Here is a 57,186-nt window from a genome sequence, read left to right as displayed (position 1 = left end):
GGCTCCAGTGCCAGCTCCAGCACCACCCGGTCCCCGGCGGCCCAGGTCCGCCGCAGCCGCAGCCAGCCGTCGGTCACGGGGCCGTCGTAGGTCTCCTCACCGCACCGGACACGTACGTCCTGGCACCACTGCGGGGCACGGATGGACAGCGTCCAGGGCCGGTCGGCCGGGGTCTCCTCGACGGTGAAGGCGAGCGTGCCGTGCCAGGGGTAGGCGGTCGCGCAGCGGACGGTGACGCCGTCGCCGGAGTAGCGGCCGGTGACGTACTGGTGGATCTGGAGGCCGTCGCCGTCCGTGGTGGCGAGGTAGTGCGGCAGAGAGGCCAGCAGCCGCATGACATTGGGCGGGCAGCAGGCGCAGCGGAACCACCGGGTGCGCCGGGCGGACTGGTCGCCGCCGGAATCGGTGTGGCCGTCACGGACCTGGAGCGGGTTGACGTACAGCCAGCGCTCGCCGTCCAGCGACACCCCGGCCAGGAAGCCGTTGTACAGGGTGCGTTCGATCAGGTCGCTGTAGCGGGCCTCGCCGGTCAGGAGGGCCATGCGCCAGCTCCACTGGACGGAGGCGATGGCGGCGCAGGTCTCGCAGTAGGCGCGCTCGTTGGGCAGTTCGTAGGGGTCGCCGAAGTCCTCCTGGTCGTGGTGGGCGCCGAGGCCGCCGGTGAGGTGGGTCTTGGTGGTGGTCATGGCATGCCACAACCGCTCGGCGGTGGCGCGCAGTTCGCCGTCACCGGCCTCGGTGGCCAGATCGGTGACGGCGGCCAGCAGGTACAGCTGCCGCACCGCGTGGCCCTCGACGTTCGCCGCCTCGCGCACGGGGACGCGGTCCTGGCAGTAGGCCTCGCCGCCGATCAGGCCGTGGCCGTAGCGGTCGACGAAGTAGGCGGCGAGGTCCAGGTAGCGGTGCTCGCCGGTCTCCCGGTAGAGCTCGACCAGGGCGGTCTCGACCTCCGGGTGGCCGTCGATGCCGTCGACGGGCCTGCCGCTGCCGGGCGGGCCGAAGACGGAGTCGATGTGGTCGGCGAACCGGCGTGCCACGTCCAGGAGTTCGGGCCGTCCGGTGCTCCGGTGGTGGGCGACGGCGGCCTGGATGAGGTGCCCGGCGCAGTACAGCTCGTGGCCCCAGCGCAGGTCCTTGTACCGCTCGCCGCCCTTGACCAGCTGGAACCAGGTGTTCAGATAGCCGTCGGGCTGCTGGGCGGCGGCGACGAGTCCGGTGATGTGGGCCACGTGGGCCGCGAGGTCACCCTCCGCCTGGTCGGCGAGCTGCCAGGAGGCGGCCTCCAGCCACTTGTAGACGTCGGTGTCGACGAACGGGTACGAGCCGCGGAACTCCCCCTCGGCCGTGCCGGCCGCGAGCCGCAGGTTGTGCAGATTGCCCGCGGACTCCAGCAGGCCGGGGCCCTGCGGGAGCGAGGTGCGGGCGTTGACTTCGCGCCGGTCGTGCCAGAAGCCCGCGTCGATGCCGGCGACGGCGGGCCGCAGAGCGGCCCGGGCGTGAGGACCGAGCCGGACCGGACCGGGGGAGGGCCGGACCGGACCGGGGGAGGTGGGCGGGGTGGAGCTGGTGCGGCGCATGGTTCTCCGAGGGGAGGTGGGCGGGAGAGCTGACGCGAGCCGTCGAGCAGATATGAGCAACCGTTTTCCTGAGCGGACAGTAGAGGTGCAGAGCGCAGTGGCGGTCAAGGGTTTGAGCAAGATTTCTTGCATGATGCGAAGGCTGGAACTCTCTCCCGCGGCCTGTCAGGATGGCCGTATCGACAGCTCTGAGGAATGGCTCCAGGAAAAGGTTTGCTCGTGACCTCTGCCGCAGGTGTTCCAGGCTCTCCCCCCGCCGGCCGGGCCAGACTCGCCGACGTCGCCGCGCTCGCGGGCGTCAGTGTGGGCACGGCCTCGAAGGCCCTCAGCGGTGCCGGCCGGATGCGCCCGGAAACCCGGCAGCGGGTGCTGGACGCGGTGGAGGCCCTCGGGTTCCGGCCCAACCAGCACGCCCAGAGCCTGCACACCGGCCGCAGCTGGACCGTCGGCCTGATGACCACGGACGGGATCGGCCGCTTCAGCACGCCGGTCCTGCTGGGCGCCGAGGACGCGCTCGGGGCCGGGAAGATCTCGGTGCTGCTGTGCGACACGCGCGGCGACGCCATCCGGGAGCAGCACCACCTGCGCAACCTCATGGACCGCCGGGTCGACGGCATCATCGTCACCGGCCGCCGTACGGACCCGCGCCCGCCGCTGACCGGCATCACGGGTCTGGAGTCGGTTCCCGTGGTCTACGCCCTCTCGCCCTCGACCGACCCCGCCGACACATCGGTCGTCACGGACGACCAGGGCGGCGCCCAGCTCGCCGTGGAGCACCTGCTGTCCACCGGGCGCACCCGCGTCGCGCACGTCACCGGCCCGGAACACCACGCGGCGGCCCGCGACCGCGCCCGCCACGCGGTGGGGCACCTGCGCGCCGCCGGACTGTCGCCGGCCACCGGCAGGGTGCACTTCGGAGAGTGGAGCGAGGCATGGGGCCGGCGCGCCGCCGACGCGGTCCTGCGCACCGCGCCCGACACCGACGCCTTCTTCTGCGGCAACGACCAGATCGCCCGCGGGGTCACCGACGCGCTGCGGGAACGCGGCGCGAGCGTGCCCGAGGACATCGCGGTCATCGGCTACGACAACTGGGACACGATGGCCCTGGCCAGCCGCCCGCCGCTCACCACGATCGACATGAACCTCGCGGAGATCGGCCGGGTGGCGGCCCTGCAACTGCTGCGGGCCATCGACGACGCCGACGCGACCCCCGGAGTGCACACCGTGCCCTGCCGGCTGGTGGTACGGGAGTCGACCTGAGGGACGGAGTGCCAACGGGACATGTGAGGGGGCGGCGTACTCACGAACGACGCGTAGGCGGCGGTGCCCTCACGAACGACGCGTGGGGGCAGCGCCCTCGGGAACCGATGCGTGAGAGGCGGTGCCCGCAGGAACCGCGAGGGGCCCGCTCCTGCAGGAGGCGGGCCCGCTGTGGCCGGGGCGGTCAGTGGGGCAGACGTGCGAGCAGTCCCGCGAAGTCCGTCCCGGGCGGCAGCGTCCCGAAGGCGAGCCCCCGGTCCCCGGCGAGACGGGAGGCGCAGAACGCGTCGGCGACGGCGGCGGGGGCGTGGCGGACGAGGAGCGAGCCCTGCAGGACGAGGGCCGCGCGTTCGATGACCCGGCGGGCGCGCAGAGCCGCGTCCTCGGTGGGCGCGAGTTCGTCACGCAGTGCGCGCCAGGCCGCGTCGAGACGGCGGTCGGCTCCGGTGGCGGCCTCGACCTCGGTGCGGAAGGCGTCCAGGGACTCCGGCTCACGGGTGAGCGCGCGCAGCATGTCCAGTGCGTTGACGTTGCCCGAACCCTCCCAGATGCCGTTGAGCGGGGCCTCGCGGTAGAGGCGGGGCATTCCGGAGGCCTCGTCGTATCCGTTGCCGCCCAGGCACTCCAGTGCTTCGGCGACGGTGGCGGGCTGCCGTTTGCACACCCAGTACTTGGCGACGGCGGTGGCGAGGCGGAGGAAGGCGCGTTCCTGTGCGTCGCCGCGCTGGGCGCGGTCGGCGGCGCCGGCCAGCCGCAGCGCGAGGCCGGTGGCGGCCTCGGACTCCAGTGCGAGGTCGGCGATGACGTTGCGCATCAGGGGCTGGTCGATCAGCTTCGCGCCGAAGACCGCGCGGTGGCGCACGTGGTGGGCGGCCTGGGCCAGGGCCGCGCGGGTGCCGGCGGCGGAGCCGAGCACACAGTCCAGGCGGGTCATGGTGACCATCTCGATGATGGTGCGTACGCCCTTGCCCTCGGGTCCGACGAGCCAGGCCACCGTGTCGTCGAACTCGGGCTCGCTGCTGGCGTTGGAGCGGTTGCCGAGCTTGTCCTTCAGTCGCTGGATGCGGAAGGTGTTGCGGCTGCCGTCGGGCAGCACCCGCGGGAGGAGGAAGCAGGACAGCCCGCCCGGCGCCTGGGCCAGCACGAGGAAGAGGTCGTTCATGGGCGCGCTGGTGAACCACTTGTGTCCGCGCAACCGCCAGGTTCCGTCCGGCCGTTCGACGGCGGTCGTGGTGTTGGCGCGCACGTCCGTGCCGCCCTGCTTCTCCGTCATGCCCATTCCGGCGAGCAGGCCGCGCTTGTCGGCGGGCGTGCGCAGGCCGGGGTCGTAGACGCGACTGGTGAGCAGGGGCTCGTACGTCGCGGCGAGGTCGGGGGAGTGGCGCAGGGCCGGGACGACGGCGTAGGTCATGGAGACGGGGCACAGGTGTCCCGGCTCCAGCATGGTCGTCAGCATGAAGCTCGCGGCGCGGGCCACGTGGGCGCCGGGGCGCTCGTCGGCCCAGGCCGCACCGGCGAGGCCGGCGCCGACCGAGGAGTTCATCAGGTGGTGGTAGGCGGGGTGGAACTCGACCTCGTCGACGCGGTGGCCGTAGCGGTCGTGGGTGTGCAGCACGGGTTCGTGGCGGTTGGCCTGGTCGGCCCACAGCTGCGCCTCCTCGCCGCCCGCGAAGCGGCCGAGGCGGTGCAGCTCGTCCAGGTGCCACTCGGCACCCTCCCGGCGCACCGCCTCGATGAGCACCGGGTCGTCGGCGAGGTCGTGGCCGGTCAGCGGCGGGGGCTGGTTGGTGACGGCGTGCGTCACGGCGGTGGGATGGCTGCCGGGCACGGTTGTCGCGGCGGTCTCGGGGGTCTCGGCGGTCGTGGTCATCGTGGGTCCTCCGGGATGCACGGTCAGGGCGTCATGGCGGGGTCATGTCGGGGGCACGGCCGGGTCGCGTCGGGGTCGTGGGGCGGGGCTCCGCGGGCGGGGCGCCGGCGCAGCGCAGAGCGGTGGCGGTGAGGTCGGTGAGGAGTTCCTCGCTGCTGTGGTCGTCGGAGGCACCGAGAGGATCGACGAGGATCTCGCCGATCGCCCCGGTGAGCGCGGCCGCGGTGACGCCGGCGTTCTGCGCGGGCAGCAGGCCCTGCGCCATGCCCTCGTGGACCACCTCGGCGAACAGCGCCCGGTAGCGGCGGCGGAAGTCCAGGCGCTCGGCGCCGACGGCCGGTTCGGCGGGGGCGGCGAGCAGCGCGTAGGCCAGTCCGCGGTTCTCCAGCGCGCGGCGGGCGAAGACCCGCACGCCGCGGCTGAGGCGTTCCACGGGGGTGCCGGGGCCGCGCAGCACCTCGCCGAGCACGTCGACCTCGTGTCCGGCGGCCCGCCGGAACACCTCCACGGCGAGTGCGGCCTTGGAGGGGAAGTGCTGGTAGACCGAGCCGGCCGCGATGCCGGCCGCGTCGGCGACCGCGGTCACGGACGCCTGTGACCAGCCCACTTCCGCGACCACCTGGGTGGCACACACGACGAGGTGTTCGCGCGCGGCCTGAAGTCGGCGGATTTCCGCCGGGGTCTTGCGGTACACCATGGAAGAAGTGAACCACCATTCAGACTTTCCCGCCACGGCCGGTTGCGCCGGCTTGGCTCGTCAGGAGGTGCGCCGTCCCCTGGCGGGCTCTCCGTCCGTGGGTGGAGAGCAGCGAGGGTCTCTCCATCGGCGCGTGGTTGGTGGTATCCAACTGCGTGCGCGGCGCCGGCGTCCCGCTGGGCAAGGAACACCATGAGCTACGGACGGGCCCTACCGGCTGGTCCGCGATCCCGTCTGCACCGGGCTGCTCGGCCTGAGCGCCGGTGCCATGTCGGCCTGCGGCTTCGGCGTCAGGACCGCTTTCCTCGTGGTCGCCGTCCCCCGGCTGCTGTGGCGGGTCCGGGTCGAGGACGGTCTGATGGCCCGGCGGTTCGGCGCCTCCGACGACGCCTGCCGCGCCGGCGTCCCGGCACTGATCCCCCGAGCACGGTCCGCCTGGTTCGGCGCGCGCCACGCCGGCAGCGAGCAGCGGTAGGCCGGTCCTGTGCGGTAGGCGGCCCGTGCGCGGGAGGGCTGCCCCGGTCTCTGGCCGGGCTCAGGGCAGCAGGGAACGGAGCGCCAGGTCGGTCACCTCCGCCTCGACTCTGTCCCGCCCGGGAACGACCGCTGCGCGGAAGGACCGGCTCGCCAGCAGGGAGACCAGCCACCAGGCCGCGGTGTGCGGGTCGACGTCGTCCCGGACGTCCCCGGCGGCCTGGCCGCGGAGCAGCAGCTGCGCGAGCGCTTCGACGAACTGCTGGTGGACCGCGCGGAGGGCGGTCCCGAGTTCCGGGTCGTGGGCCAGCCCGGCGGCGTCCGCGAAGAGGAAGCCGTGCGAGCCGGGCTGGTGGAAACGGTCCATGTGGGCCGGATCGAGAAATGCCGCCAGCACCTCGGGCACCGGGCGCCCGGCGTCGGCGGACTGGTTCAGCAGTGCGGCCACCGCCTGTGCGGCATGGTCGAGGACCGCGCGGAACAGCGCGGACTTGGTACCGAAGTTCTGGAAGACCACCGGCTCCGAGACGCCCACCCGTCGGGCGATCTCGGAGACCTTGCCTCGCTGGTAGCCCGTCTCGGAGAAGACCTCGGTGGCCGCGGCGAGGATCGTCGCACGGCGTTCGGCCGCGGGCAGGCGCTTGCGTGTACGGGGACGGGACTCGGTCACGTCCGACATCGTATGCGGCGCCTTGCCAACCTTCTTAGTCGCAACTAAGTTGGAGCGTACTTAGTCGCCACTAAGTTACGGAGGAGGGCCATGCCCCTCGGACACCTCATGCAGGGCAAGCCACGCGCGGACACACCGGGCGTGACGATCGCCACCCCTCGCGCGTACGAGTTCTTCGGCGGCCTCTGCTTCGCCGGCCGCCGCCGCGCGGCCTTCTCCCGCCTCGCCCGGATCAGCGGGGCGGAGGCCGGTGACCGCGTCCTGGACGTGGGCTGCGGCACCGGCTGCCTGACCCGTCACATGGCCGCCCGGGTCGGCCCCGACGGCGCGGTGACCGGCGTGGATCCGTCGCCGCCGGTCCTGGCCTACGCCCGCCGCAGGAGGCAGCGGCCGGGCAGCGCCCCCTGCACCTACCGGGAAGGGATCGCCGAGTCCCTCGACCTGCCGGACGCCTCCTTCGACACGGTCGTCACCAGCCTGATGCTGCACCACCTCCCGGAAGACCTCCGGCCGGCGGCCCTGCGGGAGATGCACCGCGTGCTGCGGCCCGGCGGGAGCCTGCTGGTCGTCGAATTCCGCCCGCCGAAGAGCCGGCTCGGTCGGCACCTGGTGCACGGCGCGGCGAGCCACGCCATGTCCCACAACCGGGTCGACCTCCTCGACGGACTGATCACGGACGCCGGCTTCGCGGTACGCGGCAGCGGTGACGTCCGGCCGTGGCTGTGCTTTGTGCAGGCGGTACGCCCGGGAGCGGCGGATCCGGGCCCGCGGTGACGGAAGGCGGGGTGCGCGGCGGGGCGGTGCAGGGTCTGCTCGTGTGAGCCCTGTACGCGCCCCCGCCGGGGCGGCGAAGATGCGGCCTGTCGGCGGGTACGGGGACCAGTCGGTGCCCGTCCGCCCACCGTCCAACTCCCCGAGGAAGGCAGGTCGGTCGAGGTGCTGTTGCGGTTGCCGACGTCCGTGACCGAAGCGCAGGAATGCCTGGCCGAGGGCGCCGTCCCGGTCGGCGGGGCGACACTCGTGTGGGCCACCTGGCAGCGCGACGGCTTCCCCGAGCGGGCCATGTCACTGCGCGAGCTGCCGGAGGCCAACGTCATCGGGCCGGAGGCACTGGGCGCCGCGGTGATGCTGAACCGGATCGACGACCGCATACCGGAGGTGCTGCGCCGGGCCGCCGGCTCGGTGGGGACCGGGGCCGTGCGCCGCACCGCGACGGTCGGCGGCAACATCGTCGGCAGCTCGCTGCGCTGCCTGCTGCCCGCGGCCCTGGTCCTCGGCGCCCGCGCGACGGTGCTGGAGTCCGACGGGCTCCACGAGACCGACCTGGCCGAGGTGCCGGCCAAACGTCCGCTCCTGCTCAGCCTGCACTGGAGCCGGCCCATCGCCAGTGCCTACCGCAAACTGCCGGGTGAGGCGGGCGGACCGCCCCCGCTTGTCGTCGCCACCGCACTGCACGACGACGGCAGCGGACAGTACCGCCTCCGTGCCGCCGTCCGCGACGGCTACGACGTGCTCAGCGGCAGCACCCTGTGCGACACAGGCACAGGCCCAGGCACAGGCACCGACGCCGAGCAGGTGCTTCGCACTCTGCGTGGCACGGCCCTCGGTGAACTTCCGGACGCCGTGTGGGAGGTCGTCGGCCGGCAGGTCAGCGACCTGCTGAGCCGCCCCGTCAGCCACTGAGCACTCAGCAGCGGGCGGGGGGCAGGGCGCCGTCCGCTCCCTGGACGGTCACTTCCGCGGTGCCGTCGCCGTCCTGCGCGAACGCGGCCGTACACACCAGCTGACGCACCGCCGGCTTCCCGAGCGGCCGCACCGCGAGCGGGAGGACGATCCGCACCTTGCCGGGGCTGGTCGACACCCCTACCGGGCCGTTCAGTTTCGGCAGCTCCGTGCGGAGCCCGGCCGCGCGCTCGTCCGCCCGCGGACCGGCGAACAGCTCGGTGATGTCCGTCGGGGCGTCCACCGGTTCGGTATGGCCAGGAAGACCGTAGTCCTTCCTGATCCGGACCACCGGCGTCGAGCGCTCTTCGGCCGTGAGGAAGAAGAGGAGGTACTGCCCCTTGGGGTCGGGGGCCAGGACCGTGGCGGGCCCACCGACCTCGATGACACCGGTCTTCTGCACTCCGCAGCCGGTGAGCAGGGTGGCCGCCGTGGCGCAGGCCGCGACGGCCCGGCCCACGGCGGTGCACGGATACCTCACCCGGTCGCCTCCTCGCCCGTCAGGGGTATGGTCACGGTGAACACGGCGCCGCCCGCCGGGCGGTTCGCGGCACGGAGCGTGCCGCCGTGCAGCCGCACGTTCTCCAGGGTGATGGCCAGGCCGAGACCGCTGCCCGCCGAGCGGGTACGGGCCGCGTCCGCCTTGTAGAAGCGCTCGAAGATGTGCGGCAGCGCGTCCGCGGGGATACCCGGGCCGCTGTCCTCGACCTCCATGACGAGCCGGACCGCACCGTGGTCCCCGGCCGGCCCGTTCCGGTACGTCTCGGTGCGCAGCCGCACCGTGACCGGCGCGCTCCCATGCCGGAGCGCGTTGCCGACGAGGTTGGCGACGACGACGTCGAAGCGCCTGGGGTCGAGCCGTGCCCTGATGCCTTCGGGCAGCTCGGTGACGACCTGTGCGGCATCGGTCCAGTGACGGCTCGTCAGGGTCTTGCGGACGGCCTGGGCGACGTCCACCTCGTCGGCGTTCAGCTCGGCGGCCCGGGCGTCGAAGCGCGAGATCTCCATCAGGTCCTCGACCAGGACGGCCAGCTTGCCCGTCTCGGCGCTGATCAGCCGTACGGCCGCCGCGGTGTCGGGGGCGAGACGGGCGGCGTCCTCGTCCAGGACCTCGGTGACCGCGAGCATCCCGGCGAGCGGGGTGCGCAGTTCGTGGGAGACGTCGGAGGCGAAGCGCCGGGCGCGCGCCTCGGCCGCGCGGAGTTCGGCGACGGTCCGTTCCAGCTCGACCGCCGACTCGTTGAAGGTGCGGGCCAGGTCCGCGAGTTCGTCGCTGCCCTTGACCGGGATCCTGGTGTCGAGCCGGCCATTGCCCATGTTCCGTGCGGCCTTCCGCAGGTCGCGGACCGGGCGCAGCACGCTGCGGGCGGCCAGCAGCGCCGGGACGAGTGCCACCGCGAGCCCCGGGAACGCCCCGTCGCGGGCCGCGGTGACCATGGCCCGGACCTGGATCTCCTCCTGGTTCAGCGGCATCACGGCGTACACCACGAGCCCGGTGGGCCGCGCCGTCTTCCCGGCCCGGAAGACGGTCGGCATGGCGACGGTCAGATACGGGGTGCCGCCCTTGTCGACCCGCTGGAAGGCGCCGCGGGGGTTGGCGAGCGCGGCCTCGCGCAGTGCGGGGGTGATCACGGTGGAGACAGGGCTGGTGCCGGAGGAGACCCGGACCGATCCGTACTCGGCGAACACCACCCAGGTCCGGGGCTTGCCCTGCTGGGCGATCGCAAGCAACTGCTGCCGGAGGCTCTGGGTTTCGACGGGCAGGGACGTGCCCAGCCTCTGGACCCGGTCGCGGAGGGAGGAGACGGCCGTGTCCTGGGCCTGCTTGAGGATCGCCGTGCGCGCGGCACGGTAGGCCAGGGTCGCGGTGGTCGCTGCGCTGATGGCGGCCACCAGCAGAAAGGCGAGCACCAGTCGGGTACGCAGCCCGATACGGGCTTTCCGGCGGCTCATCACGCGTCACAGGGGCCCGAAGCGGTAGCCGAAGCCCCGCACCGTCTGTATGTACCGCGGGCTGCCGGGCTGGTCCTCGATCTTGTTGCGCAGCCGGCGCACGCACGCGTCGACCAGGCGCGCGTCGCCGTGGTAGCTGTGCTCCCAGACCTGCTCGAGCAACTGCTGGCGGCTGAAGACCTGCTCGGGCGCGGCCGACAGGTACAGCAGCAGCTTGAGCTCGGAGGGCGCCAGCGCCATACGTTCCCCGGCCTTGGCGACGTTCAGCCCGGCACGGTCGATCGCGAGGTCGCCGTGGAACTCCACGGCGGCGCGTCCGGCCGGCTCCTCGATGCGGCGCAGCACGGCCCGGATGCGGGCCTCGATGACCTCCGTGCGGGCGGGCTTGACGATGTAGTCGTCGGCGCCGGCCTCCAGCCCGACCACGACGTCGAAGTCGTCCCCGCGGGCGGTGAGCATGATGATCGGCAGCTGACCGGCCTCGCGCACCCGCCGGCAGACCTGCACCCCGTTCATGCCGGGCAGCATGAGGTCGAGGAGCAGCAGGTCCGGCCGGAACTCCCCGATGGCCGCGAGTCCGGCCTCCCCGGTGGAGGCGGTACGCACCTCGTGCCCGCGGCGGCGCAGGCCGAGGCCGATCCCCTCCCGGACGGAGGGATCGTCTTCGATCAGCAGGACACGTGGCATGGGCAGATTATTCCATTCGGTCGAGTGACGAATGCACTCGGTCAGAAGGCGGAGGAAACGATGGAAGGGAGCCAAAAAGTACAGAAAAGTGCAGGTGAAGAGGGGCAGAAGGCAGAAGGAGGCGCACACGGAGGGAGGCGTGAGGCGGTCACCGGGACGTCGTGTCACCTGCGGCGGCGCAGTCTGCGCAGCACCGCCCCGAGACCCGCCTCCAGCTCGGCCAGCCGCAGGGGGCGGGCCAGCAGCGCGAAGAGCGTCAGGACCACCGCGACGTCGGCGGCGACCGCCGCGAGCGGGCCGAAGGCGGCCGCCCGCCCGGCCACGAGGTGACCGAGCAGGACGGCCGGGACCGCGGCCACCGACAGCCGCGCCAGTGCGGTCGCGGCACGCGAGCGCCACAGCGAGCGCCGCGCCTCCGCCGGTCCCGGCGCCGATGCCGGTGCCGGGACCGCGAGCCTTCGGTCGAGGACGTACCCGGTGACCGCCCACCCCGCGAACAGCGCCACCGAGTACGCCCCCGCCATGCCGGTGACCGCCCAGCGTGCCGGCAGCAGCAGGCAGGCGACCGTGGACAGGCCCGCGTTGAGTCCCGCGATGACCAGGTTCAGCAGGAAGGGCGTACGGGTGTCGGAGAGGGCGTAGAAGGCGCGCGCGAGGACGTACTGCCCGGAGAAGGCGACCAGTCCCGGCGCGAACGCCGTCAACGCGCCGGCCATGACCGCGACGTCGTCCGCGCCGGTCCTGCCGTACTGGAAGGCGACCGCCATGACCGGCCCGGCGACCGCGGCGAGCACGCACGCGGCGGGCACGACGGCGGCGGCGCTGTGGCGCAGGGCGGAGGAGACGTCCCGCCGCAGGGCCGTGGTGTCGCCATCTGCCGCCGAGCGGCTCATCCGCGGCATCAGCGCGGTGACCAGGGAGACGGTCACGATGCCGTGCGGCACGGCCCATAGCAGGTACGCGTTGCCGTACGCGCTGAATCCCGCCCCGCCGTCGATCCCTTCGGCCGCGGCGCGCTCTCCCGCCGTGGTCGCCAGCCGGGTCACCACCCAGTAGGCGAGCTGGTTGGTGAGCACCAGCAGCATCAGCCAGCCGGCCGAGCGCAGCGGCCGGGACAGCCCGCTGCCCCGCCAGTCGAACCGCGGCCGCCAGCCCAGGCGCGCCGCGCGCAGGGACGGCAGCAGCGCCAGTGTCTGGGCGACGATGCCGGCCGTGGTGCCCCAGCCGAGCAGCCGCGTCTCACCGGAGGTGAGTGTCCCGCCGGTGCCGGCCGTCACCAGGTACAGGCCGAAGGCGGCGATGACGACGACGTTGTTGAGCACCGGCGCCCACATCATGGCGCCGAACCGGCTCCGGGCGTTCAGCACCTGCCCCAGCAGGGTGAACAGGCCGAGGAAGAAGATCTGGGGCAGGCAGCAGCGGGCGAAGACGACCGTCGTCGCGGCCTGCGCCCCGCCGTAGTCGGTGTACGCCGCCACGATCGCGGGCGCGGCCCACACCGCCGCGGCCGTGAGCAGCAGCAGCACGGCCGTGCAGAGCGTGAGCAAACGGTCGGTGTACGCGGCCCCGCCGTCCTCGTGCTCGCCCGCGGCCCGGACGAGTTCGGGGACGAACACGGCGTTGAGCGCGCCGCCGAGGAGCAGCGTGTAGACGATGGTGGGAACGGTGTTGCCGACCGCGTAGCCGTCGGCGGCCGGGCCCACGCCCAGCGCGGCGGCGACCACCGCGGAGCGTACGAACCCGGTGGCGCGGGAGACGAGGGATCCCGAGGCCATGAGCGCACCGCTGCGCAGCGTCGAGTCGGGGCGGCGGTGCGTGCGCCGTCCGGGCGCCGTGACCGTGCTCATCGGCGCGCCAGGTACAGCTGGAAGGCGCGGTACAGCGTGTGGTTGGCGGTGCCGCCGAGCGGCGTCTCCCACTCGCCCAGCGTCTCCACGACCTGGCCTCCGGTGCCGAGCTTCCAGCGCAGCAGCCCGAACGGGCGGTCACCGGGGTCGAGCGAGGAGGGCACACCCCGCATGTCGTAGACCTCCGCGCCCCGGGCGCGGGCGTCGAGCATCATGCGCCACTGCAGGGCGTTGGAGGGCCGTACCTCCCGCCGGTGGTCGGCGGAGGCCCCGGTCTGGTACCAGACCCGGCGCCCCACCGTGATCATGGTGTGCGCGGCCAGGATCTCGCCCTGGTGGCGGGCGAGGTAGAGCCGCATACGGCCCGGCTCCTCGGCGTTGAGCGCCGCGTACTGGCGCTCGTAGTACGCCAGGGAGCGGCCGAGGCGGAATCCGTCGCGTGCCTCGGTGATGCGCAACAGCCGGTAGAAGTCGGGGAGTTCGGCGGCTCCTCCCTCCGTCACCTCCACGCCCGACCGTTGGGCCCGGCGTATGTTGCGCCGCCACTCCTGGTTGAGTCCGGACCACAGGTCCTCGGTGTCGCGTCCGGCCAGTGGCACCTGGAAGACGTAGCGGGGCTGCGCGTCGCCGTCGCCCTCGTCGCCGCCGCAGCGCCGCCAGCCGCGCGCCCGGAGCCGTTCGGCCACGGCGGCACCCAGCGGATCGACCTCGCGGGCGAGTACGTCGGTCACCCGCCGCCCGGGTCCGGTCGCCGACTTGAGCGTGGCGGCGTCCCACCGGCGGTAGGCGGGCGAGGGCCCGATGCGCACGGCGAACGCGCCCGCCGCACGCAGATGGCGCAGCAGCGGCCCGAGCCAGCCGTCGAGGTCCGGGGCGCTCCAGTCGGCCACCGGGCCCTCGGGTAGATACGCGAAGTACCTGCGGGTGCCGGGGAACTGGCGCAGCAGCACCAGCGCCACTCCGCTCAGCTCGCCGGCCCCAGGGCCGGCCTGCGTTCCCCAGCCGAGCAGTTGGGCGTGCCAGCCGTCCTTGACCGCGGCCCAGGACGGGCACTGGAGAAAGCCGGGGTTCAGGGCGGAGCCGGTGCGCGAGGCGAGGAAGGCCCGGTACGCCTCGGCGGAGACGGGCTCCAGCCGCATGTCCTTCCGGTCACAGCCTGCCGTTGTGAGCAGCGCGGACACTGCGCCTCCTCGAATGCCGTCGTGGTGGTGGGACACGGGAACCGGCCTGTGCGGCACGGGGTGTCCCGAAGATTCACAGGCGTCCGTGACCGCGCCGCGCGCCGAATGTGACCGGACGACGACCGTTCCTCTGCAACGGCCGTCACACCGCCAGGACGCCCCCTTCCAGCGGGTTTTCGCCGCCTAGAGTCACCGGCGTCCCGCCGTGGACTTCCTCTTCCCTCACCCCTCTTCCACTCCCTTTCACGGAGGCATTCGTTGAGCGAGATACGTGTCCGAGGCATACGTCCGGGCTCCGGGCGGACACGCGGCACCGCTACCACCGCCGCGGCCGCGGCGCTGCTGAACACCGCGCTGCTGACCGCGGCGCTCTCCGCCTGCTCGGCCGGGCACCCGGCCACGGCCGGGGCGGTCGCGAAAGAGGGCGGCCAACACGCCGACGGCCGCCCGGTCACGGTCACCGTGACACCCCACGGCACGCGGGCGAAGCCCGGTGGGCCGGTGACCGTCACCGCGAAGGGCGGCACTCTCACCTCGGTCACCGTCACCGACGCACGGGGCGGTCACCTCGCCGGCGGTCTGTCGCGCGACGGCCGGACCTGGACCTCCGACCGCAACGCCGCACCCGGCACCGCCTACACGGTGAAGGCGCAGACGCGCACGGAGGAGGGGACGACGGGCGACACGCACGCGTCGTTCACGACGGAAGCGGCCGGCCTCGTCAACAAGGTGGACTGGCGGCCGGGCGACGCCACCACGGTCGGGGTGGCCCAGCCGATCTCCTTGGTCTTCGACCGCCCCGTCCACGACAAGGCGGCGGTGGAGCGGCAGTTGAAGGTCGCCACCTCGAACCACACCGAGGGCTCATGGGGCTGGATGAAGGACTGGTCGGGCAAGGACCGGGTGGACTGGCGCCCCAAGGAGTACTGGCGGCCAGGCACCCGGGTGACCCTGGACGCCCAGCTGAACGGAACCGACTCCGGGACCGACGGCGGCTGGTTCGTCCGCGACTACCACCTGCGCTTCACCATCGGCGCACGGCAGGTGGTCAAGGTCGACCTCGACCGCAAACAGCTCACCATGGAACGCGACGGCCGGACGGTACAGACCTTCCCGGTCTCCGGCGGCACCCCCGGCCCCGAGACGGGCTCCTGGCGCGGTACGGAGGTGGTGATGGCGAAGGAGGGCACGATCCGGATGAACTCCGAGACCGTGGGGCTGGGCAAGGCCTACGACCAGGACGTCGACTACGCGATGCGGCTGACCTGGTCCGGTACGTACGCGCACGCGGCACCCTGGAACGCCGCCTACTTCGGCCGGGCCAACAGGAGCCACGGCTGCATCGGCATGAGCGAGGCGAACGCCCGGTGGCTCTACGGACACGCCCACGTCGGCGACCCCTTCGAGGTCACCGGGGCGGAGACCAAGGGCACCGTGGCCGTGAACAACGGCCTGGGCGACTGGAACGTCGGCTGGGACGACTGGCGCGCCCGCAGCGCCCTGCGCTGAGGCCCGGCGCCGGACGGGCGCGCGTCGTCGAGACGGTCGAAGGCGGATGGTTCAGGCCGCGCTGCCGCGCAGCTCCGCCAGGGCGGCCGGGGTCAGCTGCCGGGGCAGGTGACCGGCGTCGACGAGGACGACGGTGCAGTGGGCGGAGTGGGTCAGGGCGGTGGTGAGGCTGCCGTCGGCGAACTGGGCCAGAGGGCCGCGCGGTGAGCGTCCGACCGCGATGGCGCGGGCACCCAGCTGATCGGCGTGCCGGGCCAGGGCGCGGCCGGCGGCGGCATGGTCGCCGACGCTGGTGAGGATCTGGCCGGTGGCGGCGACGCCGTGGGCGGCGAGCCGGTCCAGGTGGGCGATGACGGCGGCCCGGGCCTGGTCGGCGGTCTCGGTGTCGGTGGCCTGCTCCTCGACCACGGCCGTCTGCCGGACGTGGACGACCTCCAGCGGGCTGCCGGTGTCACGGGCCAGGCGCGCCGCCGAGTCGACGATGGCAGCGGCGTTGTGGTGGGCGCCGACGGCGACGACGACCGGGGGCACGTCACCGGCGACCGGTGCGCCGATCGCGGTGAACGACGGCGTCACCGGCTCACTCTCCTCGGGGCGCGTCTCGGCCCGGCGGAGCAGCCGGTGGCCGCCGGCGAGGACGGGGATGGCGAGGAGGAAGGTGGCCGCACCCAGGTAGAAGGGGACGCTGAGGTCGGTGGCGTCGGCGAGCTTGCCGGCGACGTAGGGGGCCAGGCCGCCGCCGATGAAGCGCAGGAAGCCGTAGGCGGAGGAGGCCACGGGCCGCTCGACCGGGGAGACGAGCATGACGGCCTGCGTGGTCAGAGTGTTGTTGATGCCGATGAACGCGCCGCTGACGACGACCGCCACGATGACCACCGTGGGCGTGGCGACGCCGGCGGCGATGACGGCCATCACGATGCCGAGGCCGAGGAGGTTGGCGTACAGGACCGGGGCGGTGCCGTACCGGGCCTGCAGGCGCGGGGCGAAGAAGACGCTGAAGGCGGCCACCAGCAGGCCCCAGCCGGTGAAGACGAGCCCGAGTTCATGGGCGCTCAGCTTCATGGGGTAGGGGGCGTAGCCGAGCATGGTGAAGAAGCCCCAGTTGTACAGCAGGGCCATGATGCCCATGATCAGCAGGCCGCGGTGGCGCAGGGCCCTGAGCGGGGCGAGGGGGGAGGTGGGGCGCTTCGGCTTGGGCAGGGAGGGCACGAAGGCGAGGGTCGCGACCAGGGCGACGGCCATGAGCACGGCGACACCGAAGAACGGGCCGCGCCAGCTGATGGCGCCCAGCTCGCCGCCCAGCAGCGGGCCCACGGCGATCCCCAGGCCGAGCGCGGTCTCGTAGAGGATGATCGCGCCGCCGAACCCGCCGCTGGCGGAGGCGACGATCACGGCCAGGGAGGTGGCGATGAACAGGGCGTTGCCCAGACCCCAGCCGGCACGGAAGCCGACGATGCCGTTGATGGAGTCGGTGGAGCCCGCCAGGGCGGCGAAGACGACGATGACGGCCAGGCCTATGACAAGGGTGCGCTTGGCTCCGAACCGGCTGGAGAACCAGCCGACGAACAGCATCGCGACCGCGGTGACGATCAGGTAGCTGCTGAACAGCAGCGAGACCTGGCTGGGGGAGGCGTGCAGGCTCTCCGCGAGGGCGGGCAGGATCGGGTCGACCAGGCCGATGCCCATGAACGAGATCACGCAGGCGAACGCCACGGCCCAGACGGCCTTCGGTTGCCTGAACGGGCCGGCGGTCTTTCCGTGTGGTGCACTCATTGCCGCTTCTACTCCAGTCATGTGACGACGGGGACAGTGGTGTGGGGGAGTGGGCGAGGGGTCAGGGGGTGATCGGGGTGCGTTCAGGGACGCGCCTGGTGGTCCTGGACGGCGCGGGCCAGCGCGGGGAGGGCGGTCCTGACCGCCTGCTGCTCGGGTTCGGTCAGCTCCTCCAGGAGGCCCCGCAGGGCCTCGGCGCGCTCGGCCCGCCGCTGCCGGAACACCTCCAGACCGGTGTCGGTGGCCTCCACCAGCACCCCCCGGCCGTCGGTGCGATCGGCGGTGCGCCGTACCAGCCCGGCACGCTCCATGCGGGTGACGAGCTGGGTCATGTTGGGCTGCGAGACGTTCTCCGCCCGGGCCAGTTCGGTCAGCCGCTGCGGTCCTTCGCGGCCCAGCCGGCCCAGCGCGGACGAGGCCGCGGTGCTCAGCCCGCCGGCCGTCGCGCTGTGGCGCACGTACCGGACCAACTGCTCCACGGCGATCATCAGGTCCTCGGCGGACGCGTCCGCAGGGACAGGGCCGGGATTCATAACCCGCTTATGCATAAGCCCATCATGCATCTGTGTGTACGATGCAGCAAAAACTTTCCCCGGCTTCCGCGCCCCACCGCGCGGAGGCGCCCGGACGGGGCGGACCGCCGCACATGACACTCCGTCACCGGATGGCGCGGGCACGCCGCGGACAGCGCGCGGGGCCGTCGTCGACGTACCGTAAGCAGGTGTTCTCCTTCGCCGGCATCGCCACGGCCGTGCTCGACGGGCACGGCACCGTGCTGCGCTGGTCCCAGGCGGCGTGCGACCTGCTGGGGTGGACCGCGGAAGACGTCCGTGGACGGCCGTTCCAGGCCCTGTTCGCCGGGGCGCGCCCCGATGCCGGCGACGGCGGTCTTCCGGCGCGGGGCCGAGCGCGGCTGCGGCATCGCACCGGCGATCCGGTCGACGTCACCTTCCGGGTGCTCGACCTCCACCCCGCGGACCAGTCCGTGGTGCTCGTGGCGCCCACCCGGCCGGCGGACGACTGGGAGCAGGGCGCGAGCACCCTGCGCGCCCTGCTGGCCCAGGAGCACCTCGGGATCGCCCTGCACGACCCGGACCTGACCCTCGTACGGAGCAACCTCACCCCCGGCCTGCTGGGCGGCGCCGCCCTTCCCCCGGGCGGCCGGCTGCGGGACGTGCTCCCGCCGCAGGACGCGGAGGCCGTCGAGGTCGCGCTGCGCCGTGTCCTGCGGACGGGTGCGCCCTTGACCGGGAGGGCCCTGAGCGTGCGGCCGCCGCACGGCGGCCCGCCGCAGCGGGTGTCGCTCTGGGCCTTCCGCGTGGAGGACGCCGCGGGCGTCCCGGAAGGCGTTCTCACGCTGTACGTCGACACCCTCGCGCCGCACCGGGCCCGCCGCGAACTGGACCTGCTGCAACGGGCGGCCGCCCGGATCGGCGGCTCCCTCGACCCCAGACGTGCCGCGCAGGACCTGGCCGACGTCCTCGTGCCCGCCCTGGGGGACCTGTCGGCCGTCTCGCTGGCCGAGGCGGTGCTGCACGGCGACGAGCCCCCGAGGATCAGCGGCGGAGGAGACCTGCACCTGCGGCGGGCCGCCGTGGCCTCGGCCGCCGGCCCCTATCCCGACATCCTGCTCCAGCCGGGCCAGGCGGTCCCCCCGCTGCTGGCGACGGCCGAGCTGCGGGAGCTCCAGCACGGCCGGGCCGCCGTCTTCGACCCGGCGACCGTGGCCATGTTGTTCGACGACCCCGCGCAGCTCAGGCGCTTCGTCCCGGACGGCGGGCACTCGGCCCTGTGGGCTCCGCTGTTCGCGCGCGGCCTGGTCCTCGGCACCGTCGCGGTGTGGCGCATCGAGCAGCCGGACGCGTTCGACGAGCAGGACGTGGACATGCTCAGCGAGATCGCCTCACGCTCCGCGCTGAACGTCGACAACGCCAGCCGCTATCTGCGCGAGCGCCGCTCCGTGCTCGCCCTGCAGCAGCGCCTGCTTCCCCGCCCCACGACCGACAGCCCGGCGGCGGAGACGGCCGGCCTGTACCGGCCGGCCGGGGGCGGATCCGGCATCAGCGGGGACTGGTACGACGTGATCCCCCTGCCCTCCTTCCGGGTCGCCCTCGCCGTCGGTGACCTCTCCGGCCACGGCCTGTACGCCACCGCCACCATGGGCCGGCTGCGCACCGCGGTCCGCACGCTCGCCGACCTCGAACTCGATCCCACCGAACTCCTCACCCACCTCGACGACGGCGTGCGGCAGCTGGCCGGTGAGTCGGACGCGCAGAGCCACGTCGACTCCACCTGTCTGTACGCCGTCTACGACCCGATCACCTGCCTGTGCCACCTGGCGAGCGCCGGTCACCCGTCCCCGGTCGTGGTCCGGCCGGACGGCACCGTCAAGGTCGTCGACGTCTCGCCCGGGCCGCCGCTGGGCGTGGGCGGCATGCCGTTCGAGACGAGCACCGTCGACCTGGAGCCCGGCAGCGTGCTCGCCCTGTACAGCAAGGGCCTGATCGAGCGGGACGACGCCGACGCCGAGAGCGGACTGCGGTGGCTGACGGAGAGCCTCGCGGCCTCGTGCGGGCCCGACCGGCCGCTGGCCGCCGTGGGCCGCGCGCTCCTGGCCGACCTCGGAGACGGCCGGCAGTGCGACGACATCGCCCTGCTGCTGGCCCGTACCCGCGCGGTGCCCGCGGAGTCCACGGCGAGCTGGGAGTTCTCCGCCACCCCTGCCGTCGTGTCCGCGGCCCGTGAGGCCGTCGCCCGGCAGCTCACCGACTGGGGGCTGGGCGAGCTGGTCTTCACCACCGAGCTGATCGTCAGCGAACTGGTCACCAACGCGGTCCGTCACGCGGGGGGCCCGATCGGCCTGCGGCTCATCCGTGGCGACGTACTGGTCTGCGAGGTCACCGACCCGAGCAGCACCCAGCCCCGGCTGCGCCGGGCCCGCTGGACCGACGAGGGGGGACGCGGGCTGTTCCTGGTCGCCCAGCTCAGCCTCCGCTGGGGCAGCCGCTACGGCCGCGGCGGCAAGACCATCTGGTCCGAGCAGGCCCTGACGCCGCCCGCGGTCGACTTCGAGGCGCTCATGTGACCGGAACCTCCGGTACTGAATATCCGGGCTGCGGTATTCAGTACCATACGCGGGGCGAGTGATCGCCGAGGGCCGGGACAGGGAAGGATGACCGCCCATGAGCAAGCCACCCGCGCGGATCCGACTCGCCGACGCCGCCTTCGCCCTCTTCGACGAGCGCGGATACGAGCAGACCACCGTCGACGACATCGCCGAACGGGCCGGAGTGGGACGTACGACGTTCTTCCGCCACTACCGGTCCAAGGAAGCCGTCATCTTCCCCGACCACGACCGGCTCCTCGAACTGATCCGCGACCGGCTGGCGACCTCCAGTCACAGCACCGCCCTCGTCGCCGTCTCGGACGCGGTCCGCCTGGTGCTGCTCCACTACGTCGACGAGGGCGACCTCGCACGCCGGCGATACGCGCTGACCAGCAAGGTCTCCGCCCTGCGCGACCGCGAGATCGCCAGCGTGGCCCGCTACCAGCGGCTGTTCCGCGAGTTCATCGCGGACTGGATGGGCGACCCCACGGAGTCGGCGTCCCTGCGGGCCGAGATCATGGCGGCGGCCGTGGTCGCCGCCCACAACCATGTGCTGCGCCGGTGGCTGCGGGGCGAGGCCTCGGACCCGGTGAGGGAGGTGGACGAGGCGATGAGCGAGGTGCTCGCCCTCTTCCCGGCACCCTCCGGACCCGAGGACGGCGGTGGCGGCACCACCGTCGTCGCCTTCCGGAGCGGACAGGACCTCGACGCGCTGCTGCCGTCGCTGCGACGGCTCGTGGAGGGCGGGACGGGCGCCGGGCGCCGAGAACCCGACCAGGCGCGCCAGGGGAACGAGCCGGCTCGCTGACCGGCGCGACCGCACCCCGGGCGGGCCGCCTCGGCTGCCACCCCCGACGCAGGCTGCGCGCCTTGAGGGGGATACCGTCCCGCAGAGGAACTGTGCCGGCTCGTCCCCTCCGGGGCGAAGGAGAAGATGCGCATGATCGCCGACGCGGTGACCGATCTGTCCGCCGCGGCCGTCCGGGGCGTGCAGACGGCCGGGGGCCCGGCGGAGCCGACCGTCGGCCGTGTCCTGTCCTCGTGGCAGCCGGACGTGCCGGCACTGGTACTGGTGATCGTGCTGGGCGGGCTGTACGGCTGGGGTGTGCTGCGGCTGCGCCGGCAGGGCGGTTCCTGGCCGATCGCCCGTGTCGCGGCCTTCGTGCTGCTCGGTCTCGGTGCGCTGGTGGTGGCCACGATGTCGGCGCTGGCCGTGTACGACCACGTCCTGTTCTGGCCGGCCGCGGTGCAGAACGTCCTGCTCGATCTCCTCGCGCCGCTCGGTCTGGCCCTGGGCGATCCCCTGCGGCTGGCCGTCGAGGCGCTGCCCGCCGCCCGGGCGGCACGCGTCCGGCGCGCGGTCACCGGCCGGGTGGTACGCGTACTGACGTTTCCGCTCGTCAGTACGGCTCTGGTGCTCACCACCGAGCTGGTCGTCTACTTCACGCCGTACTTCGCCACCGCCCTGCGCGTCGGCTGGCTGCACGAGCTGATGTACCTGCACCTGCTCGCCGCCGGCTGCCTCTTCGTCGTCCCGGTGCTCACCCGCGAGCAGGCGCTGCCCTCCTGGTGCACGCATCCGGTGAGGGCCGCGCTGGTGTTCCTGGACGGGATCGTCGACGCGGTACCGGGGGTCGTGGTGATGACGCACGGCACCCTCGTCGCGGGCGCGTGGTACCTGCACCACGCCCCCGCCTGGGCGCCCGACGTCCATCACGACCAGCAGATCGGCGGCGGTGCCATGCTGAGCATCGCCGAACTGGTCGCGCTGCCCTTCCTGCTGTCGATCCTGGTCCAGTGGGCCCGCGCCGAGCGGGTCCAGAACGCGGCCCTCGACCGCCGTCTCGACAGGGAACTCCTCCGTGCCGCCCCGCCGGCCGACGAACGGGCCGAGGACCGCGGCTCCGCTGCCACCACGGCTCCCGAGCGCGTACGCCCCTGGTGGGAGACCGAGCAGAACGACGTCGCCGCCAGGATCCGCCGCCAGCGCTGAGACGCCCGACCTGATCCGCCCCCGCCCGACGGAGCGGCGCTCACTCGATCGGGTCAGCCCGCGCGGACGATCAGCGGAACCGCACCCGGCCGGAAAGGCGGACCGTCCGACCGCCGGGCGCAGCCCCCTTCAGCCCTTGCCGGGCCCTCGCCTCTTCCCTCTTAGGGGTCCTTGCACTATGAGCGTCCGATCAGGTCGCGTGGTCCGGTGCTGGGGGTACCTCCCACGCCGTTCAGGCAGTGGGGGAGCATCGCAAGGCGCCGGAGCGCCCAGGTAGCGGAGCTACCTGGGCGCTCCGGCAACGCGGCGAGGTGCGGTGCCAGGCCGCGGGACCCGGGCGGGCATAGTGCAAGGACCCCTTGAGTCCGGGCACGCCGGCCCCCTGCCCAGCCCGGCACCAACGGTGCGGCTCACACGATCGCCGTACGACGCGCGCGGCGAAAACCGCCCTTGCACACTGCAAGGGCGGGTACCCGGACAGGGTCCCGCACGCTCCAGGAAGGCGGTCGCCCCTGATGAGTCGCACATCTCCCCTCGACGTCCCGTCGGTGGACACGGTGGACGTGGCCGGGCTGGAGGCGGCGCTGCGCGCGGCGGTGGACGCCGAGGTCCGGTTCGACGCCGGGAGCAGAGGTGCGTACGTCACGGACGGCTCCAACTACCGCCAGGTGCCCCTCGGCGTGGTCGTGCCGCGCAGCGTGGAGGCGGGCGCCGAGGCGGTCGGGGTGTGCGCCCGGTTCGGGGCCCCGGTGCTGTCCCGCGGCGGCGGCACCAGCCTGGCCGGTCAGTCCACCAACACCGCCGTGGTGATCGACTGGACCAAGTACTGCCACGGCCTGATCTCCGTCGACCCCGACAACCGCACCTGCGTCGTGGAGCCCGGCATCGTCCTCGACGAGCTCAACAACCGGCTCTCCGACCACGGCCTGCAGTTCGGGCCGAAGCCCTCCACCCACCGGCAGTGCGCGCTGGGCGGAATGATCGGCAACAACTCCTGCGGCGCCTCCGCGCAGGCCTACGGCAAGACCGTCGACAACGTCCGCCGGCTGGAGGTCCTCACCTACGACGGGCTGCGCATGTGGGTCGGGCCCACCTCCGAGGCCGAGCGGGCCCGGATCGCCGCCGAGGGCGGGCGCAGGGCCGAGGTCTACGCCGGTCTCGACCGCATCGCCACCGAGTACCTGGCCGACATCCGGCGCGGCTACCCGAAGATCCCGCGCCGGGTCTCCGGCTACAACCTCGACTCACTGCTCCCGGAGAACGGCTTCGACGTCGCCCGCGCCCTGGTCGGCAGCGAGGGCACCCTGGTGACCGTCCTGCGCGCCGAGCTCGATCTGGTGCCGGTGCCGCCGTACCAGTCGCTGCTGGTCCTCGGCTACGACGACATCTGCCGGGCCGCCGACGACGTCTCCCGGCTGCTGGAGCACTGCTCGCCCAGCCAACTGGAGGCGCTGGACGGGCGGATGGCGCAGCTGATGCGCGAGGAGGGCGTCCACCTGGACTCCCTCGACGTCCTGCCCGAGGGCGACAGCTGGCTGCTCGTGATGTACAGCGGCGACAGCCAGGAGGACGTCGACGAGCAGGCGCACGCACTGCTGCGCGCCATCGGCCGCGGCGAGAACGACCCCACCGTCGCCTTCTCCGACGACCCCGCCCGCGAGGACAAGATGCTCAAGGCCCGTGAGGCCGGCCTCGGGGTGACCGCGCGGCCACCGGACGACCGGGAGACCTGGGAGGGCTGGGAGGACTCCGCCGTCCCGCCCGAGCGGCTCGGCGACTATCTGCGCGACCTGAAGAAGCTGTTCGGGGAGTTCGGCTACGACGAGCCCTCGCTGTACGGGCACTTCGGGCAGGGCTGTGTCCACACCCGTATCCCGTTCGCGCTGAAGACCGCCGAGGGCGTCGCCGACTTCCGGCGCTTCGTCGAGCGCGCCGCCGACCTCGTGTCCTCCTACGGCGGCTCCCTGTCCGGTGAGCACGGCGACGGCCAGTCCCGGGGCGAGCTGCTGACCCGGATGTTCGGCGAGCGGCTGGTGACCGCGTTCGGCGAGCTGAAGAGGCTGTTCGACCCGGACAACCGGATGAACCCCGGCAAGGTCGTCGGCCCCAACCCGGTCGACGGGCAGTTGCGCCTGGGCGCCTCCTGGCGGCCGGCCACACCCGAGACGCACTTCGGCTACCCGGAGGACGAGCACTCCTTCACCCGCGCGGTGATGCGCTGCGTCGGCATCGGCAACTGCCGCGGCCACGAGGGCGGCGTGATGTGCCCCTCCTACCGGGCCACGCTGGAGGAGGAGCACTCCACCCGGGGCCGGGCCCGGCTGCTGTTCGAGATGCTCGGCGGCCACGCGGACTCCACGATCACCGACGGCTGGCGCTCCACCGCGGTGAAGGACGCCCTCGACCTGTGCCTGGCCTGCAAGGGCTGCAAGTCGGACTGCCCGGTGAACGTCGACATGGCCACGTACAAGGCCGAGTTCCTCTCCCACCACTACGCGGGCCGGCTGCGCCCGGCCGCCCACTACTCCCTGGGCTGGCTGCCGGTGTGGGCCCGGCTCTCCCGGCTCGCCCCGTCCCTGGTCAACACGCTGCTCCAGGCACCGGTGCTGGCCCGGGCGGGCAAGGCGCTGGCGGGCGTGGCCGGTCAGCGGCCGGCACCGGTGTTCGCCCGGCAGTCGTTCCTCCAGTGGTGGCGCGAGCGCGGGACACCGGAGCCCGACCCGGCCGGTCCGCGGACCGTGGTGCTGTGGCCGGACACCTTCAGCACCTACTTCCACCCGTCGATCGCGATCTCGGCCGTCCGGGTGCTCGAGGACGCGGGCTTCGACGTCGCCGTACCCACCGAGCCGGTGTGCTGCGGGCTGACGTGGATCTCCACCGGGCAGCTGACCACCGCCGAGAAGGTCCTGCGGCGCACGCTCGACGTGCTGCGCCCCTACCTGGACGCGGGCACCCCGGTCATCGGCCTGGAACCGTCCTGCACCGCCGTGTTCCGCGCCGACGCGCCCGAGCTGATGCCCGCCGACCAGGACGTCAAGCGCCTGGCCGGGCAGGTGCGCACGTTCGCCGAGCAGCTGGTGCACCACGCGCCGGACGGCTGGCGGCCGCCGCGGCTCGCCCGGCAGGCGACCGTGCAGACGCACTGCCACCAGCACGCGATCATGAAGTTCGACGCCGACCGGGAACTGATGCGCCGCGCCCACCTCGACGCCGACGTCCTCGACGAGGGCTGCTGCGGCCTGGCCGGCAACTTCGGCTTCGAACGCGGCCACCACGAGGTCTCCATGGCCGTCGCGGAACAGGGCGTGCTGCCGGCCGTCCGCGGGGCGGCCCCCGACAGCCTGGTCCTCGCCGACGGATTCAGCTGCCGCACCCAGATCGAACAGGGCCGCACCGGGCGCCGGGCCCTGCACCTGGCCGAGGTGCTTGCGCTCGGCCTCGACGGGAACCTGCCCAGTGAGCAGCCCGAGCGCCTGGCCGTCCGGCCCGCCCCGCCCTCCCGCGCGGCCCGGTGGGGGGTCACCGCGGGCGCGGCGGGCACCGCCGCGCTGACGGCGGCGGCCACGACCGCCATGGGACGGCGAGCCCTGCGGCGCCTGCTCCGGCCGTGACGGCGGCCTGCCGAAAGCAACCCCCGAACCCCCCGAAAGGTCTTCGAACATGTCGATGAAGGTCTCCGACCACGTCCTCGAGCGACTGCGCGACTGGGGTGTGGAGTACGTCTTCGCCTACCCCGGCGACGGCATCAACGGGCTGCTCGCGGCCTGGGGCCGGGCCGACGACAACCCCCGCTTCATCCAGTCCCGGCACGAGGAGATGTCCGCCTTCGAGGCCGTCGGCTATGCCAAGTTCTCCGGCAAGGTCGGGGTGTGCGCGGCCACCTCCGGACCCGGCGCCATCCACCTCCTGAACGGCCTGTACGACGCCAAGCTCGACCACGTCCCGGTCGTCGCGATCGTCGGGCAGACCAACCGCAGCGCCATGGGCGGCTCCTACCAGCAGGAGGTCGACCTGCTCAGCCTGTACAAGGACGTCGCGTCCGACTTCTGCGAGATGGTCACCGTCCCCGAGCAGCTGCCCAACGTGCTGGACCGGGCGATGCGCACCGCGATGGCCCGCCGCTCGGTGACGGCCGTCATCCTCCCCGCCGACGTGCAGGAACTGGACTACTCACCGCCCGAGCACGCCTTCAAGATGGTCCCCTCCAGCCTGGGCATGCCCCAGTACGCGCCGGTGCCCTCCGACGACGACCTCGCGCGCGCCGCCGAGGTGCTCAACGCCGGCGAGAAGGTCGCCGTCCTCATCGGGCAGGGTGCCCGCGGGGCCCGGCAGGAGGTCATGGCGGTCGCCGACCGGCTCGGCGCCGGCGTCGCCAAGGCACTGCTCGGCAAGGACGCCCTCGACGACGACCTGCCCTACGTCACCGGCGCCGTCGGCCTGCTCGGCACCCGGCCGTCGTACGAGCTGATGGAGAACTGCGACACCCTCCTCGTCATCGGCTCGTCCTTCCCCTACACCCAGTTCCTGCCCGAGTTCGGAAAGGCGCGGGCCGTGCAGATCGACATCGACCCGCACATGGTCGGCCTGCGCTACCCGTTCGAGGTCAACCTCGTCGGCGACGCCCGCGAGACGCTGACCCGGCTGCTGCCGCTGCTCAAGGCGCACAAGAACAAGAGCTGGCGCAAGAAGATCGAGAAGGACACCGCCCGCTGGTGGCAGGTCATGGAGCGGCGCGCCGCCGTCGACGCCGAACCGATCAACCCCGAGTACGTCGCCCACTCCCTCGACGCCCTGCTGCCCGACGACGTCATCCTCGCCTCCGACTCCGGCTCCGCCGCCAACTGGTACGCCCGCCATCTGAGGATGCGCGGCGCCATGCGCGGATCGCTGTCCGGCACGCTCGCCACCATGGGGCCCGGAGTGCCGTACGTCATCGGCGCCAAGTTCGCGCACGGCGACCGCCCGGCGATCGCCCTGGTCGGCGACGGCGCCATGCAGATGAACGGCATGGCCGAACTGATCACCATCGCCAAGTACTGGAAGGAGTGGGAGGACCCGCGCCTGATCGTGGCCGTCCTGAACAACCAGGACCTCAACCAGGTCACCTGGGAGATGCGCGCCATGGCGGGCGCACCGCAGTTCCTGCCCTCCCAGTCGATCCCCGACGTCGCCTACGCCGACTTCGCCCGCTCCCTAGGCCTGAACGGCCTGCGGATCGAGGAGCCGGGCGAGGTGAAGGGTGCCTGGGAGGCCGCGCTGGGCAGCGACAGGCCGTGCGTGCTCGACTTCGTCACCGACCCCGCCGTACCGCCCATCCCGCCGCACGCCACCCTCGACCAGATCGAGGCCGCCGCGGCCTCCGTCCTCAAGGGCGACAGCGACCGCGCCGCCATGGTCCGCCAGGGCTTCAAGGCCAAGATGCAGGAGTTCCTGCCCGTGGGCCGGCACCGCACGGAGCGGCCGCACGCCAGGCACGCGCCATGAGCGGGCGCCCGGTCGTGGCGGGGGTGGGCACCGCGGTGTCCGCCCCCTCCACGGTCGGCGGGGCGTACGGCGCCGGGCCGCTCCCGGCCGCCCGCCGCCCCGTCCACGTCACCGGCACGGAACCGGTCGGCACGCCCGCCCCCGGGGCGGGCACGACGCGCCGGCCGCAGGAGGCACCGCAGACAGAGGCATCGCAGACATGAGCACCACCACCTTCCCGCCGCACGCCCTGCACGACTACGCGCTGCTGGCCGACGGGGAGCGCGGCGCGCTGATCGGACCGGACGGCGCCGTCACCTGGCTGTGCGCCCCCACCTGGCACGACGACGCCGTCTTCGCCTCCCTCATCGGCGGCCGCGGCGTCTACGCCGTCACCCCGCGCGGCCGCTACGTCCCCGGCGGCTACTACGAGGAGGGAACCCTCATCTGGCGCAGCCGCTGGGTCACCACCGACGGTGTCATCGAGTGCCGCGAGGCCCTCGCCTTCCCCGGTGAGGAGGACCACCTGGTCCTGCTGCGGCATCTGATGGCCGTCGACGGAACCGCCCATGTGCGGGTCGTCCTCGACCCGCACGCCGACTACGGGCGGGCACCGACTCCCTCCCCGCACCGCGACGACGACGGCGTCTGGCACCTCAACTCCGGCCGCCACCGCCTGCGCTGGCAGGGCGCACCGTCGGCGGCCGTCCGCGCCGAGGGACTGACCGCCGACCTCGTACTGCGGCCCGGCGAGTGCCACGACCTGGTCCTGGACTGCTCCGACGCCCCGCTGTCGCGCACACCGCCCCGGGCCGAGCAGTGCTGGGCCGCCACCGAGCAGGCCTGGCGGCGCGGCATGCCCGCCCTGGGACGCACCATCGCCCCCGGCGACGCCCGCCGCGCCTACGTGCTGCTGCGCGGCCTGACCACGCACGGCGGCGGCATGGTCGCCGCGGCCACCACCAGCCTGCCCGAACGCGCCGAGGCGGGCCGCAACTACGACTACCGGTACGTGTGGATCCGCGACCAGAGCTACGCCGGACAGGCCGCGGCGGCCGTGAACGCCCCGGAACTCCTCGACGCCGCCGTCCGTTTCGTGGGCGAGCGGCTGCTGGCGGACGGCCCGCGGCTCGCCCCCGCCTACACCGTCCACGGCACGCCCGTCCCCGAGCAGCGGGAACTGGACCTGCCCGGCTACCCCGGCGGATTCAGCCGGATCGGCAACAAGGTCTCCGGGCAGTTCCAGCTGGACTGCTTCGGCGAGGCACTGCTGCTGTTCGCGACGGCCGCGCGCGCCGGCCGGCTGGACGGCGAGGGCTGGAAGGCGGCCGACCTCGCGGTCCGGGCCATAGCCGAGCGCCGGCGGGAGCCGGACGCGGGCATCTGGGAGCTCCACCCGGAACCGTGGACCCACAGCAGGCTCATCTGCGTGGCCGGACTGCGCGCCCTGGCCGGTGTGGCACCGCACCACCCGCTCGCCGGCACCTGTACCCGACTCGCCGACACCCTGCTGGCCGAGACCACCGCCACCAGCGTGCACGCCGACGGCCACTGGCAGCGCGCCCCGGACGACCCCAAGGTCGACGCCGCGCTGCTGCTGCCCGCCGTGCGCGGCGCGGTGCCCGCCGACGACCGGCGCACCCGCGCCACCCTCGCCGCCTGCCGCGAACAGCTGACCGAGGAGCACTTCATCTACCGCTTCCGGCACGACGACCGGCCGCTGGAACAGGCCGAGGGCGCGTTCCTGCTGTGCGGGTTCGTCATGGCGCTGGCCCAGCACCAGCAGGGCCACGACATCGACGCCCACCGCTGGTTCGAACGCAACCGCGGCGCCTGCGGTTCGTCCGGTCTGTACGCGGAGGAGTTCGACATCGCCCAGCGCCAGTTGCGCGGCAACCTTCCGCAGGCCTTCGTCCACGCCCTGCTGCTGGAGACCGCCGCCCGCCTCGCCCAGGACCCCCAGACGCCGGCGCGTACCGCCGAGTGAGGAGCCGACCCATGCCCCAGACCGTCGTCATCACCGGAGCCGGCGCCGGTATCGGCCGCGCCACCGCGCGCGAGTTCGGCAGGCGCGGCGCCGACGTCGTCCTGATCGCCCGCGGCCGGGCCGGCCTGGACGCCGCCGCCAAGGAGGTCGAGTCGCTCGGCGGCCGGCCCCTCGTGCAGGTCGCCGACACCTCCGACGCCCGGCAGGTCGAGGCGGCCGCCGACGCCGCCGAGCAGGCGTTCGGCCCCATCGACATCTGGGTCAACTGCGCGTTCACCAGCGTCTTCGCGCCCTTCGACGAGATCACCGCCGAGGAGTACCGACGGGTCACGGAGGTGACCTACCTCGGCTTCGTGAACGGCACCCGCAGCGCGCTCCTGCGCATGCTGCCGCGCGACCGCGGCACCATCGTGCAGGTCGGCTCGGCGCTGGGGGAGCGGGCCATCCCCCTTCAGTCGGCCTACTGCGGCGCCAAACACGCCATCAACGGCTTCACCTCCTCCCTGCGCACCGAACTGCTGCACCGCGGCAGCAACGTACGGGTGACGATCGCCCAGATGCCGGCCGTCAACACCCCGCAGTTCTCCTGGGTGCGCTCCCGGCTGCCCCGCCATCCGCAGCCCGTCCCGCCGATCTACCAGCCGGAGGTCGCCGCCCGGGGCGTCGTGCACGCCGCCGACCACCCGGGCCGCAAGCAGTACTACATCGGCGCCAGCACCCTGGCGACCGTCTGGGCCAACCGTCTGGCCCCGGCCCTGCTCGACCGCTACCTGGCCCGCACCGGCTTCGACTCCCAGCAGACCGACCTGCGGCCGCCGAGCGGCGAGAGCAACCTGTTCGAACCCGTGGACCGGCCCGGGGGCGGCGACCACGGGGCCCACGGCATCTTCGACGACTCGGCGCACAGCCACTCCTTCGAGGCCGCCCTGGCCCGCCACCCCGCCGCCGTCGCCTCCGTGCTCGCCCTCGGCGCGGGCGTCGCCGCCACCGCGAAGGCCGCACTGAGCAGGCGCGTCCACGCCAACGCCGCATGAGGAGACTTCCATGACCGCAGCCGACCGCCCGCGCCGCCTCCTGGACGAGGCGACGGACATCGTGGCCATCGTGGGCGGGGTGAGCCACGACCGGGCGCGCGCCGTACTGCGCGCGATGTCCGCGCATACGTACATCAAGGAACCGCACGTCGCCGAACTCGTCGTCGAGTGGGCGGTGTCGGGGCGGCTCCCGGCCGACCTGCGCCGGGAGCTCAGACTCCAGCTCGATACCGGCCGGGGCGCTCCGGCCGCCGAACCGGCCGCCCTCTGAGGAGGGGTGTACGGCGACCGCCGAGGCCCCGGCGAAATGGTCCCCGGCGAGCGGAGGCCCGGCGGTGGGGACCGCCGGACACGCCCTGCCGAGTGCCGTCGCCCTCTGCGATGATTCTCCGCGCCTGATCGTCCGCCCCCGCCGGCGGAGCGGCGGAAGGGGGACACCATGGCACAGCACGACACCGGCCGAGGCCACGCCCGTCCCGGCCGGCCCGGGCAGCACCCCCTCGACCGCGAGGCCGAGGAGCTGGGCGTGGCCGTGATGGCCGCCTCCCGGCTGTTCGTGGCGATCTCCGCCCGCGCGCTCGCCTCCACCGACGACTCGCTCACCCTGCCCCAGCTGCGGGCGCTGGTCGTGCTGGACACCTGCGGACCGGTCAAGCTCGTCGTCCTGGCCGCCACGCTCGGCGTCAACCCCTCCACCGCGCTGCGCATGGTGGGACGGCTCGAAGTGCTCGACCTGGTGGACCGCAGGACCAATCCGGCCAACCGGCGCGAGGTCGTGCTCAGCCTGACCGCCGACGGCCACGATCTCGTCACGCGGGTGCTCGCCCACCGGCGCGCGGAGATCCGCAAGCTGGTGCAGCGGCTGTCCGCCGAGGAACGCGCGCTGCTCGTCCCCGCCCTGCAGGCCCTGACCACGGCGGCGGCCGACGAGATGGCCGTGGACGTCTACGACGACGCGCGCCTGGACCAGGGCATCGTGGACGACCCCGTCGACCCCGCCTCCCCGCCGGGCGCCTGGAAGGCCCATGAAGATCCTGGTGGGGCGGCCTTCTCCTGACGGGCGGTGTCCTCGGGCGGGAGCTGCGCGGGTAGGGCTCACCGAAGTCGGCCGAGCGGCTGACCTTCTCCCAGGCGCGACGTCCGCAGTCGCCTCGGCGAGTTGCCGGCGGGAATGGTCCAGGGCCATGGCCGCCGCGTTCACACCGAGCAGGAGATGGGTCGGGACCCGGCCGCGTCGGACGGTTCGCACGATGATCCCGGCGGCGCGCCGAGGGTCGCCGGCCGGCGCTGCGCGGCAAGTGATCCGCCCCCGTCCCCGGACGGCCTCGCCTGCCAGGTGCTTTCGTGTTCTGGCCCGCCGCGGGTGTTCAGCCGGTGGGGGAGGGGCGGTTCGGACCGACGGCGTGGGCGTGGAGGAGTTCGTGGAGGACGTGGCGGGCGACGGTGGCCATGTACGGGTTCCGGTCGCGGTAGTGGAGCAGTTCGATCAGTGCGATCGACAGGGCCCATCCGCGCCCCCGCGTCCAGGTCGTCTCGTCGGTGCCCAGCGCCGCCCGGAAGACCTCCCTCGCCCCCGCCCGCAGCACGTACCACGCCGCGATGAGGTCGACGGCGGGATCACCCAGGCCCAGACACCCGAAGTCGATCACCGCGCCCAGTCGGCCTCCCGCCACGAGCACGTTCCCCGGCTGGAGGTCGGCGTGGATCCACACCGGCGGCCCGGCCGGAGCGGGGGCCCGCAGAGCCTCCTCCCACAGAGCGGTGGCCGCCGGGGCATCGACGGCGCCACGCAGTTCGGCGATGGCCTTCCGGGTCTCGGCGTCTCGCGCGGCCAACGGCTCGCAGCGGTAGGAGGCCGGTCCGCCCGCCGGATCGACGCTGTGCAGGGCCACGACGAAGCCCGCCAGGTCCTCGGCCAGCCGGTCGGAGTCGCCGATGGTCCCGACGGCCGGGTTCTCGCCGTCGAGCCAGCGGTAGACGGACCAGGGCCACGGCCACCCCTCGGCCGGCGCCCCCCTGCCCAGCGGCTCGGGCACGGCCACCGGCAGCAGCGGGGCGAGCCGGGGCAGCCATGTGTGCTCCTTCGCCACGTCCCCGGCGGCTCCGGCGGTGCGGGGGAGTCGAACCACCATGTCCTGACCGAGCCGGTACATGACATTGGAGGTGCCGGCGGAGGCGACCGCGGTGAGGGGGAGCCCGGCCCACCGCGGGAACCGGTCGGCGATCAGCCGACGCACGAACAGGGCGTCGAGGGCCCGTTCGCCGGGCCGCGGTGTGTGGGCACGCATGAGCGGCAAGCAAACGAGACATCGCCTCGGTGAGTCAACTCGTTTTCCGGTGCCGGTGCCCCGCGCCTGGGTGCCTCCGTGCCCGGGTCCGTCCCGCACTCGTGCCCCCGGACCCGAATGATCCGAATGGTCCGAATGGCCGTCCCTGGACACCGGGGAGACGATGAAGGTGAGGGGCTCGGCCCCCGCCGGTACCGTGCCTTCGAGCCCGGAGACGGAGACCGGCCCCGGCCGCAGACGACACGGCCGGAAGGGAGAACACCGTCATGTTGGAAGTGAAGACGGTCGACAAGCCGGACGAGCGGCGCGACTTCCCCCGGGGCCACCTCGAAGCCGTCCACCTCACCGGTCTGGACTTCGCCGTGGGCACCTTCGAACCGGGCTGGCGCTGGTCCGAGTCGGTCGGCCCGATCGCCGGCACGAAGTCCTGCATGATCCACCACAACGGCTACGTCGTGCGGGGCCGGATGCACCTGGTCATGGACGACGGCGGCGAGGCCGAGGTGGGGCCCGGCGACGTCTTCGTCTGCGCCCCCGGACACGACGCCTGGGTGGTGGGCGACGAACAGTTCGTCGTGTACGACTTCGCGGGAACCATGGCCCAGCAGTACGCGAAGCCCGGCGAGGGCGGACCGCGGTCCGAAGCGTGATCGAGGAGTGGTGCCGCTGCCCGGCGCGACGGCGATCCGTCCCGCCGGGCACTGCTGTTGCCGCGACCCGGGCGCGCCCTCACACGGGCAGCAACCGGGAGACGATCTCCCCGAGTTGGCGGGCGTTGCGGCACTCGTGCATCTCGACCACGCCGGCGTAGGCGGGCGCGGCGGAGTCGCCCGTGCCCCACTGGGCGCGCGGCTCGGGGTTCAGCCAGTACAGGCGGCGGGCCCGGCCGGCGATCTCCCGCAGGGCCGGCAGGTTCGGGTCGCTCATGTTGGTGCGGGCGTCACCGAGCACGAACACGGTCGCGCGCGGGCCGACCGCCTCACCGTAGCGTTCGGCGAACTCGCCCAGCGCCACGCCGTAGTCGCTGCTGCCGTGCCAGCCGGTCAGCCGTGCCTCCGCCTGGATACGGGAGCCCAGGCCCTCCGGGTCCGCCGCGCCGTGCCGCAGCAGCCCGGTCACCTCGTCGATCCGGTTGACGAAGGCGAACACGCGCACCTTGCTGAACTGGTCGTGCAGCGCCTGCACCAGCAGCATGGTGAAGTCGGAGAAACCCGAGACCGAGCCCGACACATCGCACAGCAGCACCAGTTCGGGCCGGACGGGCCGGCGCCGGCGCAGCACCGGCTTCATCGGCACGCCGCCCGTCGACAGCGAGCCGCGCAGGGTGCGGCGCAGGTCGATCGTGCCCCGGGCGGCCCGGCGACGGCGCGCGGCCAGCCGGGTGGCCAGCTTCCGGGCCAGCGGTTGCACGGTCCGGCGCAGCTCGGCCAGCCGGTCCCGGCCCGCGTACAGGAAGTCGACCCGGTCCGCGCTCGGCGCCACCGCCCGCCGCGCGATCTCCTCCCGCCCGCGCCGCTCCGCCACCCGGCGCCGCGCCTCGGTGGCGACCTGCCGGCGGAACACCTCGATGCGGCGCCGGATCTCGTCGTCCAGCAGACGGTCGGTGAAGGAGGCCGCCCCGCTCCCGGCGCGGACACTCGCCCGCACCCGGGCCAGCAGCGTCTGCGGGCGCAGCCGCTCCAGCGTCTGGTACGCCGACCAGCCGTCCGAGCCGGGGGAGCTGCCGTATCCGCCGAGACCGTCCACCGCCTCGACGGCCAGTTGCCCCAGCAGTGCGGTGTCGCCCGTGGCGAGCGCGTCCGCGAGCCGGTCGCGCAGGTCCTCGCGCCCGGCGGGCTCCCCGTCCGGGGCGCCGACCCCGCGGGGGAAGTACAGGTCGAAGACGGGGTCGAACACCGTACGCCGGCCGCTGCCGTGCAGCAGTGTGGCGGCCAGCCCCTCCCGCAGCAGCTCGCGGTCGGCCAGCCCCAGCGCCTCGACCGCCCGGGCCGCGTCCACGGTCTCTCCGGTGCCGATCCGCAGGCCGTGCCCGCGCAGTGCGGCGACGAACCCCGTCAGCCGCTCCGCCACCGAGGCGCCGGCCGGCGCGGCGGCGTTCACACGGCGTCCAGGTCGAGCTTGGCGGCCGCCTTGAGTACGTCCTCCTGGTGCTTGAGCAGCACACCGAGGGTGTCGCGGACCACGCTCTCGTCGAGGCTGTCAGCGCCGAGTGCGAGCAGCGTGCGCGCCCAGTCGACGGTCTCGGCGACCGACGGCACCTTGCGCAGGTCCATCGCCCGCAGCGCACCGACGATCCGGACGACGGACGCGGTCAGGGCCTCCTGAAGCCCCGGCACCTTCAGCCGTACGATGCGACGCTCCAGCTCCTCCTCCGGAAACCCGATGTGCAGGAAGAGGCACCGGCGGCGCAGCGCCTCCGACAGCTCGCGGGTGGCGTTGGAGGTGAGGACGACGAAGGGGCGGCGGGTCGCGGTGATCGTGCCCAGCTCGGGGACCGTCACCTGGAAGTCGCTCAGCACCTCCAGCAGCAGGCCCTCCACCTCCACGTCGGCCTTGTCGGTCTCGTCGATCAGCAGCACCGTCGGCTCGTCGCCGCGGATCGCCGTCAGCAGGGGGCGGGAGAGCAGGAACTCCTCGCCGAAGATGTCCGTACGGGTGTCGTCCCACGTCTCGTCCCGGCCGGCGCTGATGCGCAGCAGCTGCTTGGCGTGGTTCCACTCGTACAGCGCGCGGGACTCGTCCACGCCCTCATAGCACTGCAGCCGGACCAGCCGGGCCCCCGCCACCTGGGCCACGGCCTTGGCCAGCTCCGTCTTGCCGACTCCGGCGGGCCCCTCGACCAGCAGCGGCTTGCCGAGGCGGTCGGCGAGGAAGACGGACGTGGCGACCGCCGGTGAGGCCAGGTATCCGGTCTCGGCGAGGCGGGCGGAGACATCGTCGACGGACGTGAACAACAGGGCCTCCAGCGCGGGCGCGTGAATCGGTTGCGAAGCTGTCTTCCTCAATCTGAGCACTTCTATCTAAGCGCTTGTTCAGTGCCTCTGTCACGGGACTTCGTCTGTCACGGGGCCTCGTCTGTCACGGGAGGATGCGCGTACCGCCCCGGACGGGCCACCACAGCGAGCCGCCCCCGTGCGCCGCCGGTGGAATGGACGCGTGACCGCGCCCCCGGACGACTGCCTCGCCCGCAACGAGTGGATCTGCGGCGCGTATCTGAGCACGCGCCGCCACATCCTGTGGGACGCGGTGCTCCAGCATCTGCGGCTGACCGGCCTGTCGGTGCTCATCGGACTCGCCGTCGCCGTCCCCCTGGCCCTGGTGGCCCGCCGCTGGGGCTGGGCGGCCGGCCCCGTGCTCGCCGTCACGACCGTCCTCTACACCATCCCGTCCCTGGCGATGTTCTCCCTGCTCCTGCCGGTGTACGGGCTCTCGGCGACCCTCGTCGTCGCCGGACTCGTGCTGTACTCGCTGACCCTGCTGGTGCGCAACATCCTCGCGGGCCTGCGCGCCGTTCCCGAGGAGACCCGGCAGGCGGCACGCGGGATGGGCTACGGTCCCGTGCGGCTGCTGCTCACCGTCGAACTCCCGCTCGCCCTGCCGGCCGCGATGGCCGGCCTGCGCATCGCCACGGTGTCGGCGGTCTCCCTGGTGACGGTCGGCGCCATCGTCGGATTCGGCGGGCTCGGCAACCTCATCTACGCGGGCATGAACACCTACTTCAAGGCCCAGGTGCTCACCGCCTCCGTGCTGTGCGTGCTGATCGCGGTCGCCGCCGACCTGCTTCTGCTGGGCGTACAGCGTCTGCTGACGCCATGGACCCGGGCGGGCCGCACATGACGACCCTCTCCGACTCCTGGCGCTGGCTCACCGATCCCGCCCACTGGAGCGGCGACGACGGCATCGCCCACCGCCTTCTTCAGCACCTGGTGCTCACGGTCGTCTGCCTGGCCGTCAGCTGTCTGATCGCCCTGCCCGTCGCCCTGGTCCTCGGACACCTCGGCAGGGGCGGTGCACTCGCGGTCAACCTCGCCAACGTGGGCCGGGCCGTCCCCACCTTCGCCGTGCTGGTCCTGCTGCTCCTCACTCCGGTCGGAACGTGGGGCGAAGGCCCGACCGTCGTGGCCCTCGTCCTGTTCGCGGTGCCTCCGCTGCTCACCAACGCCTACGTCGGCATCCGCGAGGTCGACCGGAGCGTCGTCCGAGCGGCCCGGGGCATGGGGATGACCGGCCGGCAGACGTTGTTTCACGTAGAACTGCCCCTTTCGCTCCCGATGGTGCTGAACGGGGTGCGGATCGCCGCCGTCCAGCTCGTCGCCACCGCCACCCTCGCCGCCCTCGCGGGCGGCGGCGGCCTCGGCCGGATCATCACGGCGGGCTTCAACCTCGCCAGCACGCCCCAGGTGGTCGCCGGGGCACTGCTCGTCGCGGTGTTCGCGCTCGTGGTCGAGGGAGCCTTCGAGATCACCGAGCGGCTGGCACCGGCGTGGGCCCGGGGCGGCCGATGAGCGGGCGCCGGACCCTGACGGCCGTCGTGCTGCTCGCACTCACCGCCTGCACCACCGGCCCGTCCCTGGAGAACCGCGGCCAGGTCACCGCATCACCCGGCGACAGCCGGCACCTGACCATCGGATCCGCCGGTTTCACCGAGAGCGACCTGCTCGCCCAGATGTACGCCCTGCTGCTGAACCAGGCCGGATACAAGACCGCGCTGCTGACCGTCGCCAACCGCGAACTGTACGAACCCGCCCTGGAGTCCGGCCAGATCGACATCGTCCCCGAGTACGCGGCCACCTTCGCCGACTGGCTGAACGCCAAGGCCCACGGCGCCGACGCACCCCCGGCCGGCTCACCCGACCTCGGCACCACCATGCGAGCCCTGCGCAAGCTCGCCGCACCGCGCGGCCTGACCGTCCTGGACCCCGGCCGCGCCGTCGACCAGAACGCCTTCGCGGTGAGCCGGTCGTACGCCCGGCGGCACGGCCTGAAGACCTTGAGCGACCTCGGCGCCTCCGGTCTGAAGGTACGGCTCGCGGCCGGTGACGAGTGCGTGCGCCGCCCGTACTGCGCCCCGGGCCTGAGAAAGACGTACGGCATCGACGTCACCGGCATCGACCCCAAGGGCGTCGGCACCACGCAGGCCAAACAGGCCGTGCGGAGCGGACGCGACCAGATGGTGCTGACCACCACGACCGACGCCACCCTCGACGCCTTCGGCCTCGTCCTCCTCGCCGACGACAAACGCCTCCAGAACGCCGACTACGTGGTCCCGGTCGCCCACCGCGCCCGCGCGGGCGGCACACGGGTGACCGCGGTGCTCGGCAGGCTCAACGAGGTCCTCACCACCGCCGACCTGGCATCCCTGAACCGGCAGGTCGACAGCTGGCGCCGGCTTCCCTCGGACGTGGCCCGGACGTACCTGAGAGACAAGGGCCTGCTGAAATGACCGCCGCGACCGGGACGGCCGCCGTCAGGCGTCGGCCACCGAGTCGAACCTCACCTGGTCCCGCGGCACCCCGCGCGCGTCGGCGTCCACCGAGCGGCGCAGCGCCTCGTGCAGCTTCGCCGGGGTCAGCACGCCGAGGAAACGGGCCCCGTCCAGCACCGCGACCCAGCCGGCGTCGTGCTGGAGCATCACCCCGAACGCCTGTCTGAGCGGCGCACCCACCGGTACCCACGCCCTCATCCGGTGCGTCAGATCGCCGACAGATCCGCCCGCGGCCAGCGCGTCCAGTCCCACCCAGCCGTGCAGATCACCGGAGGCGTCGAGGACCACCGCCCAGCGGGTGCCCCCGGCACGCAGCCGCCCGGCCACGCGTTCGGCCGGCTCGTCCAGCCGGGCGACCGGCGGCTGCTCCAGATCGTCGGGCTCGATCGCGGTCACCGACAGCCGTTTCAGACCGCGGTCGGCGCCCACGAACCCCGCGACATACGGGTTCGCCGGGCTGCCCAGCACCGCCCCGGGCGTGTCGAACTGCTCGATCCGCCCCTGCCCGTACACGGCGATGCGGTCGCCGAGGCGTACCGCCTCCTCGATGTCGTGCGTGACCAGCAGCACCGTCTTGCGCACCGCGGCCTGCATGCGCAGGAACTCGTCCTGCAACTGCTCGCGCACCACCGGGTCGACGGCCCCGAACGGCTCGTCCATCAGCAGCACCGGAGGGTCCGCGGCCAGCGCCCGCGCCACCCCGACCCGTTGCCGCTGTCCACCCGACAACTGCTCCGGATAGCGCGGCCCGTACGTCCTCGGGTCCAGACCCACCAGCTCCAGCAGCTCGGCGGCGCGCGCCCGCGCCCTCGCCTTCTTCCAGCCGAGCAGCGCGGGCACCGTCGCGGTGTTGTCGAGGACCGTGCGGTGCGGGAAGAGACCGACCTGCTGGATGACGTAGCCGATCCGGCGGCGCAGCCGCACCGGATCGACCCCGGCGACGTCCTCGCCGTCCACGAGGATCCGGCCCGACGTCGGTTCGATCAGCCGGTTGACCATCAGCATCGTGGTCGTCTTGCCGCAGCCGGACGGGCCCACGAGGGTGACGAGTTCCCCCTCGGACACCTCGAAGCTGAGCCCGTCCACGGCCGTGGTCCCGTCCGGGTACCGCTTGGTGACCTGCTCGAACCGGATCATTCCCTCACGCTAACCGCGCCCGTCACCCCCCGCTCACCAGCACCACCTCCAGGGTGCGCGGACCGTGCACCCCCTCCACCCGGTCGAGTTCGATGTCGCTGGTCGCCGAGGGGCCGGAGACCAGGGTCAGCGGGCGGGTCGGGGCGAGGCGTTCCAGGGCCTGCGGCACCGAGGAGACCACCTGGCCCGGGACGCGGACGACGCAGATGTGGTGGTCGGGGATCAGAGTGATCCGGCGGCGGCCCTGGTCGGGGGAGCCGTCCAGGACGATCGTGCCGGTCTCGGCGACGGCGACCGCGCAGCCGGTGACCACGCTGTCCACCCGGTCCAGTTCGTGCGGTGTGCTGTCCGGACGGTCCGGGACCCGCGTCACCTCCGTCTGCGCCAGCCAGCTCTGGTCCAGGCCGGGCGGGACGAGGACGGTCCTGGAGCCCCGCTCGCCGAGCAGATGGGCGATCAGCCCGGGCAGCTCCCCGGTGTCGCTGCGGTGCACGACCGCCCGGTAGTCCACCAGGTTCTCGGCCAGCAGATCCACCGTCTCCTCGACCCGCCGGTCGCCGTGGTGCCGCAGATAGTCCCGGGAAACGGCCTGCTCGTACGGAGTGTCGTCCGGTGGCACGTCCGCCAGCGCGCGCCGCACCCGGCCCAGGATCCTGTCCCTGCTGCTCACTTGGTCCCCTCCTTGCCGCCACCCGTGCGCTGCCACCAGTCGCGGAACGGTTCCGCGGGCACCGGGGGCAGGTCCCGGGTGCCGCTCCAGGCCTTGCCGGGGCCCGGCAGCGTACGAGGATGCAGACGGCGGGTGCGCGAGGCGAGGCGCTGGCCGGTGCGCAGGACGCCGGGGTGGGTGAACGCCCAGCGGGCCGCGCGCATCGCCGCCCGCTCGGCGGAGTGCCCCTTCGCCGGCCGCAGCACCACCTTGTTGCCGCCGCGCGTCACCTGGTCGCCCTGGGCGACCCGTTCGCGCAGGTGCACCAGCACCTCGGGGATGTCGATGGCGACCGGACACACGTCGTAACAGGCGCCGCACAGTGAGGACGCGTACGGCAGGGAGGCGTCGATCTCGCTGCCGGTGCCGCGCAACTGGGGGCTGAGGATCGCGCCGATCGGCCCGGGGTAGACCGAGCCGTACGCGTGCCCGCCCGCCCGCTCGTAGACCGGGCACACGTTGAGACACGCCGAGCAGCGGATGCAGCGCAGGGCCTGGCGGCCGACCTCGTCGGCGAGCGTGTCGGTGCGGCCGTTGTCCAGCAGCACCAGATGGAAGGCGCTCGGCCCGTCCTGGTCGGTGGTGCCGGTCCACATCGACGTGTACGGGTTCATCCGCTCCGCCGTCGAGGAGCGGGGCAGCGTCTGGAGGAAGACCTCCAGGTCCCGCCAGGTCGGCACGACCTTCTCGATGCCGACGACCGAGATCAGCGTCTCGGGCAGGGTCAGGCACATCCGCCCGTTGCCCTCGGACTCCACGACCACCAGCGTGCCGGTCTCGGCCACGACGAAGTTGGCGCCGGAGATGCCGACCTTGGCGCGCAGGAACTTCTCCCGCAGATGCAGCCGGGCCGCCTCGGCGAGTTCGGCGGGCGTGTCGCTCAGGCCCTCGGGGGCCGGACGGCCCCACTCGCCCATCTCGGAGCGGAAGATGTCCCGGATCTCGCCGCGGTTGCGGTGGATCGCGGGCACGAGGATATGGGAGGGCCGGTCCTTGCCCAACTGCACGATCAGCTCGGCGAGATCCGTCTCGTAGGCGTGGATGCCCTCCGCCTCCAGGGCTTCGTTGAGGCCGATCTCCTGCGTGGCCATCGACTTGACCTTGACGACCTCGCTCTCCCCGGTCGCCTTGACCAGATCGGCCACGATCCGGTTGGCCTCCTCGGCGTCGACCGCCCAGTGGACGGTGCCGCCGGCCGCCGTGACCGCCTCCTCGACCTGCACCAGATAGCGGTCCAGGTGCCGCAGCGTGTGGTCCTTGATCCGCCGGCCGGCCTCGCGCAGCGCCGCCCAGTCGGACACCTCCGCCACCGCCCTGGCCCGCTTGGCGCGGATGGAGTGCGTGGCGTGGCGCAGATTGCCGCGCAGGGTCTCGTCGCGCACGGCCTCGTGCGCGGCCTGGGGGAAAGCCGGGTACGCCGGGAAACCGGGCATTCCCACGAACGTGGCGCTCATACGGTGGGCTCCTCCTCCGTGCTCGCCAGGATCTCCGCGATGTGCACCGGCCGCATGCCGGTGCGCAGCCGCGCCATGGTCCCGCCCAGATGCATCAGACAGGAGTTGTCGGCCGCGCACAGCACCTCGGCGCCGGTCGACTCGGCGTGGCGCACCTTGTCGGTGCCCATCGCCGCCGAGACGTCGGGGTTCTTCACCGAGAAGGTGCCCCCGAAGCCGCAGCACTCCTCCGCTCCGGGCAGCTCCACCAGCTCCAGCCCCTTCACCGCCCGCAGCAGCCGCAGCGGACGGTCCCCGAGGCCCAGCACGCGCAGCCCGTGGCAGGTCGGGTGGTACGTCACCGTGTGCGGGTAGTACGCCCCGACGTCCGTCACCCCCAGCACATCGACCAGGAACTCCGTCAGCTCGTACGTCCGCGGCACGACCGGCGCCAGCGTCCGGGCCAGGGTGTCGCCCCGGCCCTCGGCCCGCGCCCGCTCGCCGATGCGCGGATACAGCTCCCGCACCATCGCCCCGCACGATCCGGACGGCGTGACGATCGCCTCGTAGTCCCCGAAGACCTCGGCGAACCGCCGGGCCAGCGGTTCGGCCTCGTGGCGGTACCCGGTGTTGTAGTGCGCCTGCCCGCAACACGTCTGGGCCATCGGGAAGTCCACGTCCACGCCCAGTCTGGTCAGCAGTTTCACCACGGCGCGCCCGGTGTCCGGATAGAGCGTGTCGTTGACGCAGGTCAGGAACAGAGCGACACGCATCGCGGCTCCTTGTTGTCGATCATCGGGTGGATGAAGCCTAGTGCCGCAACAGGCAATGTTCGCCCCGTCGTGACGCCCGGCACTCCCCCACTGCCTTGACGGCGTGGGAGGTGCCCCCACTCGCCGCACCGGGCACAAGCCCGAGTACGTCCAGTACGAGGGCTCGCACCCGGCACTCCCCCAGCCTTCGGCCGGGGGGACCCCCAGAGCACGCACCGGACGCCGCTTCTTGACGGGCAAACGCTGCCTGCCGCGGCACTGGTCAGGCGGAAGGTACGGGGGCAGGCCCCGGCCCACGGCGTGGCGGGGCGCCATGGCTTGGGGGAGGCGGAGTGCCCCGGCTCATGGTGCCGCCCTGGCGTGGCGGGGCGCCATGGCTTGGGGGAGGCGGAGTGCCCCGGCTCATGGTGCCGCCCTGGCGTGGCGGGGCGCCGGGGTTCACGGTGCCGCCCCGGTGAGCCGGGCCTCGGCCGCGTGCCAGGCCCCCGCGGCGCCGCTCGGTTCGTACCGCGTCAGCGACTGCGTCCGCGCGATCAGGCGCCGCATGCCGGCCCGGTCGCCGACGAGGCCGTGCGCCCGGGCCTGCACCAGGACGTTGCCGAGGGCCGCCGCCTCGGTGGGCCCGGCCACCACCGGCAGCCCGCAGGCGTCGGCGGTCAGCTGGCACAGCAGGGCGTTGCGGGTCCCTCCGCCCACGATGTGCACGACGTCGACGGGATGGTCCGCGAGCCGCTGGGCCTCGCCGATCGCCCGGCGGTGCGCGAGGGCGAGGGAGTCGAGGATGCAGCGTGTGAACTCGCCGCGGGTCGCGGGCACCGGCTGCCCGGAGGCCCGGCAGGCCTCCGCGATCCGCTCCGGCATCCGGCCCGGGGCCAGGAAGGCGGCGTCCTGCGCGTCCACGACCGACCGCAGCGGGGGCACCTCGGCCGCCTCCCGCAGCAACTCGCCCAGGTCCGGGTCGCCCCAGGCCCGTACGCACTCCTGGAGCAGCCACAGCCCCATGATGTTGCGCAGATACCGGACCGTGCCGTCCAGCCCCAGCTCGTTGGTGAAGTTGGCGGCGCGGCTCTCCTCGGTCAGCACGGGCTCGTCCAGTTCCAGACCGGCCAGCGACCAGGTGCCCGTACAGATGTACGCGAACCGCTCGCCCACGGCCGGCACCGCGGCCACCGCGGACGCCGTGTCGTGCGAGCCGACGGCCGTCACCGGCACCGGCCCGAGCAGCCCCGTCTCCTCCAGCACCTCCGCCCGCAGCACGCCCGCCGGGTCGCCGGGCCGGCGCAGCGGCGCGAACAGCTCGAGGTCGATGCCGAGGCGGGCCGCGACGCCGTACGACCAGTCGCGGGTGCGCGGATCGACGAGCTGGGTGGTGGAGGCGTTGGTCAGTTCCGTGCCCTGCTCACCGGTCAGCCAGTACGTCAGCAGGTCGGGGACCAGCAACAGGCGCCGGGCGGCGGCCAGCTGGGCGGTGGAGCGGGCCGCCGTCAGCTGGTACAGCGTGTTGAACGGGGCGTACTGGATGCCGGTGGCCGCGTACAGCTCCTCGGGCGGCACGCTCGCCCACACCTTCTCGGCGACGCCCTCGGTGCGGGCGTCCCGGTAGTGCACCGGGTTGCCCAGCAGGGCGCCGTCGGCGTCGAGCAGGCCGTAGTCCACGGCCCAGCTGTCGATGCCGACGGAGTCCACCCGGCCCGCGGCGCGCAGCCCGTCCAGCACTCCGGCGTACAGCCCGAGCACGTCCCAGCGCAGCCCCTCGGGCACCCGCACGGGACGGTTGGGGAAGCGGTGCGACTCGGTCAGCTCCAGCGAGTCGGGGCCGACGCGGCCGACCATGACACGCCCGCTGGACGCGCCGAGGTCGACCGCGGCGTACGCCTTCACGGCCCCGCTCACCGCAGGAAGGCGGCCGCGACGCCGGCGTCGACGGGGATGTGCAGACCGGTCGTGTGGGTCAGCTCCCCACCGGTCAGGGCGAAGACGGCGTTGGCGACATGCTCGGGCAGCACCTCGCGCTTGAGGATGGTCCGCTGGGCGTAGAACTCGCCGAGCTTCTCCTCCTCGACCCCGTACACGGCGGCCCGCTTGGCACCCCACCCACCGGCGAAGATCCCGGAGCCCCGCACCACACCGTCGGGGTTGATCCCGTTGACCCGGATCCCGTGCTCGCCCAGCTCGGCGGCGAGCAGGCGTACCTGGTGGGCCTGGTCGGCCTTGGTGGCGGAGTAGGCGATGTTGTTCGGCCCGGCGAAGACGGCGTTCTTGGAGGCGATGTAGACGATGTCACCGCCCAGCCCCTGCGCGATCATCACCCGGGCGGCCTCCCGCGAGACGAGGAAGGAGCCGCGGGCCATGATGTCGTGCTGCAGGTCCCAGTCCTTGGCGGTGGTCTCCAGCAGCGGCTTGGAGATGGAGATGCCGGCGTTGTTGACGACCAGGTCGACCCCGCCGAAGGCGAGCACGGCCTCCCGGAACGAGGCGGCGATCTGCTCCTCGTCCGTCACGTCCACGGTCACGGCGACGGCCTTGTCCGGTCCGCCCAGCTCCTCGGCGACGGCGGCGGCGTTCCGGGCGTTCAGATCCGCCACGACGACGCACGCGCCCTCGGCGACCAGCCGCTCGGCGATCGCCTTGCCGATCCCGCTGCCCGCGCCGGTCACCAGTGCCACCCGGGTCGCCAGCGGCTTCGGCTTCGGCATCCGCTGGAGCTTGGCCTCCTCCAGCGCCCAGTACTCGATGCGGAACTTCTCCGACTCCTCGATCGGCGCATACGTCGAGACGGCCTCGGCCCCGCGCATCACGTTGACGGCGTTGACGTAGAACTCGCCGGCCACCCGCGCGGTCTGCTTGTCCTTGCCGAAGGAGAACATGCCCACGCCCGGGACGAGCACGATCGCCGGGTCGGCGCCGCGCAGGGCGGGGGAGTCCGGCGTCGCGTGCCGCTCGTAGTACGCGGCGTACTCCGCGCGGTACTCGGCGTGCAGCTCCTTCAGCCGGGCGATCGCCTCGTCCAGCGCAGCGGCCGGCGGCAGGTCGAGCACCAGGGGCCGCACCTTGGTGCGCAGGAAGTGGTCCGGGCAGGAGGTGCCCAGCGCGGCGAGCCGGGGATGCTCGGCCCGGGCCAGGAAGTCGAGGACCACCTCGGAGTCGTCGAAGTGCCCGACCTGCGGCCTGTCCTGCGAGGCCAGGGCCCGCACGTACGGCGCCAGGGCCGCGGCCCGCTCCCGCCGCTCGGCCTCGCCCAGCGCCTCGTACCCCTCGATCACCGGGCCGAAGGGCTCCGCCTTCCCGCGCTCGGCGAGGAACTTCTCGGCGGTCCGGATGATGTGCAGCGAGTTGCGCTCGCACTCCTCGGAGGTGGCACCCCATGCGGTGATTCCGTGCCCGCCGAGAACGCACCCGACGGCCCGCGGGTTGGCCTCCTTGATCGCGGCGATGTCCAGCCCCAGCTGGAACCCGGGCCGTCGCCAGGGCACCCACACCACCGAGTCGCCGAAACACTCGGCGGTCAGCTTCTCCCCGTCGGCCGCGCAGGCGAGCGCGATACCGGAGTCGGGGTGCAGATGGTCCACGTGCGGGGCGTCCACCAGGCCGTGCATGGCCGTGTCGATGGAGGGCGCGGCCCCGCCCTTGCCGTGCAGGCAGTAGTCGAACGCGGCGACCATCTCGTCCTCGCGCTCGACACCCGGGTACACCTCGACGAGGGCCCGCAGCCGGTCCAGCCGCAACACGGCCAGCCCGCTCCCGGTGAGCGTCCCGAGGTCGCCCCCGGACCCCTTGACCCACATCAGCTCGACGTCTCCGCCGGTGACGGGGTCGGTGTCGGTGCCCTTGGCGGAGGCGTTGCCGCCGGCGTAGTTGGTGTTACGGGGATCGGCGCCGAGCCGATGAGAACGATCGAGCAGGGCGGAGGCTTCGGGGTGGAGTGACATGGGGTTCCTTTTCAAGACGAGGGGAGTGGATCAAAGGGGCGCGGGGCTGTATCGATCAGCGGCTCCGCCGCGGGGGGCGCTCAGCCACAACCGGCCCGCACGCCGCGACGAACAGAAGCCCGGCAGACGCTCACGCCCCCCAACCGGCCTGCTGCCCACCCACTCGCTCCGCGACGATCTTCTCGGCCCACCCGGACCGGCGGTACGCCACCAGAGGCTCGGGGTCCAGCCCCATCTCCTCCCGCACCTCGCGCAGCAGCGGCCGCACGTCCGTGTTGTACGCGTCCATCAGCACGGCATTGGCCTCCAGCACGCCACCCGAGGCCTGCGCGGCGGCGAGCGCCTCGCGGTCGACGAGCAGCGCCTTGGCCGTGGCCTCCTGCACGTTCATCACCGACCGGATGATCGCCGGGATCTTCGCCTCGATGTTGTGGCACTGGTCGAGCATGAACGCGACCTCGGGCGTGAACCCGCCGCCGCGCACCACCTCGTACATGATCCGGAACAGCTGGAAGGGGTCGGCCGCGCCCACCATCAGGTCGTCGTCGGCGTAGAAGCGGGAGTTGAAGTCGAACCCGCCGAGCTTCCCCTCCCGCAGCAGCGTCGCCACGATGAACTCGATGTTGGTGCCCGGCGCGTGGTGCCCGGTGTCCACCACGACCTGCGCCTTCGGTCCGAGCTTGAGGCAGTGCGCGTACGCCGTGCCCCAGTCGGGGACGTCCGTGGCGTAGAAGGCCGGCTCGAAGAACTTGTACTCCAGCAGCATCCGCTGGTCGTCGCCGAGCCGCTCGTAGACCACCGCGAGACCCTCGGCGAGCCGGTCCTGCCGGGTGCGGAGGTCGTCCTGCCCGGGGTAGTTCGTCCCGTCGGCGAACCACAGCTTCAGGTCCCGCGAGCCGGTGGCGTCCATGATGTCGACGCACTCCAGCAGGTGGTCGACCGCCTTGCGGCGTACCGCCGCGTCCGGGTGGCAGATGCTGCCCAGCTTGTAGTCGTCGTCCTGGAAGGTGTTGGAGTTGATGGCGCCCAGCCTCACACCGCGTTCCTCGGCGTGCTTGGCGAGCGCGGCGTAGTCGTCGACCCGGTCCCAGGGGATGTGCAGGGCGACGGTCGGGGCGACGCCGGTGAACTCGTGCACCTTGGCCGCGTCGTCCAGCTTCTCGCGCGCCGTGCGCGGAACGCCGGCCTGCGCGAACACCTTGAAACGGGTCCCCGAGTTCCCGTACGCCCACGACGGCGTCTCGACGGCCTGGGTCTTGAGCGCGGCCTTCACCGCGGCGAGCTCGGTCACTGCAGGGCTCCTGTGGCGTGGGGTGGAAAGCGTGTGAACGGCTTCTGAACGCGCTTCGCTGTGAAACGATTCAGGACCGGAAGGTATGGGCCCCGAGTGGGGGTGTCAACCCCCAGGGCTGGACTCTTCTCCGTGACCCCGCTGTGACCTTTGAGCCTCCAAATTTTTTCGATCCGTACCCATTGACGTGACATCGGCTCCATGCCTAACGTCCCGGCAACCCAGTTGAAACCTTTCACGACCCGGTACGGCTGCCGGCCGGCGTCGTCGAGGAGCCCCCAATGACCAACCCGTCCGACGCGGGTCCGGCCCCGGTGCTGGCGCTCAGGGACATCTCGAAGTCCTTCGGTGCGGTGCGTGCCCTCAGGAACGTGGCCCTGGAACTGTTTCCGGGGGAGGTGCACGCCCTCGCCGGGGAGAACGGCGCGGGCAAGTCGACCCTCATCAAGACCCTCGCCGGAGTGCACCGGCCGGACGCCGGCCAGGTGCTGCTCGACGGCGAGCCCGTCGTCTTCCACGGACCCGGCGACGCCCGCGACGCCGGCATCGCCGTGATCTACCAGGAGCCCACGCTCTTCCCGGACCTGTCGATCGCCGAGAACATCTTCATGGGACGCCAGCCCCGGCGCGCCATCGGCCGGATCGACCACAAGGCCACCCACGAGGCCACCGCCGGCCTGATGCGCCGGCTCGGCGTCGAACTCGACCCCGACCGCCCCGCGCGCGGCCTGTCCATCGCCGACCAGCAGATCGTCGAGATCGCCAAGGCGCTCTCCTTCGACGCCCGCGTCCTGATCATGGACGAGCCCACCGCCGCTCTCACCGGCAGCGAGGTGGCCCGCCTGTTCGGGGTCGTCCGCACCCTGCGCGAGCAGGGCGCCGCGGTGCTGTTCGTCTCGCACCGCCTGGAGGAGATCTTCGAGATCTGCCAGCGGGTGACCACCCTGCGGGACGGCGCCTGGATCGCCAGCGAGCCCCTGGACGGCATGACCGAGGACGACCTGGTGCGCCGCATGGTCGGCCGCGACCTCGACGAGCTCTACCCCAAGCAGGACGTGACACCGGGCGAGGTCGCGCTCAGCGTGCGCCGGCTCACCCGCGAGGGCGTCTTCACCGACGTCTCCTTCGAGGTGCGGTGCGGCGAGATCGTCGGTCTGGCCGGACTGGTCGGCGCCGGGCGCACGGAGGTCGCCCGGGCCGTCTTCGGCGTCGACCGCTGGGACGCCGGCGAGGTGGAGGTCGGCGGGCGCAAGCTGACCAACGGCGCCCCGTCCACCGCGATGGCCGCCGGGCTCGCCCTCGTCCCCGAGGACCGGCGCGCCCAGGGCCTGGTGATGGAGATGTCCATCGAACGCAACATCGGTCTCACCGGACTCCGTACGACGAGGAGGGCCGGCCTGGTGGACCGCGGCGCCGAACGCAGCCGCTCCCTGGACTGGGCGGTCAAGCTCCAGGTGAAGTACGCCCGGATCGCGGACGCCGTCTCCACCCTCTCCGGCGGCAACCAGCAGAAGGTCGTCCTGGCCAAGTGGCTCGCCACCGGCCCCAAGGTGCTCATCGTCGACGAGCCCACCCGCGGCATCGACGTCGGCACCAAGGCCGAGGTGCACCGGCTGCTGTCCCAGCTCGCCGCCGACGGTGTCGCCGTCCTGATGATCTCCTCCGACCTGCCCGAGATCCTCGGCATGGCCGACCGCGTGCTCGTGATGCACGAGGGCCGGCTGACCGCCGAGATCCCCCGCGCCGACGCCACCGAGGAAACCGTGATGGCCGCAGCCACGGGGAGGGCCGCGTGACCGTGACCGCCCCCAACCCCGCCTCCGCCACCGAGGTGCCCAAGTCCAGCGGCACCCGCCTGGTCGACCGTGTCTTCAAGATGCGCGAACTCGCCATCCTGGTCGTCTTCCTGGTGATGATCGCCGTCACCCAGGCCGGCAACAGCGAGTTCCTCTCCCAGCAGGGCATCAAGGACCTGCTGCTGAACGCGACCATCCTGGTGCTGGTCGCCACCGGCCAGTCGCTGGTCGTCATCACCCGCAACGTCGACCTCTCGGTCGGCTCCACGCTCGGCATCAGCGCCTTCGCCGCCGGCACCTATCTGCACGGCGGCGGCAACTCCCTGGTGGCCATCGTCCTGGCGGTGCTCCTGGGCGTCGGCTTCGGCCTGCTCAACGGCCTGCTGGTCAGCCTCGGCCAGGTGCCCGCGCTCGTCGTCACCCTCGGCACGCTCTACATCATCCGGGGCATCGACTCCATCTGGGTGGGCTCGCGCCAGATCACCGCGGCCGACCTGCCCGGCGGCTTCGTCGACTTCGGCTCCGGCGGCATCTCGGCGGTGCCGTACCTGGCGCTGATCGCCCTCGTGGTGCTCGTCGGCACGGCGTACTACCTGAAGAACTTCTCCGGCGGCCGCGAGCTGTACGCGCTCGGCTCCAACCCGGAGGCCGCCCGGCTCGCCGGCATCCCGGTGCGCAAGCGGATCCTCGCCGCGTACACCTTCTGCGGCGGCCTCGCCGGCCTCGCCGGGGCGATGTACCTGGCCCGGTTCGGCAACGTCGACTCCGGCACCGGCAACGGCTACGAACTCACCGTCGTCAGCGCGGTCGTGGTCGGCGGCGTGGTCTTCACCGGCGGCTCCGGCAGCGTCTACGGAGCGGCCCTCGGCGCCCTGTTGCTGACCTCGATCAACAGCGTGCTGCCCGCCCTCGGCGTCAGCTCCGTGTGGGTGCTCGCGATCAACGGCATCCTGCTCCTGCTCGCCATCGCGGTCGACCGGATCGTCGCGCTGCGCGTGGCCTCGGCCCTGAAGAAGGGGAACGCCCGCCATGCCTGAGTCCCTCTCCCGTGCCGTGCGCTGGGACACCGTCGTCGGCGCCCTGCTCGTCGTGGTCCTGCTGTTCTCCTTCGGCTTCGTCGACGGCTTCGGCAACTCCCTGAACCTGTCGTTCCTGATCGGCAACACCCTGCCGATCGCGCTGATCGCCCTGCCGATGACGCTGCTGGTCGTCGCCGGTGAGATCGACCTGTCGGTCGCCTCCACCGCCGGTCTGTCCGGCGCGGTGATGGGCGCGCTGTGGAACCAGGGCATGACCATCGAGACGATCATCCCGCTGTGCCTGCTGCTCGGCGCAGTGTGCGGCCTGGTCAACGGCCTGCTGGTGACCCGGCTCGGACTGCCGTCCCTGGCCGTGACCATCGGCACCCTCGCCGCCTACCGGGGCATCGCGCAGATCGTGCTCGGCTCGGACGCGGTGACCGACTTCCCCACCCAGTACCTGGACTTCGCGGCCGGACGCCTCGGCGACACGTTCCTGCCGCAGGCCTTCCTGCCCTTCCTGGTGCTGCTCGCGATCGCCGTGGTCACGCTGCACGCCACCCCGTTCGGACGGTCGCTGTTCGCGATCGGCGCCGCCGAGGAGGCGGCCCGGTTCGCCGGCATCCGGGTCAAGCGGCACAAGCTGATCCTGTTCGTCGCCACCGGCCTGATGTCCGCGCTCACCGGCGTCTTCTGGGCCCTGCACTACGCCAGCGCCCGCTACGACAACGCCACCGGGCTGGAGCTCTCCGTCGTCGCGGCCGTCCTGCTCGGCGGCATCGACTTCGACGGCGGCAGGGGCACCCTCGGCGGCGCCGTCGCCGGAGTGTTCCTGCTCGGCGCGCTCCAGAACGTGATGAGCCTGGTCAACGTCTCCGCCCAGTCGCAGATCGTCGTCACCGGCGTCCTGCTGGTCATCTCCGTGCTGGGCCCCCGCGTCGCACGCCAGATCGCGGTGGCCCGGGCCGGACGCCGGACGGCCTCGGCGCCCGTGTCCAAGGCGCCCACACCGGCCTCGTAACCCGCTCGTTCTCCCCCGTCCTCGTCACCGAAGCCCGTACTCCGTCGTAAGGAACCCTCATGCGCAGAGCATCGATCCGCCGTACCTGTGCGGCCCTGGCCGCCGTCGCCTCCCTCGCCCTGGCCGTCACCGCCTGCGGCGGCACCACCAAGAACGACGTGAAGAACGACAGCGGCGCGGCGGCCTCCTCGGCCGGCAAGGCGGACCCGAACGCCGCGACGAAGAAGGGCCTGACCGTCGGCTTCCTGCCCAAGCAGGTCAACAACCCCTACTTCACCTCCGCCGACAACGGCGGCAAGAAGGCCCTGGAGGCCCTCGGCGAGAAGTACAAGGAGGTCGGCCCCTCCAGCGCCACCGACACCTCCGGCCAGGTCTCCTACGTCAACACGCTCACCCAGCAGCAGGTGGACGCGATGGCCGTGTCCGCGCAGGACCCCGGCGCCCTGTGCACCGCGCTCAAGCAGGCCATGAAGAACGGCATCAAGGTCGTCACCTACGACTCCGACACCAAGCCCGACTGCCGCAACGCCTTCGTCTCGCAGGCCTCCGCGGAGGACCTCGGCCGCACCGAGGTCCAGCTGCTGGCGAAGCAGATCGGCTACAAGGGCGAGATAGCGATCCTTTCCGCCGCGCAGACCGCCACGAACCAGAACACCTGGATCGACTTCATGAAGGAGGAGCTGAAGGACCCCAAGTACAAGGACATCAAGCTGGTCAAGGTCGCCTACGGAAACGACGACGCCCAGGCGTCCTTCCAGCAGACCCAGGGCCTGCTCCAGCAGTACCCGAACCTGAAGGGGATCATCTCCCCGACCACCGTCGGCATCAAGGCCGCCGCCCAGTACCTGTCCGGCTCCAAGTACAAGGGCAAGGTCAAGCTGACCGGTCTCGGCACGCCCGACGACATGCGCAAGTACGTCAAGAACGGCACCGTCGACGCCTTCGAGCTGTGGGACCCGGCCAAGCTCGGCGAACTGGCCGCCCGCACCGCCGTCGCCCTGTCCTCCGGGCAGATCACCGGCAAGGAGGGCGAGACCTTCAAGGCCGGTGACATGGGGACGTCCACCATCGGCAAGGACGGCGTGATCAACCTCGGCAAGCCGACGGTCTTCGACGCCGAGAACATCGACCAGTTCAACTTCTGAGCCCTCGTCCCCGAGTCTCTCTTGCCCCGCCGGGAGTGGTACTTCATGCAGCGCGTCTGTTTCCTCCTCAAGGTCCGCGAGGACAAGATCGCCGAGTACCGCGAACGCCACGCCGCCGTGTGGCCCGAGATGCGCGAGGCGCTCTCGGCCACCGGCTGGCACAACTACTCGCTCTTCCTGCGCGACGACGGCCTCCTCGTCGGCTATCTGGAGACCGAGGACTTCGAGGCCGCCAAGGCGGGCATGGAGGCCACCGACGTCAACGCCCGCTGGCAGGCCGAGATGGCGCCGTTCTTCGAGTCGCTGGACGGCGCCCGGCCCGACGAGGCGATGAAGCCCCTCACCGAGGTCTTCCACCTCGCCTGACCCGGAGCCTGCCATGACACCGTCGCTCACCCCCAAGGTCCCGTCGCGCAGCCCGCAGGGCCCGTCGCTCACCCCGCAGGGCCGCAGCCGGCTGGACGCCCGGGCCGTCCACTTCGTCTCCTACGACGGCCTGGTCAACACGGGCTCCTTCCAGAAGAGCGGCCTGCTGACCTACCAGGGCCACCAGTACGCCGCCTGGTACTCCGCCGGCCGGCACGCCGTGGTCGCCCGCCGCGCCCTGGGCGACTCCACCTGGTCCACCGTCACCCTGCCCCACCGGCTCAAGGCGGACGACTCCCACAACGTCATCTGCATGGGCGTCTCCCGGGCCGACGGCCGGCTCCACCTGAACATGGACTCGCACAGCGACGGCTTCCACTACGTCAGGTCGGCCGCCGGACTCCTCGACGACCCCGCCGGCACGCCCTGGACCACAGAGGCCCTCGGCGCCGTAGGCACGACGCTCGACGGGCTCGCCCTCACCTCCCGCTTCACCTACCCGCAGTTCGTCCCCACCCCCGAGGGCGGGCTCCAGCTGAGCTACCGCGCCGGCATGAGCGGCGACGGCCGATGCGCCCTCGCCGAGTACGACGGCTCGGCCTGGACCTGCCTCGGGGAGTGGACCAGCTCCACCGGCACCTACACCGGCGAGCACGGGACCTCGACCGCACGCAACATGTACCTGCACGGCATCGACTACGACACGAACGGCCGGCTGCACGCCTTCTTCACCTGGCGCGAGCGGAACGGGGCGGTGACCGGTGGCGGCGGCCTGGCCAACCACGACACCGGCTACGTGTACTCCACCGACCGCGGCCGCACCTGGCGCAACGACGCGGGCCAGGTCGTCGGCACCACCGGCGGCCCCGACAAGGTCGCCGTGACCGGCCCCGGACTCGTCGTGGACCCGCTCGGCCCCGGCCACTGCCTGATGAACCAGGAGAGCCAGTGGACCGACTCGGCCGGGCTGCCGCACGCGATCATCAGCCACGTCCCGGTCCGCCTCGGCCCGCGCACCGGCGACCACGTCACCGAGCGCACCGCGCACGGCCGCGCCTTCCACCTGCGCAAGGACGCCGCCGGTAGCTGGCTCAAGACCGAGATACCCGTTCCGCTGGGTTCCAGCGGGCGCACCAAACTCGTCCTGGACCGCCACGACAACGCCTACGCCGTCCTGCCGTACGGCCGGATCGCCGCCGCCTCGAAGGCCTCCGGCCACACCGACTGGACCCTGCTGTACGACGGCGGCGGCCTGAACGCCTTCGGGGAGGTCGTGATCGACGAGATGCGCGTCGCGGCGGACAACGTCCTGTCGTTCCTCTACCAGGAGAGATCGAGCGGCACCACGCCCTCGCCGCTCCACGTCGTCGACTTCGAACTGCCCGCCTGATCCGCTCTGGTGTGCGGCCCGGTGACGGTAATGTGAACCCCCGCCCGCCGCCCCTCGTCTTCCCGGAGGTCTCCATCCGATGACCCAGTCGGTGGGTATCAAGGACGTCGCCCGCGCCGCAGGTGTCTCCGTGGGCACGGTCTCGAACGTCATCAACCGGCCCGATACCGTCGCCACCGAGACACGCGCCCGGGTGCTCTCCGCGATCGACCGCCTCGGCTACGTCCGCAGCGAGTCCGCGCGGCAGCTGCGCGCCGGCCGCAGCCGCATCATGGGCCTGCTCGTCCTGGACATGGGCAACCCCTTCTTCGTCGACGTCGCCCGCGGCGCCGAACGGGCCGCCCGCGAGGCCGGGCTCGGCGTGATGGTCTGCAACAGCGCGCAGAGCGTCGGCGAGGAGGCCGAGTACCTCTCGCTCTTCGCCGAGCAGCGGGTGCGCGGCGTCCTGCTGACCCCGACCGACGCCACCGGCCGCAACATCGCGGCCTTCCGCCGCCACAACATCCCCTTCGTGCTGGTCGACCGGGTGGCCGAGGGCGCCAGCGAGTGCTCGGTCTCCGTGGACGACGTGGCGGGCGGCGCCCTGGCCGTACGGCACCTGGTCGACGCCGGGCACCGCTCCATCGCGTACGTCAGCGGTCCCCCCGGCCTGAACCAGGTCCGCGACCGGCGCACCGGCGCCCTGAACGCCCTGCGCGAGGCGGGTCTCGGCCCCGACGTGCTGCGCGAACTGCCCACCGAACGTCTGGACGTGGCCGCCGGCCGCGACGCCGGTGCCCGTCTTCTCGGCCTCGCCGACCGGCCCACGGCCGTGTTCTGCGCCAACGACCTGCTCGCCCTGGGCGTCCTCCAGGCCATGTACGCGGCCGGGGTCGGCGTCCCCGACGACCTCGCCATCGTCGGCTACGACGACATCGAGTTCGCCGCCGCCGCGGCCGTCCCGCTCACCTCGGTGCGCCAGCCCGCCGTCACCATGGGCGCCCTGGCGGCGGAGCTGCTGCTCGAGGAGACCGGGGCGCGCGAGGGAGCGGCGGGGGCGCACGAGCACCGGCGGGTGGTGCTCCAGCCCGAACTGGTGGTGCGCAGCTCCACGTTGCCCGGCCGCTGACCGCCCGTTCAGCACGCGCTGACCAGATATTCAGCAATATTCATGATCCCCGGGCTCGGACGGCGCACAGACATGTGCTGAACTGGGACGCGGCCGTAAACCCTGCGTAACCAGGAGATCCGTTGACCGTCAGCTACCGCCAGCCCGGCGTCGTCCTCACCGACCACTCCTTCACCGTGCCGCTCGACCACGACGACCCGGCGGGGGAGACGATCGAGCTCTACGCCCGTGAGGTCGTCGCGAGCGACAAGGCGGGCAGGGGACGGCAGGACCTGCCGTGGCTGGTCTACCTCCAGGGCGGCCCGGGGTTCGGGGCGAATCGTTTCGTCGGCAAGCAGGCCTGGCTCGGCCGCGCCCTGGAGGACTACCGCGTCCTCCTCCTGGACCAGCGCGGCACCGGCCGTTCCACGCCCGCCAACCGCCAGACCCTGCCGCTGCGCGGCGGGCCGGCCGAACAGGCCGACTACCTCGCGCACTTCCGCGCCGACTCGATCGTCCGCGACTGCGAGGCGATCCGCCCCGGGCTGACCGGCGGCGCCCCCTGGACGGTCCTCGGCCAGAGCTTCGGCGGCTTCTGCACGGTCAGCTACCTCTCCCTGCACCCCGAGGGCCTGGCCGGTGCCCTGATCACCGGTGGCCTGCCCGCCCTGGACGCCCACGCCGACGACGTCTACCGCGCCGCCTACCCGCGCATCGAGCGCAAGGTCACCGCCCACTACGCCCGCTACCCGCAGGACGTCGAACGCGTCCGCCGCATCGCCGACCACCTGCTCACCCACGAGGTCGCCCTCCCGAACGGCTACCGCCTCACCGGCGAGGCCTTCCAGTCCCTCGGCATCCTGCTCGGCACCGGCGAAGGCAGCCACCGCCTCCACTTCCTCCTGGAGCACGCCTTCGTCCGCACCCCGCAGGGCCCGGCCCTGTCCGACGCCTTCCAGGAGGAGGTCCAGGGCCTGCTGTCGTACGCCGGGCACCCGCTGTACGGCCTCGTCCACGAGGCGATCTACGGCCAGGACGCCCGCCCCACCGCCTGGTCGGCCGAGCGGATCCGCGGGGAGTTCCCGCAGTTCGACGCGGCCAAGGCACTGGCCGGCGACGGGCCGGTGCTGTTCACCGGCGAGTCCGTGCACCCCTGGACGTTCGACTGCGACCCGGCGCTGCGCCCGCTGCGCGAGACCGCCGACGCGCTCGCCGCCCGCACCGACTGGCAGCCCCTGTACGACCCCGCCCGGCTCGCCGCGAACACGGTCCCGGTCGCCGCGGCCGTCTACCACGACGACATGTACGTCGACACCGACCACGCCCTGGACACCGCCCGCGCCATCCGCGGACTGCGCACCTGGGTCACCGACGAGTTCGAGCACGACGGGGTGCGGGCCGGCGGGCCGCGCGTCCTGGACCGGCTGCTCGCCCTGGTGCGCGACGAGGCCTGATGCCGGGGGACGGCCGCCGGACGTGCCGGCCGGGGCGATGCGCTGCCAGTGGCGGCGGCT

The 57,186-nt window shown here is 72.8% G+C and carries 48 protein-coding genes (1 of these 48 only partly in view); 27 read left to right on the top strand and 21 right to left on the bottom strand.

From position 1 onward, the window contains the following. On the bottom strand, window positions 1–1,577 hold the 5' portion of the coding sequence (locus R2S09_RS11595; RefSeq protein ID WP_316740785.1) for a beta-L-arabinofuranosidase domain-containing protein. Its footprint begins 412 nt before the window's first position; 1,577 of the gene's 1,989 nt are visible here — the first part of the coding sequence; its start codon is at window positions 1,575–1,577; its stop codon lies off the left edge, out of view. A gap of 195 nt (window positions 1,578–1,772) precedes the next feature. On the opposite strand from R2S09_RS11595, the gene R2S09_RS11590 reads away from it, so the two are divergent. Further along, window positions 1,773–2,837, top strand: coding sequence for a LacI family DNA-binding transcriptional regulator (locus tag R2S09_RS11590; RefSeq protein WP_399143940.1), 1,065 nt, complete (start codon window positions 1,773–1,775; stop codon window positions 2,835–2,837). A gap of 184 nt (window positions 2,838–3,021) precedes the next feature. On the opposite strand, the gene R2S09_RS11585 is transcribed toward R2S09_RS11590, so the two are convergent. Together R2S09_RS11585 and R2S09_RS11580 are read right to left on the bottom strand one after the other, a co-directional pair. Then, window positions 3,022–4,707: an acyl-CoA dehydrogenase family protein gene (locus R2S09_RS11585; RefSeq protein WP_316740782.1), complete on the bottom strand. Its 1,686-nt coding sequence runs from the start codon at window positions 4,705–4,707 to the stop codon at window positions 3,022–3,024. Window positions 4,708–4,738: 31 nt separating this feature from the next. Further along, entirely contained in the window at window positions 4,739–5,404 is a 666-nt protein-coding gene (locus tag R2S09_RS11580) for a TetR/AcrR family transcriptional regulator (protein WP_306187277.1), read from the bottom strand. Window positions 5,405–5,672: 268 nt separating this feature from the next. On the opposite strand from R2S09_RS11580, the gene R2S09_RS11575 reads away from it, so the two are divergent. Next, window positions 5,673–5,879, top strand: coding sequence for a hypothetical protein (locus R2S09_RS11575; RefSeq protein WP_316740779.1), 207 nt, complete (start codon window positions 5,673–5,675; stop codon window positions 5,877–5,879). 60 nt (window positions 5,880–5,939) lie between these two features. On the opposite strand, the gene R2S09_RS11570 is transcribed toward R2S09_RS11575, so the two are convergent. Next, window positions 5,940–6,548 carry a TetR/AcrR family transcriptional regulator gene (locus R2S09_RS11570; protein ID WP_306187274.1) on the bottom strand — a complete coding sequence of 203 codons (609 nt, stop codon included), beginning with the start codon at window positions 6,546–6,548 and terminating at the stop codon, window positions 5,940–5,942. A gap of 90 nt (window positions 6,549–6,638) precedes the next feature. Here R2S09_RS11570 and R2S09_RS11565 point away from each other — a divergent pair, with 90 nt between their 5' ends. Together R2S09_RS11565 and R2S09_RS11560 are read left to right on the top strand one after the other, a co-directional pair. Beyond that, window positions 6,639–7,322 carry a class I SAM-dependent methyltransferase gene (locus tag R2S09_RS11565; RefSeq protein WP_306187272.1) on the top strand — a complete coding sequence of 228 codons (684 nt, stop codon included), beginning with the start codon at window positions 6,639–6,641 and terminating at the stop codon, window positions 7,320–7,322. 162 nt (window positions 7,323–7,484) lie between these two features. After that, window positions 7,485–8,231, top strand: coding sequence for an FAD binding domain-containing protein (locus R2S09_RS11560; RefSeq protein WP_316740775.1), 747 nt, complete (start codon window positions 7,485–7,487; stop codon window positions 8,229–8,231). A 4-nt stretch (window positions 8,232–8,235) separates the two neighbouring features. Here the strand turns inward: R2S09_RS11560 and R2S09_RS11555 are convergent, their stop codons facing one another. The 5 genes from R2S09_RS11555 to R2S09_RS11535 form a co-directional block, all read right to left on the bottom strand. After that, entirely contained in the window at window positions 8,236–8,751 is a 516-nt protein-coding gene (locus R2S09_RS11555; protein WP_306187269.1) for a hypothetical protein, read from the bottom strand. Continuing rightward, complete coding sequence (locus tag R2S09_RS11550) at window positions 8,748–10,223, bottom strand: HAMP domain-containing sensor histidine kinase (RefSeq protein WP_316740774.1); 1,476 nt, start codon at window positions 10,221–10,223, stop codon at window positions 8,748–8,750. The genes R2S09_RS11555 and R2S09_RS11550 overlap by 4 nt, the downstream gene beginning before the upstream one ends. 6 nt (window positions 10,224–10,229) lie before the next feature. Next, a complete protein-coding gene (locus R2S09_RS11545; RefSeq protein ID WP_316740772.1) occupies window positions 10,230–10,910 on the bottom strand; it encodes a response regulator transcription factor in 681 nt (226 codons plus the stop codon). 164 nt (window positions 10,911–11,074) lie between these two features. After that, window positions 11,075–12,757, bottom strand: coding sequence for a murein biosynthesis integral membrane protein MurJ (murJ, locus tag R2S09_RS11540; RefSeq protein WP_316740771.1), 1,683 nt, complete (start codon window positions 12,755–12,757; stop codon window positions 11,075–11,077). Continuing rightward, entirely contained in the window at window positions 12,754–13,896 is a 1,143-nt protein-coding gene (locus R2S09_RS11535; protein WP_316740769.1) for a peptidoglycan bridge formation glycyltransferase FemA/FemB family protein, read from the bottom strand. Before R2S09_RS11535 ends, murJ begins: the two co-directional genes overlap by 4 nt. Before the next feature lie 300 nt (window positions 13,897–14,196). On the opposite strand from R2S09_RS11535, the gene R2S09_RS11530 reads away from it, so the two are divergent. Beyond that, the gene (locus R2S09_RS11530) at window positions 14,197–15,447 is read left to right on the top strand and encodes an Ig-like domain-containing protein (RefSeq protein WP_399143939.1); all 1,251 of its coding nucleotides are present in this window, start codon (window positions 14,197–14,199) and stop codon (window positions 15,445–15,447) included. Between the two features lie 51 nt (window positions 15,448–15,498). On the opposite strand, the gene R2S09_RS11525 is transcribed toward R2S09_RS11530, so the two are convergent. Both R2S09_RS11525 and R2S09_RS11520 read right to left on the bottom strand, forming a co-directional pair. Continuing rightward, window positions 15,499–17,220 carry an MFS transporter gene (locus tag R2S09_RS11525; RefSeq protein ID WP_316740767.1) on the bottom strand — a complete coding sequence of 574 codons (1,722 nt, stop codon included), beginning with the start codon at window positions 17,218–17,220 and terminating at the stop codon, window positions 15,499–15,501. Between the two features lie 83 nt (window positions 17,221–17,303). Beyond that, window positions 17,304–17,768, bottom strand: coding sequence for a MarR family transcriptional regulator (locus R2S09_RS11520; RefSeq protein ID WP_316740765.1), 465 nt, complete (start codon window positions 17,766–17,768; stop codon window positions 17,304–17,306). A 98-nt stretch (window positions 17,769–17,866) separates the two neighbouring features. Between R2S09_RS11520 and R2S09_RS11515 the strand changes: the two genes are divergently transcribed. From R2S09_RS11515 to R2S09_RS11470, 10 genes are all read left to right on the top strand, one after another. Beyond that, on the top strand, window positions 17,867–20,305 hold the full coding sequence (locus R2S09_RS11515; protein ID WP_399143938.1) for a SpoIIE family protein phosphatase: 2,439 nt from the start codon (window positions 17,867–17,869) through the stop codon (window positions 20,303–20,305). A 97-nt stretch (window positions 20,306–20,402) separates the two neighbouring features. Further along, window positions 20,403–21,134: a helix-turn-helix domain-containing protein gene (locus tag R2S09_RS11510; protein ID WP_316740763.1), complete on the top strand. Its 732-nt coding sequence runs from the start codon at window positions 20,403–20,405 to the stop codon at window positions 21,132–21,134. 126 nt (window positions 21,135–21,260) lie between these two features. Further along, on the top strand, window positions 21,261–22,319 hold the full coding sequence (locus R2S09_RS11505) for a cytochrome c oxidase assembly protein (protein WP_306187474.1): 1,059 nt from the start codon (window positions 21,261–21,263) through the stop codon (window positions 22,317–22,319). Between the two features lie 515 nt (window positions 22,320–22,834). After that, a complete protein-coding gene (locus tag R2S09_RS11500; RefSeq protein WP_316740760.1) occupies window positions 22,835–25,930 on the top strand; it encodes an FAD-linked oxidase C-terminal domain-containing protein in 3,096 nt (1,031 codons plus the stop codon). Between the two features lie 49 nt (window positions 25,931–25,979). Continuing rightward, window positions 25,980–27,803, top strand: coding sequence for a thiamine pyrophosphate-requiring protein (locus R2S09_RS11495; RefSeq protein WP_306187256.1), 1,824 nt, complete (start codon window positions 25,980–25,982; stop codon window positions 27,801–27,803). Next, window positions 27,800–28,006: a hypothetical protein gene (locus tag R2S09_RS11490; protein ID WP_306187255.1), complete on the top strand. Its 207-nt coding sequence runs from the start codon at window positions 27,800–27,802 to the stop codon at window positions 28,004–28,006. Before R2S09_RS11495 ends, R2S09_RS11490 begins: the two co-directional genes overlap by 4 nt. Beyond that, window positions 28,003–29,769 carry a glycoside hydrolase family 15 protein gene (locus R2S09_RS11485; protein WP_316740757.1) on the top strand — a complete coding sequence of 589 codons (1,767 nt, stop codon included), beginning with the start codon at window positions 28,003–28,005 and terminating at the stop codon, window positions 29,767–29,769. The genes R2S09_RS11490 and R2S09_RS11485 overlap by 4 nt, the downstream gene beginning before the upstream one ends. Window positions 29,770–29,780: 11 nt before the next feature. Then, window positions 29,781–30,803 (top strand): SDR family oxidoreductase, encoded by a 1,023-nt coding sequence (locus R2S09_RS11480; RefSeq protein WP_316740756.1) that lies wholly within the window; start codon window positions 29,781–29,783, stop codon window positions 30,801–30,803. 10 nt (window positions 30,804–30,813) lie between these two features. Then, entirely contained in the window at window positions 30,814–31,074 is a 261-nt protein-coding gene (locus R2S09_RS11475; protein ID WP_316740754.1) for a hypothetical protein, read from the top strand. Between the two features lie 168 nt (window positions 31,075–31,242). After that, on the top strand, window positions 31,243–31,860 hold the full coding sequence (locus tag R2S09_RS11470; protein WP_306187248.1) for a MarR family winged helix-turn-helix transcriptional regulator: 618 nt from the start codon (window positions 31,243–31,245) through the stop codon (window positions 31,858–31,860). A gap of 310 nt (window positions 31,861–32,170) precedes the next feature. On the opposite strand, the gene R2S09_RS11460 is transcribed toward R2S09_RS11470, so the two are convergent. Further along, the gene (locus R2S09_RS11460; protein WP_316740753.1) at window positions 32,171–33,091 is read right to left on the bottom strand and encodes an aminoglycoside phosphotransferase family protein; all 921 of its coding nucleotides are present in this window, start codon (window positions 33,089–33,091) and stop codon (window positions 32,171–32,173) included. 266 nt (window positions 33,092–33,357) lie between these two features. Between R2S09_RS11460 and R2S09_RS11455 the strand changes: the two genes are divergently transcribed. Beyond that, window positions 33,358–33,741: a cupin domain-containing protein gene (locus R2S09_RS11455; RefSeq protein WP_306187245.1), complete on the top strand. Its 384-nt coding sequence runs from the start codon at window positions 33,358–33,360 to the stop codon at window positions 33,739–33,741. A gap of 79 nt (window positions 33,742–33,820) precedes the next feature. Here R2S09_RS11455 and R2S09_RS11450 read toward each other — a convergent pair whose 3' ends face one another. Both R2S09_RS11450 and R2S09_RS11445 read right to left on the bottom strand, forming a co-directional pair. Then, a complete protein-coding gene (locus R2S09_RS11450) occupies window positions 33,821–35,191 on the bottom strand; it encodes a VWA domain-containing protein (RefSeq protein WP_306187244.1) in 1,371 nt (456 codons plus the stop codon). Continuing rightward, window positions 35,188–36,045, bottom strand: coding sequence for a MoxR family ATPase (locus R2S09_RS11445; protein ID WP_316740752.1), 858 nt, complete (start codon window positions 36,043–36,045; stop codon window positions 35,188–35,190). Before R2S09_RS11445 ends, R2S09_RS11450 begins: the two co-directional genes overlap by 4 nt. Window positions 36,046–36,247: 202 nt before the next feature. Here R2S09_RS11445 and R2S09_RS11440 point away from each other — a divergent pair, with 202 nt between their 5' ends. Genes R2S09_RS11440 through R2S09_RS11430 form a run of 3 tightly spaced genes read left to right on the top strand, consistent with a single transcriptional unit; the run spans window position 36,248 to window position 38,534 of the window. Continuing rightward, on the top strand, window positions 36,248–36,928 hold the full coding sequence (locus R2S09_RS11440) for an ABC transporter permease (protein WP_306187241.1): 681 nt from the start codon (window positions 36,248–36,250) through the stop codon (window positions 36,926–36,928). Continuing rightward, on the top strand, window positions 36,925–37,596 hold the full coding sequence (locus R2S09_RS11435; protein ID WP_306187239.1) for an ABC transporter permease: 672 nt from the start codon (window positions 36,925–36,927) through the stop codon (window positions 37,594–37,596). Before R2S09_RS11440 ends, R2S09_RS11435 begins: the two co-directional genes overlap by 4 nt. Next, complete coding sequence (locus R2S09_RS11430) at window positions 37,593–38,534, top strand: ABC transporter substrate-binding protein (protein WP_306187237.1); 942 nt, start codon at window positions 37,593–37,595, stop codon at window positions 38,532–38,534. Before R2S09_RS11435 ends, R2S09_RS11430 begins: the two co-directional genes overlap by 4 nt. Window positions 38,535–38,558: 24 nt before the next feature. Here the strand turns inward: R2S09_RS11430 and R2S09_RS11425 are convergent, their stop codons facing one another. From R2S09_RS11425 to rhaI, 7 genes are all read right to left on the bottom strand, one after another. Further along, window positions 38,559–39,713 carry an ATP-binding cassette domain-containing protein gene (locus R2S09_RS11425; RefSeq protein WP_316740749.1) on the bottom strand — a complete coding sequence of 385 codons (1,155 nt, stop codon included), beginning with the start codon at window positions 39,711–39,713 and terminating at the stop codon, window positions 38,559–38,561. A 22-nt stretch (window positions 39,714–39,735) separates the two neighbouring features. Beyond that, the gene (locus R2S09_RS11420) at window positions 39,736–40,383 is read right to left on the bottom strand and encodes an LUD domain-containing protein (RefSeq protein WP_316740748.1); all 648 of its coding nucleotides are present in this window, start codon (window positions 40,381–40,383) and stop codon (window positions 39,736–39,738) included. Further along, window positions 40,380–41,876 carry a LutB/LldF family L-lactate oxidation iron-sulfur protein gene (locus R2S09_RS11415; protein WP_316740746.1) on the bottom strand — a complete coding sequence of 499 codons (1,497 nt, stop codon included), beginning with the start codon at window positions 41,874–41,876 and terminating at the stop codon, window positions 40,380–40,382. The genes R2S09_RS11420 and R2S09_RS11415 overlap by 4 nt, the downstream gene beginning before the upstream one ends. Next, on the bottom strand, window positions 41,873–42,628 hold the full coding sequence (locus R2S09_RS11410; protein ID WP_306187231.1) for a (Fe-S)-binding protein: 756 nt from the start codon (window positions 42,626–42,628) through the stop codon (window positions 41,873–41,875). Before R2S09_RS11410 ends, R2S09_RS11415 begins: the two co-directional genes overlap by 4 nt. Window positions 42,629–43,066: 438 nt before the next feature. Then, on the bottom strand, window positions 43,067–44,521 hold the full coding sequence (locus tag R2S09_RS11405) for a rhamnulokinase family protein (RefSeq protein WP_316740742.1): 1,455 nt from the start codon (window positions 44,519–44,521) through the stop codon (window positions 43,067–43,069). After that, window positions 44,518–46,557: a bifunctional aldolase/short-chain dehydrogenase gene (locus R2S09_RS11400; RefSeq protein ID WP_316740740.1), complete on the bottom strand. Its 2,040-nt coding sequence runs from the start codon at window positions 46,555–46,557 to the stop codon at window positions 44,518–44,520. Before R2S09_RS11400 ends, R2S09_RS11405 begins: the two co-directional genes overlap by 4 nt. Before the next feature lie 130 nt (window positions 46,558–46,687). Beyond that, window positions 46,688–47,848 carry an L-rhamnose isomerase gene (gene rhaI, locus R2S09_RS11395; RefSeq protein WP_316740739.1) on the bottom strand — a complete coding sequence of 387 codons (1,161 nt, stop codon included), beginning with the start codon at window positions 47,846–47,848 and terminating at the stop codon, window positions 46,688–46,690. A 281-nt stretch (window positions 47,849–48,129) separates the two neighbouring features. Between rhaI and R2S09_RS11390 the strand changes: the two genes are divergently transcribed. The 8 genes from R2S09_RS11390 to R2S09_RS11355 all read left to right on the top strand — a co-directional run bounded on the left by R2S09_RS11390 (window position 48,130) and on the right by R2S09_RS11355 (window position 57,126). Beyond that, a complete protein-coding gene (locus tag R2S09_RS11390; protein WP_316740738.1) occupies window positions 48,130–49,644 on the top strand; it encodes a sugar ABC transporter ATP-binding protein in 1,515 nt (504 codons plus the stop codon). Next, window positions 49,641–50,681 (top strand): ABC transporter permease, encoded by a 1,041-nt coding sequence (locus tag R2S09_RS11385; RefSeq protein ID WP_316740737.1) that lies wholly within the window; start codon window positions 49,641–49,643, stop codon window positions 50,679–50,681. The genes R2S09_RS11390 and R2S09_RS11385 overlap by 4 nt, the downstream gene beginning before the upstream one ends. Beyond that, window positions 50,674–51,684: an ABC transporter permease gene (locus R2S09_RS11380; RefSeq protein ID WP_316740736.1), complete on the top strand. Its 1,011-nt coding sequence runs from the start codon at window positions 50,674–50,676 to the stop codon at window positions 51,682–51,684. Before R2S09_RS11385 ends, R2S09_RS11380 begins: the two co-directional genes overlap by 8 nt. Before the next feature lie 59 nt (window positions 51,685–51,743). Then, window positions 51,744–52,829: a rhamnose ABC transporter substrate-binding protein gene (gene rhaS / locus R2S09_RS11375; RefSeq protein ID WP_306187220.1), complete on the top strand. Its 1,086-nt coding sequence runs from the start codon at window positions 51,744–51,746 to the stop codon at window positions 52,827–52,829. Between the two features lie 45 nt (window positions 52,830–52,874). Then, a complete protein-coding gene (locus R2S09_RS11370) occupies window positions 52,875–53,195 on the top strand; it encodes an L-rhamnose mutarotase (RefSeq protein ID WP_306187218.1) in 321 nt (106 codons plus the stop codon). 13 nt (window positions 53,196–53,208) lie between these two features. Then, on the top strand, window positions 53,209–54,585 hold the full coding sequence (locus tag R2S09_RS11365; RefSeq protein ID WP_306187216.1) for a BNR repeat-containing protein: 1,377 nt from the start codon (window positions 53,209–53,211) through the stop codon (window positions 54,583–54,585). A 79-nt stretch (window positions 54,586–54,664) separates the two neighbouring features. Next, on the top strand, window positions 54,665–55,693 hold the full coding sequence (locus R2S09_RS11360; RefSeq protein WP_306187215.1) for a LacI family DNA-binding transcriptional regulator: 1,029 nt from the start codon (window positions 54,665–54,667) through the stop codon (window positions 55,691–55,693). 122 nt (window positions 55,694–55,815) lie between these two features. Then, the gene (locus R2S09_RS11355) at window positions 55,816–57,126 is read left to right on the top strand and encodes an alpha/beta fold hydrolase (protein ID WP_316740733.1); all 1,311 of its coding nucleotides are present in this window, start codon (window positions 55,816–55,818) and stop codon (window positions 57,124–57,126) included. The last annotated feature ends 60 nt before the right edge of the window (window positions 57,127–57,186 follow it).

The organism is Streptomyces sp. MK7 (assembly GCF_032658145.1).
In the GTDB taxonomy this organism is placed as follows: domain Bacteria; phylum Actinomycetota; class Actinomycetes; order Streptomycetales; family Streptomycetaceae; genus Streptomyces; species Streptomyces spiralis.
This window is presented reverse-complemented; position numbering and strand designations above follow the sequence as displayed.

Bases quoted from the DNA above. Each gene is read 5' to 3' on its own strand.
- R2S09_RS11590 (WP_399143940.1), top strand. From the start codon at position 1,773: ATGGCTCCAGGAAAAGGTTTGCTCGTGACCTCTGCCGCAGGTGTTCCA.
- R2S09_RS11485 (WP_316740757.1), top strand. From the start codon at position 28,003: ATGAGCACCACCACCTTCCCGCCGCACGCCCTGCACGACTACGCGCTG.
- R2S09_RS11545 (WP_316740772.1), bottom strand. From the start codon at position 10,910: ATGCCACGTGTCCTGCTGATCGAAGACGATCCCTCCGTCCGGGAGGGG.
- R2S09_RS11500 (WP_316740760.1), top strand. From the start codon at position 22,835: ATGAGTCGCACATCTCCCCTCGACGTCCCGTCGGTGGACACGGTGGAC.
- R2S09_RS11410 (WP_306187231.1), bottom strand. From the start codon at position 42,628: ATGCGTGTCGCTCTGTTCCTGACCTGCGTCAACGACACGCTCTATCCG.
- R2S09_RS11510 (WP_316740763.1), top strand. From the start codon at position 20,403: ATGAGCAAGCCACCCGCGCGGATCCGACTCGCCGACGCCGCCTTCGCC.
- R2S09_RS11380 (WP_316740736.1), top strand. From the start codon at position 50,674: ATGCCTGAGTCCCTCTCCCGTGCCGTGCGCTGGGACACCGTCGTCGGC.
- R2S09_RS11505 (WP_306187474.1), top strand. From the start codon at position 21,261: ATGCGCATGATCGCCGACGCGGTGACCGATCTGTCCGCCGCGGCCGTC.
- R2S09_RS11495 (WP_306187256.1), top strand. From the start codon at position 25,980: ATGTCGATGAAGGTCTCCGACCACGTCCTCGAGCGACTGCGCGACTGG.
- R2S09_RS11490 (WP_306187255.1), top strand. From the start codon at position 27,800: ATGAGCGGGCGCCCGGTCGTGGCGGGGGTGGGCACCGCGGTGTCCGCC.
- R2S09_RS11585 (WP_316740782.1), bottom strand. From the start codon at position 4,707: ATGACCACGACCGCCGAGACCCCCGAGACCGCCGCGACAACCGTGCCC.
- R2S09_RS11470 (WP_306187248.1), top strand. From the start codon at position 31,243: ATGGCACAGCACGACACCGGCCGAGGCCACGCCCGTCCCGGCCGGCCC.
- R2S09_RS11575 (WP_316740779.1), top strand. From the start codon at position 5,673: ATGTCGGCCTGCGGCTTCGGCGTCAGGACCGCTTTCCTCGTGGTCGCC.
- R2S09_RS11525 (WP_316740767.1), bottom strand. From the start codon at position 17,220: ATGAGTGCACCACACGGAAAGACCGCCGGCCCGTTCAGGCAACCGAAG.
- R2S09_RS11480 (WP_316740756.1), top strand. From the start codon at position 29,781: ATGCCCCAGACCGTCGTCATCACCGGAGCCGGCGCCGGTATCGGCCGC.
- R2S09_RS11475 (WP_316740754.1), top strand. From the start codon at position 30,814: ATGACCGCAGCCGACCGCCCGCGCCGCCTCCTGGACGAGGCGACGGAC.
- R2S09_RS11520 (WP_316740765.1), bottom strand. From the start codon at position 17,768: ATGCATAAGCGGGTTATGAATCCCGGCCCTGTCCCTGCGGACGCGTCC.
- R2S09_RS11365 (WP_306187216.1), top strand. From the start codon at position 53,209: ATGACACCGTCGCTCACCCCCAAGGTCCCGTCGCGCAGCCCGCAGGGC.
- R2S09_RS11425 (WP_316740749.1), bottom strand. From the start codon at position 39,713: ATGATCCGGTTCGAGCAGGTCACCAAGCGGTACCCGGACGGGACCACG.
- R2S09_RS11460 (WP_316740753.1), bottom strand. From the start codon at position 33,091: ATGCGTGCCCACACACCGCGGCCCGGCGAACGGGCCCTCGACGCCCTG.
- murJ (WP_316740771.1), bottom strand. From the start codon at position 12,757: ATGAGCACGGTCACGGCGCCCGGACGGCGCACGCACCGCCGCCCCGAC.
- R2S09_RS11390 (WP_316740738.1), top strand. From the start codon at position 48,130: ATGACCAACCCGTCCGACGCGGGTCCGGCCCCGGTGCTGGCGCTCAGG.
- R2S09_RS11435 (WP_306187239.1), top strand. From the start codon at position 36,925: ATGACGACCCTCTCCGACTCCTGGCGCTGGCTCACCGATCCCGCCCAC.
- R2S09_RS11580 (WP_306187277.1), bottom strand. From the start codon at position 5,404: ATGGTGTACCGCAAGACCCCGGCGGAAATCCGCCGACTTCAGGCCGCG.
- R2S09_RS11415 (WP_316740746.1), bottom strand. From the start codon at position 41,876: ATGAGCGCCACGTTCGTGGGAATGCCCGGTTTCCCGGCGTACCCGGCT.
- R2S09_RS11535 (WP_316740769.1), bottom strand. From the start codon at position 13,896: ATGCGGCTGGAGCCCGTCTCCGCCGAGGCGTACCGGGCCTTCCTCGCC.
- R2S09_RS11550 (WP_316740774.1), bottom strand. From the start codon at position 10,223: ATGAGCCGCCGGAAAGCCCGTATCGGGCTGCGTACCCGACTGGTGCTC.
- rhaS (WP_306187220.1), top strand. From the start codon at position 51,744: ATGCGCAGAGCATCGATCCGCCGTACCTGTGCGGCCCTGGCCGCCGTC.
- R2S09_RS11370 (WP_306187218.1), top strand. From the start codon at position 52,875: ATGCAGCGCGTCTGTTTCCTCCTCAAGGTCCGCGAGGACAAGATCGCC.
- R2S09_RS11360 (WP_306187215.1), top strand. From the start codon at position 54,665: ATGACCCAGTCGGTGGGTATCAAGGACGTCGCCCGCGCCGCAGGTGTC.
- R2S09_RS11430 (WP_306187237.1), top strand. From the start codon at position 37,593: ATGAGCGGGCGCCGGACCCTGACGGCCGTCGTGCTGCTCGCACTCACC.
- R2S09_RS11400 (WP_316740740.1), bottom strand. From the start codon at position 46,557: ATGTCACTCCACCCCGAAGCCTCCGCCCTGCTCGATCGTTCTCATCGG.
- R2S09_RS11515 (WP_399143938.1), top strand. From the start codon at position 17,867: ATGACACTCCGTCACCGGATGGCGCGGGCACGCCGCGGACAGCGCGCG.
- R2S09_RS11565 (WP_306187272.1), top strand. From the start codon at position 6,639: ATGCCCCTCGGACACCTCATGCAGGGCAAGCCACGCGCGGACACACCG.
- R2S09_RS11455 (WP_306187245.1), top strand. From the start codon at position 33,358: ATGTTGGAAGTGAAGACGGTCGACAAGCCGGACGAGCGGCGCGACTTC.